Origin of the sequence: Schauerella aestuarii, assembly GCF_009866805.1 — a bacterium.
Lineage (GTDB): Bacteria > Pseudomonadota > Gammaproteobacteria > Burkholderiales > Burkholderiaceae_B > Schauerella > Schauerella aestuarii.
In genome coordinates this window covers 115343-171934 of sequence record NZ_SIZW01000042.1, presented here as the reverse complement: position 1 = coordinate 171934, position 56592 = coordinate 115343, and the positions used below count along the sequence as shown (strand labels likewise).

Here is a 56592-nt window from a genome sequence, read left to right as displayed (position 1 = left end):
CCGCCAGACCGGCGAGCGTATTGACGGCGTGTTGCGGCAGGCCATACACCTTGAGATTGCGCAGGCGCTCGAGCTTGCCCCGCACGCCAGCCCACCAGATTTCACTGGCGTGGCCGCCATAGCAATAGATCACGACCTGCTCGGCACGACCGCAGGCCTTGAGAATGCGGCGCTCTTCGGGTTGGCCAACCTCGATCCACAAGTCGATGGCGCCGGTGAGATCCTTTTTCCAGATATCGGGCTCGTCGACATCGCTCAACCCTTTGGTGAAGGCCAGCGACTCATCGGCGTGCAAGGCGAACGCCAGCAACCGAACCATCATGCGCAGATCGGTTTCCGACGGATGGCGCGCGATCGTCAACGCATGACTCGCGTAGTAATGCCTGTCGGTATCGGCGACGTTGAGTTCGGTTTTGTAGATGGTTGCGCGCAGGGCCATGAGCTGAATCGTTAGGGTCGCAAAGGCCGCCATCATACCGAAGGCGGCTGCGCAACGAAGAAACGCGCCCTTCGGCGCGCTTCTTCAGTGGTGGTGCCGCGGTCCGATGCATGCGGAAATGCGCGTCAGAGCGCGGGCGGCATGGCCGGCTTCAGAAGCCGACGGCCTGGCCGTCGCGGCGGCTGTCGCTGGCGGCCACATAACCGCGATCGGCGTCGTCGGGCGACATGCGCCAGATGAACTGACCGGCGCCGAAGTCCATGTAGGGATCGGCCACCGACTTCAGTTGATGACCCATGGCTTTCAGACCCGCAACGGTTTCCGGCGACATCGCGGCTTCCACATCGAGGGTGTAATCGCGGTTGACCTTCCAGCGCGGCGCGCAGCATGCGGCCTGCGGTTGCTGGTGGTAGTCGAGCATGCGCACCACCGTTTGCAGATGGCCTTGCGGCTGCATATCGCCGCCCATCACGCCAAAGCTCATCACCGGCTTGCCGTCGCGCGTCAGGAAGCCCGGGATGATGGTGTGGAACGGCCGCTTGCCGCCTTCCACCACGTTGGCCGACTTGGGATCCATCGAGAAGCCCACCCCACGGTTTTGCAGGCTGATGCCGGTGCCCGGCACGACCACGCCCGACCCGAAGCCCATGTAATTGGACTGGATGAAGGAAATCATCATGCCGCTTTCGTCCGCTGCAGTCAGATAGATCGTGCCGCCGGCATCCGGACGACCGGCCTTGACCTGGCTGGCGCGCGACAGATCGATCAACTTGGCGCGGCTGTCGAGATAGGCGTCGCTCAACATCTGCGCCGGGGTGACGGTCATGCTGCGCGGATCGGCCACATAGGCGTACAAGTCGGCAAACGCCAGCTTCATGGCCTCGATTTGCACATGCTGCGACTGTGCCGAATCAAGCGGCATCGACGCCAGATCGAAGCGTTCCAGAATACCCAGGGCGATCAGCGCCGCGATCCCCTGCCCGTTCGGCGGAATTTCATGCAGGGCATAACCGCGGTAGTCACGCTTAATGGGTTCAACCCACTCCGGCTGATAGTTGCGCAAATCGTCCAGCGTCATGGCGCCGCCATGCTGCTTGGAAAACGCCGCAATCTTCTCGGCCAGTTCGCCTTCGTAAAAATCGCGGCCCTTGGATTCAGCAATGCGACGTAAGGAATAAGCGGCAGCCGGCAGACGGAAATGCTCGCCCACGGCCGGGGCGCGGCCGTCCGGCATGAAAGCTTCGGCGTAACCGGGCTGGTCTTTCAGCTCGGCGGCAGCCGCTTCCCACTTGTGCGCCACCACGGGCGGCACGGCATAACCGCGCTCGGCGATCTCGATGGCGGGTTCGAACAGCTCGGCAAACGGCAGCTTGCCCAACTTCTCATGCAGCGCAGCCCAGCCAGCAACCGCACCCGGTACGGTGACGCTGTCCCAGCCGCGCTTGGGCTGATTGGCCAGGCCCTGGTCATTCACGCCATACTTGCGCTTGAAGTACTCGACGTTCCATGCCGCCGGCGCCACGCCCGACGAATTCAAACCGTGCAGTTTCTTGCCGTCCCAGACGATGGCGAAGCAATCGCTACCCAAACCATTGGAAACGGGCTCAACCAGCGTCATCGTTGCCGCAGTGGCGATCGCCGCATCGACGGCATTGCCGCCTTTGAGCAGGATGCGCAATCCCGCCTGCGCCGCCAGCGGATGCGACGTTGAAACGACGTTGCGGGCGAAGGTCGGAATCCGAACCGACGGATAAGGATTGTTCCAATCGAAGGCTTTCATGGCGTTCACGCAGTCAGTTGAGCAAGGCGACACGGTAAGCCGCGATCGTGATTAAATCAATTTGGCTTATTTATCCGACTTACAAAATAAATTTATGAGCACCATTCGCTTCATGCGCACGTTCCTGGCGATCGCGCGTCACGGGTCCTTTTCCGAGGCGGCCGAACACGTGGCGCTGACGCAAGCGGCCGTGAGCTTTCAGATGCGCGCGTTCGAAAAAGAGATGGGCCGCGAGCTCTTCGACCGCAGTGGCCGATTGGCATTGCTGAACCGCGCGGGTCAGGCGCTGGTGCCCGAGGTGCGCGCCCTCCTCGACCAGTACGATGCCTTGCGCCTGCCCAAGGGCGCGCCAGGCGAGCTTGGCGGTTCGGTGGCCATCGGCGCGATTGTGTCGTGCATGGGCGGGCTCTCGAGGGTGGTGTCGCAGTTGAAGGCTGACCACCCGCGCCTGGACGTGCGGCTGCTGTCGGGCAAATCGCACGAACTGGCCCATCAGATCGAAGGCGGCGAACTCGACGCCGCCATTGTCGTGCAGTCGGGACGGTTGCGCGCCAGCATCCGCATGACGCAGCTTTACGAAGAGCCGATCGTGGTGGTGGTGCATGCGCACGCCGCGGGTAAATCCGTGGTCGAGGTGCTGAGCCAGAATCCGTTTCTACGTTTTGACCGCAGCCAGCGCACCGGGATGCGCATCGAGCAGGCGCTCAAGCGGTTGGGAGTGAGCCCGCCCGACTTCCTCGAACTCAACGCGATCGAGACATTGGTGTCGTTGGTGCGTCAGGAAGTGGGCGTGAGCATGTTGCCGCTATTGCACGGCAATCGCTGGAAAGAGGATCCGGGCCTGCGCATCATGCCGCTGCCCAAGGTGGCCGGTGTCGGCCCCCGTCAGATTGCGATGATCGAACGGCGGGATCATGCGCGTCAGGAAATCACCGCGGCCATTCGCGAAGGCTGCGGGCGGGTGTTCGAGCGGCGCGAGTGAGCGCTTGAGCCACGTGGGAACGCACACCGGCAACAGGCACAGCCGAATGCAGCAACCACACCACGCGGCCCCCGGCCCAGTATTTACAGGGCGTCGTCATCGATTTCGCCGGTACGAATGCGCAAGGCACGTTCGACCGGGGTGACGAAAATCTTGCCATCGCCGATCTTGCCGGTACGGGCGGCGGCGATCAAGGCATCGATGGCGGCATCCACCCGATCGTCGGGCAACACGACTTCGACGCGAATCTTGGGGAGAAAGTCGACCACGTACTCGGCGCCGCGATAGAGTTCGGTGTGGCCCTTCTGGCGCCCGAATCCTTTGACTTCCGTTACGGTGAGGCCGCTGACGCCCACCTCGGCCAGCGCTTCGCGCACCTCGTCGAGCTTGAACGGTTTGATGATTGCGGTCACTTGTTTCACGTTGTCGTCCTGATGTTATTGATGGGCACAGCGACCCGAATGAATAGGGGTAAAGGATAGCGCCAATCAGGCCGGGGGGCCTTCAGGCACGGTTTTGAGTTCGTCGAGCCACACGACCGACTCGGAATCGCTGGGCGCGCGCCAGTCGCCGCGTGGCGACAGCGAGCCGCCCGTGCCCACCTTGGGCGCGTTGGGCATACACGACCGCTTGAACTGGCTCGTACGGAAGAAACGGTCCAGAAAAATCGCCAGATTGCGTTTGATCGCAGGCAGATCGTACTGGTTGCGCGTCACATGCTCGCCTTCGGGCCATTCGCCGGCCGTGCGGTCGCGCCAGGCGGAAAACGCCAGAAACGCAACCTTCGAGGGCACGAAGCCATAGCGCAGCGTGTAGTAAAGATGGAAATCCTGGAGTTCGTAGGGACCGATCGTGTGTTCGCTTTTTTGCTCAGGCCGATCGGTGCCGTCGCCAGGCACCAATTCCGGACTGATATCGGTATCCAGCACGGCCAGCAGCACTTCGGAACCGGCGCTGCCGATTTCGTCCGTCTCGGCAATCCAGCGCACCAGGTGGGTGATCAACGTTTTGGGCACGCTGGCGTTGACGCTGTAGTGCGACATATGGTCGCCTACCCCATACGTACACCAGCCCAACGCCAGTTCGCTCAGGTCGCCGGTACCGATCACGATGGCGCGATTGAAGTTGGCGATGCGAAACAAATGGCTGGTGCGTTCGCCGGCCTGAACGTTCTCAAACGTGATGTCGTACTGCTTCGCGCCCTCGCCTGCCGGATGACCGATATCCTTGAGCATCTGCAGGCAACTGGGCCGAATATCGATTTCGCTGGCGTCGCAGCCCACGACGTCCATCAACGTACGCGCCTGCTGCAACGTGCGTGAACTGGTGGCGAAGCCCGGCATGGTGATGCCGATGATGTTCGACCGGGGCAAACCCAGCACGTCCATGGCCTTGGCGCACACCAGCAAGGCATGCGTGGAATCCAGGCCACCCGATACGCCGATCACGACTTTCGACATGCCGCTGGACGATAGCCGTTTGACCAACGCCTGCACCTGGATGTTGTAGACCTCGCGGCAGCGTGCATCGCGCTGGCGGGTATCGGCCGGTACGTAAGGAAAGCGCGCCAGACGCCGGTTCAGCGGCAGCGACGGCTGTGTCATCGCCTGGGCGGCCAGCGGGACGTTGATCGTGAGAAAGCGGTCGAGCTCGTCGGCGTGGCGGCGCACCGACTGCCCGAAGGTGGTCTGGCGCATGCGTTCGTGCGACAACCGCTCGAGGTCGACATCGGCGAAGAGCAGATGCGAATCATTGGAAAAGCGCTCCGACTCGCCCAGCATTTCGCCGTTTTCGTACACCAGCGACTGGCCGTCCCACGCCATGTCGGTCGACGATTCGCCCTGGCCGGCCGACGTATACAGGTAGGCAGCCAGGCAGCGCGCCGATTGCTGCGCCACCAATTGATGCCGGTAACCGGCCTTGCCAACCACAATATTGGAGGCCGACAGATTGACCAGCACGGTGGCACCTGCCAAGGCAGCGAACGACGAGGGGGGAATGGGTACCCATACATCTTCGCAAATCTCGACGTGAAACTTGAAGCGCGGAATGCCCGGCACATCGAACAGCAGATCGGCGCCGAACGGCGCGGTGTGCCCGGCCACAACGATTTCACGCGCGCGAGCGCACTCTGCGGCGCTGAACTGCCGGGCCTCATAGAACTCGCCGTAATTGGGCAGATAGCTCTTGGGCACCACACCGCGCACCTGCCCCTGCGAAATCACGACCGCGCAGTTGAAAAGCAAATGATCGACGCAGAGGGGCATGCCCACCACCATCACGATATCGAGCTCACGCGACGCCGCGAGAATCTCGGCCAACGCCCGCTCGCAGCCTGCGAGCAACGCGCGCTGGTGGAACAGGTCATCGCAGGAGTAGGCCGACAATCCCAACTCGGGAAACGCGACGAAAACAGCGCCGCCCGCCTGGGCCTGACGCGCCAGGGCGATCGTTTCAGCCGCGTTGAAATCCGGATCGGCGACCCGGCACTGCGGAACGCCTACTGCCACCCGCGCAAACCCGTGGGCATACAGATTGAAAAATTGCTTGGCCATCATTCGCCTTTCGCTCGACATGCCCGCAATTTTGGCACAGGGCTGCGCTCACGGGTGGTCGGGGGGGCCGTCCGCACGCAGCCGGCCGACCACATTGCCGAAGTCGGCACCTGACGGCGCCTGATAGAGCTGCAGCCCGAGCTCAGGCAGGATCGCCAGCAGATGGTCGAAGATGTCGCCCTGAATGCGCTCATACTCGGCCCAGGCGGTGATGGCGGTGAAACAGTACACCTCGATGGGAATGCCATCGGATTGCGGCTCCATCATGCGCACCATCATGGCCATATCCTGGCGCAGCTCGCCGTGCTGCTTCAAATACGCCAAGGCGTAGGCGCGAAACGTGCCGATGTTGGTCAGGCGCCGTTGATTGACTGGAATATTGAAGTCGCCCAGCGTTTGATTGGCCGCATCCAGATCGGTGTGCTTGGCTTCGAGATAATCGTGCAGCAGGCGAAACCGCATCAGGCGCTTGCGCTCGTCCTCGGCCAGAAACCGCACCTGCGTGGCGTCCACCCGCAGCGTGCGCTTGATGCGCCGTCCACCAGATTCGAACATCTGCCGGAAATTGCGATAGCTCTCGGAAAAGAGCTTGTACGTGGGCACCGTGGTAACGGTGTTGTCCCAGTTCTGCACCTTGACGGTGTGCAGGGCGATATCCTTCACGAAGCCGTCGGCACCGGCCTGCGGCATCTCGATCCAGTCGCCGATGCGCAGCATATCGTTCGAGGTGAGCTGGGTGCTGGCCACCAAAGAAAGCAACGTGTCCTTGAATACCAGCAGCAATACCGCCGAGAGCGCGCCCAGGCCGGAAATCATCCAGAGCGGCGAGCGGTCGATCACAATGGAAATCACGAGCACCGTGCAGATCACGACCAAAATGATCTTGCCGATCTGGATGTAGCCCTTGATGGACCGCGTTTGCGCGCGCGTGGTGGCGGCGTAGGTATCCTGCCAGGCGCTCAGCACAGCGTTGCCCGCGGCAAAGAGGCAAATCCAGGCGCCCGCCTGCGACCATCGGCTCACGACCTCCGCCAGCCCATCCAGATGGGGCACGTATTCCACGCAGCGCGACACCACCGCAAACGGCACGGCATACCAGACGTTGTGGTACGCCCGGCGTCGGGCCAGCGCGCGATCCCAGTCGCCCCGATGGGCCAACACCAGCAGCCGGTGCGCCATGTACAGAACGATCCGCGCGACCACCCACTGCGCGACCAGCGCGGTCAACGTCAGCAGCAGGATGCCCACCACCACTTGCAGCCAGGGCTGCGTGGGCATATAGGTGTGCGCCTGAGCGGCTAATTGTTCGAGGTCCAGCGTGTCCACAACATTCCTTGCCCGACTGTCGGTTCGAGAGCATCTATAATTTCGGTCTGCCTGTCAAAACTTATACGAGCCAGATGTCCAACGACGCCACCCCCAATCAAAATCAATTCGCCAACAAAGCCCAAGCCTGGTCGGCCCGCTTTTCCGAGCCCGTGTCCGATCTCGTCAAACGCTACACGGCCTCGGTCGATTTCGATAAGCGGCTGGCCCATGTCGACATCCAGGGCTCGCTGGCGCACGCCGCCATGCTCGCCACCCAAGGCATTATCACGGAAGACGACCATGCCGCCATCCAGCGCGGCATGACGCAGATCGTGGGCGAGATCGATAGCGGCGCGTTCACGTGGCTGCTCGATCTCGAAGACGTGCACCTGAACATCGAAAAACGCCTGGTGGAGCTCGTGGGCGATGCCGGCAAACGCCTGCACACCGGCCGCTCGCGCAACGATCAGGTCGCCACCGATATCCGGCTATGGCTGCGCGCCGAGATCGACGTCATCACCGAATTGCTGCACGGCCTGCGCGGGGCGCTGGCCACCGTGGCGCATGCCAATGCCGATACGATCATGCCCGGCTTTACCCATTTGCAGGTGGCCCAGCCGGTCACGTTCGGCCACCATCTGCTGGCGTACGCCGAAATGTTCGGCCGCGACGCCGAGCGTATGGTCGACGTGCGCCGCCGCGTCAACCGCCTGCCGCTGGGCGCTGCCGCCCTGGCCGGCACCAGCTTCCCGATCGACCGCGAGCACGTGGCACACCTCCTGGGCTTTGACGAAGTCTGCCGCAATTCGCTCGACGCCGTGTCGGACCGCGATTTCGCCATCGAGTTCTGCGCCGCCGCCGCCCTCATCATGACGCATATCTCGCGTCTGTCTGAAGAATTGGTGCTGTGGATGAGCCCGCGCGTGGGTTTCATCGATCTGGCCGACCGCTTCTGCACCGGCAGCTCTATCATGCCGCAAAAGAAGAACCCCGACGTGCCGGAACTTGCCCGCGGCAAGACCGGCCGCGTCAATGGCCACCTGGTGGCCCTGTTGACCCTGATGAAAGGTCAACCCCTGGCTTACAACAAGGACAACCAGGAAGACAAGGAAGGCCTCTTCGACACGGTCGACACGGTGCGCGACACCCTCACGATCTTCGTGGACATGGCCGCCGGCATCAAGGTCAAGCCCGAGGCCATGCGCGCGGCTGCCCTGCAAGGGTTCGCCACGGCCACCGATCTGGCCGATTACCTCGTCAAGCGCGGCCTGCCGTTTCGCGATGCGCACGAAATCGTGGCGCATGCCGTGCGCGATTGCGAAGCCCGCAACTGCGATCTGGCCGATCTGTCGCTTGACGACCTGAAGGCTTATCACCCCAGCATCGAAGCCGACATTCATCAGGTGCTCACGCTTGAAGGATCGGTTGCCGCGCGTTCGCACATCGGCGGTACGGCACCCGATCGCGTGCGCGTCGAAGCCGAGCGCGTGCTTGCCGCCGTGCGTCGTTAACGCGCCCCGGGCCACGCGATGAGCGTCAAGACGGCCCTGCGCGTGATCGAGATCATCGAGCTCTTCGCGCGCGAGAAACGACCCCTGCCCCTATCGGAACTCGCCCGGCTGCTCGATGCGCCGGTGTCGAGTTGCCTGGCGCTCATCCGCACGTTGAGCGAATTGGGCTATCTGTACGAAACCAGCCGGCGCACGGGGTACTACCCCACCAGCCGGTTGCTGGCGATGGCGCAACGCATTGCGCATAACGATCCGGTACGCGAGCGGGTCTACCCCAGCCTCGTCGCGCTGCGCGATGCCACGCAGGAAACCGTGGTGTTCGCCAAACTCACCGCCGACCGCCGTGTCGTCTACCTGGATGTGCTCGATTCGCCACACTCGATCCGCTATGTGGCGGTGGGCGGCGAATTCAAACCGGTGCATGCCAATTCCCTGGGCAAAGCGTTGATCGCCGTCCTGGACCCGGCAGATCGGCAAGCGGTATTGGCGCGCGCGCCGCTCGTGCGCTACACCGATAAGACGCTGACCGATATCGTGGCACTCGAAGCCGACCTGACGCTGTCGCGCGAGCGCGGCTGGTACCTGAACGCCGGCGAATCGATCAACGATGTGGGTGCCATCGCGTGGCCCGTCAAGCTCAACGGCGAGTACTACGCGATCTCGGTAGGCGCGCCCATCTACCGCATCGCGCCCAACCAGCACACCTACGCCGGCATCCTCCGCGCAGCCTGCACTGCATTGGAACAGGCCGGATAACGCGGCTGGGCCCACCCACGGGCCGGGATCGGCGCGTCGCCGCCATCCGGTTGTTCGATCGGCACGTTCAATCGGCACCGTCGATCGCAGCGACATCGTTGCCCTCGTTGCCTAATTGCTCTCGTCGCCCTAGTTGCCCTGATTGCCGTAGTTGCCCGAGTCGCCGTCGTCGCCCTCATCACCGAACAGGCTGCCCTGCACGTCCCCGCCGTACAACCCGCCTTCGTCAAGCACTGCAAAGGCAATGTCGGGATTGTTCTCCAGGCAGCGCCTGATGGCGGCTGGAATGGTCTGGCGCGTCTTCTTGCACAGGCCCGGTTGTGCTTCAAGACGAATCGCAATGCCGCGCACCGTACGCACCTCACGCGCGCGGGCGCCCATCTGCAAAGTGATGCCGAGATTGGCCTGAAGCCGCCGTTCCATGGCCTTCAGATCCGCATAGCTGCTCACGCTCTCCAGACGCGCGATCAGGCGTTTCTCTTCTTCCTTGGTGAGCTGCAGGATCCGCATGTCGGCCGCGGGATCGTCAAACAGGCGTTCCCGCTCGCACACACAGGCGCCGGGCGGGCATTCTTTGCGAAGCGGCGGTGAGGCGGTCATAGGCAGAGGTTAGGGGCGAGCGGTCGAGGCAATGCAGCCCGGCGCGCGCAATCGAAGCCGGAAACGAAGACGAAGACGAAGACGAAAGTCGAATTATGCGCCAGACCCGATTCACGCTTCAATTTCTGTCGGCCGCCGCGGTGCGACGCATTCGCATACGGCGCCCAGCGGTTCCTTTCAGCCCGGCGCTCGTCTTGCTTTTCAGCCCCGGCGCTCGCCTCAACGCCACGAAACTCAGCCGCCGTCAATGGGCGCGACAGCGCACGTTCGCCCGATGTGAGTTGACGCCCGGTTTTCACGGATGTAAAAACCAATTCACAGATAAGAAAACTCAGGAGACCTTGTGAGCACTTCGCAGCACCCCCGTTGGCTCGTCCGCGAAGCGGATATCGCCGGATATCACCCGGCAAATCATGTAGGCACCGTCAATCGGCGGTTGATCGGTCCGGAAAACGTCGGCGCCAAGCACGTGGAAGTCGTGCTCGGCGTGATTGAAAAGGGCAAGGGTGCCCTGCCCCATGCCCATCCGGGCATCGAACAAGTCTGTTATCTGCTGGAGGGCACGGCCCGCGCAGAAGTGGATGGCGAAGCGGCCGATATGGTCGCCGGCGACTGCGTGTATTTCCCGCCCGACATCCCCCACGTCTTTACCGTCACCAGCGATACGCCGGTGCGACTGCTCGTGATCTATACCCCGCCGTACGAAGAATCGCCGGACCGCGTGATCCGCTGATCGCCCCATAAAAAAATACTGGAGACAACCATGACCTCATTCATTCGCCGCTTGCGGCATGGCGGCGCTTTGTCTGCGCTTGCCCTGGCGTTCGCCGCCCCGCTCGCGCATGCCGCTTATCCTGAACGACCCATCAGCCTGGTCGTACCCTTCCCTGCAGGCTCAGGCACCGATGCCGTCGGCCGCATCTTCGCCGCCGAATTGGGCAACATCCTGGGCCAACAGGTGGTGGTGGAAAACAAACCCGGCGCCAATGCCACGATCGCGGCAAGTTATGTGGCTCGCGCCAAGCCCGACGGCTACACGCTCTTCGTGACCACCAATACCTCTCACTCGGCCGCGCCGTTTCTGATGAAGAACGTGCCTTACGATCCGGTCAAGGATTTCACGCCGATCGCGCGCGGCGGCAATCTGCCTTTCGTGCTGGTGGTCAACCCCAAGTTGCCATTCAAAAGCGTTCAGGAGCTCGTGGCTTACGCCAAGAAGAACCCCGGCAAACTCACCTACGGCAGTGGCAACAGCACGGGCATCGTGGCCGGCGCCACGCTCGCGGATCGTGCCGGTATCGACATCCTGCATGTGCCCTACAAAGGCACACCGCAAGCGGTGACCGACGTGATCGGCGGCCAGGTCGACCTGATGTTTACCGACGTGGCCTCCGGCAGTGCGTTCGTGAATTCCGGCCAATTGCGCGCCCTTGCGGTTTCCACCCAGGCACGCAGCAAGGTGGTGCCCGACATCCCGTCGATGCAGGAAGCCGGCGTGACCAACTTCGACATCAATTCCTGGAACGGCTTCTTTGGCCCGGCCGGCTTGCCGCCCGAGGTGGTGCAGAAGCTCAATGCGGCGATCAACAAGATTGTGAGCGATCCGGTGCTGAAAGAGAAACTCGCCGCCTTGGGCTTCGACGCGTTCAGCGGCACGCCTGAAGATTTCGCCAAGTTCGTCTCCGAGCAACGCACGCTGTGGGGCGAGTTGATCAAGAACGCCGGGATCGAACCCTCATGAGCGGTGCGGCAGCAGAAGTACCGGCACATGGCTCGGGTGATGTGTCCGTTGGCCCGCTTACCGGCGTACGCATTCTCGATCTGACGGCCGTCGTGATGGGCCCGTACGCCACGCAGGTGCTGGCGGATCTTGGCGCCGACGTGATCAAGGTGGAAGCCAGAAGCGGCGACAACATGCGCGCCGTCGGTCCCATGCGCAATCCCGGCATGGGCCACCTTTTCCTTCACCTGAACCGCAACAAGCGTTCGATCGTGCTGGATTTGAAGCAACCCGCCGGCCGCGACGCCTGCCTGGCATTGGCGCGCGATTGCGACGCGGTGCTCTACAACATCCGCCCGCAAGCCATGGCCCGCCTGGGCCTGGACTATGCGGCGTTTGCAGCTGTCAATCCGCGCATCGTCTACGCCGGCGCTTACGGCTTCGGTGAAGCCGGCCCTTACGCCGGGCGGCCGGCCTACGATGATCTGATCCAGGGGCAAACCGGCATTGCCGATCTGTCGCGCCGGCAAAGCGGCGACGTGCCCCGGTATGCCCCGCTCACGTTGGCCGATCGCACGGTGGGCCTGCATATGGCCGTGGCGCTGGTCGCAAGCGTGTTCAACGCACGGGCGACGGGCCAGGGCCAGCGCATCGAGATCCCGATGTTCGAAGGGATGGCGCATCTGGTGCTGGGCGACCATCTGGCCGGGGCCACGTTCGACCCGCCATTGGGCGACACCGGCTATGCCCGAGTGCTCGCACCGCATCGAAAGCCGTATGCCACACAAGACGGCCATATCTGCCTGCTGATCTACAACGACAAGCATTGGCGCAATTTTTTCGCCGCGATCGGCCAGCCGGAGAAGGCGGACGAACTGCCGTTTTCATCGCATACCGCGCGCGCGGCCGACATCGCGGCGGTGTACAGCTACGTGGCAGACGTGGTCGCCACCCGAACCACCGAGGCGTGGCTGGCGCTATTCGAAGCCGCGGATATTCCCGCGTCGCGCCTGTATAGCGTGGAGGATCTGATCGCCGATCCCCACATCGAGGCCACGCAGTTCGTGCGCACCGTGGAGCATCCCAGCGAAGGCCGCCTGCGCACCCCGGCGCCGCTGGGCACCTTCGATCGCACGCCCACCAGCCTGCGCCGCCCGGCGCCGCGATTGGGTGAGCACAGCGCCGAGGTGCTGCGCGAGGCCGGCTACGACGAGGCGGCGATTGCTGCCATGCGGGCGTCTGGTGCCACGGCCGACTGATCGTTGGACCAACGCGCCAGTGCGATGGCGCGTCTGCCGGTCGCAATAGCGTGGGCGCGCAGTGCTGGCTGGCGCGACCGCCCGCGGCATCGGCCGGCTGCCGGCTCCTCACCCTTAATTTGAGGCAAGTTATCGATGGACTTTCAATTTTCGACCGATCAAATCGCGTTGCGCGACGCCGTGCAGCAACTCTGCGCCCGCTACCCGGACGAATACTGGCTGGCGCGCGATCGCGACGGCGCCTTCCCGCACGATCTGCACCGCGACCTGGCGCGCGATGGCTGGTTGGGCATCGCCATGCCCGAGGCATACGGCGGTTCGGGCCTGGGCATGACCGAAGCTGCGCTGATGATGCAAACCATCTCGGCAAGCGGCGCCGGCATGTCGGGCGCGTCGGCCGTTCACATGAACATCTTCGGGCTGAATCCCGTGGTGGTGTTCGGCGACGATGCGCAACGTGCCCGCTGGCTACCGGCCCTGATCTCCGGCAAGCATAAAGCTTGTTTTGCGGTGACCGAACCCGACGCCGGTCTGGACACCACCCGGCTATCGACCCGGGCGGTACGCGACGGCGACCACTATGTGGTGCATGGCCGCAAGATCTGGATTTCGACCGCCCAGGTGGCCGACAAGATGCTCCTGCTTGCGCGCACCACGCCGTTGGCGGACGTGAGCAAGCCCACGCAGGGGCTGTCGTTGTTCTACACCGATCTGGATCGCGCACGCGTGGAAGTGCGTGAGATCGAGAAGATGGGGCGCAAGTGCGTCGACTCGAACATGCTGTTCATCGACGGCTTGCGCATCCCCGTGGCCGACCGCATCGGCGAAGAAGGACGCGGCTTCGAGTACATCCTGCACGGCTTGAATCCCGAGCGCATCCTGATCGCAGCCGAAGCCGTAGGCCTGGGGCGCGCTGCACTGGATCACGCGGTGCGCTATGCGGGCGAGCGTCAGGTATTCGGCCGACCCATCGGGCAGAATCAAGGCGTGCAACACCCCTTGGCGCAGGCCTGGATGCAGCTCGAAGCGGCCGACCTGATGGTGTTCAAGGCTTCGAGTTTGTACGACGCCGGCGAGCCGTGCGGCCCCTTCGCAAACACAGCCAAATATCTCGCCGCCGAAGCCGGCCACAACGCCTGCCAGACGGCGATCATGACGCTCGGCGGCATGGGGTATGCCAAGGAATATCACGTCGAACGGCTGCTGCGCGAAAGCTATATCCCGCGCATCGCACCGGTCAGCCCGCAGCTCATCATGTGTTTCATTGCGGAAAAAGTATTGGGTCTGCCCCGATCGTATTGAGGCGACTACTTTGCGGCGGCCGCCTTCCTGCGCGGCCTGACCGCCCGCATCTGCGCCAGCAGATCGTAGAGCTGCTGCGCCGCAGGCGATAGCGATCGCCCGCGCCGCTTGATCAACCCCATCTGACGGGTAATCACGGGATCCGCCAACGGCACGCTTGCCAACGTGGCATGTTCGTGCGTCGGCATCGCCAGACGCGGCACGGCAGCGATACCCAGGCCGGCTTCCACCATCCCCAGCAATGTGGTGACGTGATTGGCTTCGAACGAGCATTGCGGCCGATTGGGCGCGTTCGCCAGCGCCAGATCCATCAGCATACGATTGCCTGACGTTTTGCCTACCGACACGAAGTCGTAGCGGCTGAGGTCGGCCCAGGTCACTTTGCGTTTGCGCGCCAACGGATGATCGCGTCGGCAGGCAACCACGAAACGTTCGGTCAGCACCGTCTTGAATTCGATATCGGCTTCCTGGCTCCCCAGGAAATTCAGCCCGAAATCGGCGTCCCCTTGCGCCACGGCCACCAGCACTTCATTGGCGCTCGCATCGTGCACCTTGACGCGGATGCGTGGAAACTGCTCGTGATACTGCTTCATTACCTGCGGTAGAAAGTAGTACACCGCGGAGGGCACGCAGGCGATCGTCACCTCGCCCATGCGCGATGCCGCCACGTCGCCCAGGCCCAGCAGCATGCCGTCGAGATCGTCGAGCCACTGCCGCGTCTTGCGGGCAAAATCGCGGCCCACTGCGGTAAGCGTCACGCGCCGCGTGGTGCGATCGAGCAGGCGCACCCCCAACGCTTCTTCCAGCTTATCGATGCGCCGGCTGAACGCCGGTTGTGAAAGATGAATGGCTTCTGCGGCCGCACGAAAGCTCTGCAACTCGGCCACCGCCGCAAAGGCCTGCATATCGGCCAGATCGAATTTCTGAGTCATGGGTCGCACTCCGTGCCGGTTGCTTCGGGAACATTCTATTCTTTTGTGACGCGCATCAATACATCCGAAACATGCAATTCACAGAATTATGGATCGCGCCGATCATGTGTTCCATGACGACCTCCATCCCCTGTGTGCTTATGCGCGGCGGCACTTCCCGCGGCCCCTTCTTCCTCAGCGACTGGCTGCCGGCCGACCTCGCGCTGCGCGATCGCACGTTGCTCGCTGCCCTCGGATCTCCCAACGAACTCCAAGTGGACGGCTTGGGCGGCGGCAATTCGCTCACCAGCAAAGTCGCCATCGTCTCGCGTTCGACGCGTCCAGAATGCGATGTCGACTATTTGTTTGCCCAGGTCAGCGTGGACGAAGCCCGCGTGGATACGCGTCCCAACTGCGGCAATATGCTGGCCGGTGTGGGGCCGTTCGCCATCGAACAAGGTTTGGTGGCCGTGGCCGGCCAGAACACGACCCGGGTACGCGTCTTCAACGTCAATACGCAAGCACGCATCGACGTGAAAGTGAGTACCGCAGGCGATCATGTGCAGTACGAAGGTGATGTGCACATCGACGGCGTTCCCGGCACCGCGGCGCCCGTGCTGCTGGATTTTCTGGATGCCTGGGGTGGCGTGACCGGGCATCTCTTTCCCACCGGCAATCGCATCGACACCATCGACGGGATCAATGTCACCTGTATCGATGCGGCACAGGTCATGGTGATCGTCCACGCGCACCAACTGGGCTTGCGGGGTGATGAGCCCCCCGCCGAGCTCGATGCCGATACCAAGCTCACGGCGCGGCTCGAAACGATCCGCCTGGAAGCGGGCCGCCGCATGGGACTAGGCGATGTCACCGACAGCGTGTTGCCCAAGCCGGTGATCGTGGCACCCGGCCCTACCGCAGGCACGGTGTACTCGCGTTACTTCACACCCAAGCGTTGCCACCGCTCGCATGCGGTCACCGGCGCCATCGGTGTGGCCGCCGCCCTGCTGCTTCCACACACCGTCGCCACCGACGCCCGCATTGAGGCCGCGGCGGGCACGCGCAGGGTGACGGTACTGCATCCTGCGGGCAGCATTCATGTCGATGTCGAACTCGCTTCGAAAGGCGGCGAGATCGCCCTGGTGCAAGCCAGCCTGGTGCGCACCGCCCGAAAAATCTTCGAAGGCAAGCTCTTCGTACCGGATCACGTTTTTCACCCGTAGTACCGGCTGCGGCGCACAGCACGCCCCGGCCCAAAAAACATCACAAGACAGGAGACAACACCATGGACACCCGTTCCCCCATCGCGCATCGCCCGATCATCGATGGCCTGCCGTCGCGCTCGCGTATCCGACCGTGCACGCTGCGGGTCGGCGCAATCGCCCTGGCGTTATTCGGCGCTCAACTGGCGGCAGCCGGAGACGCGCATGCCGCCTATCCCGAGCGGCCGATCACGATGATCGTGCCGACCGCGCCAGGCGGTGGCAATGACGCCATTGCGCGTGTGCTGGGGCAGAAGCTGTCCACGTTGATGGGCCAGACGGTGATCGTCGAGAACAAGGCCGGCGCCAATGGCGCCATCGCATCCGAACAAGTGGCGCGCGCGCCGGCCGATGGCTACACGATCTTGATGGGGTACATCGGCACCCACGGCATGAACCCGGCACTGCAAGCGCTGCGCTATGACCCGCTGAAAGACTTTGCGCCCATCGGCATGATCGGCCACTCGCCGACCGTGATGGTGATCAACCCCAAGGTCAAGGCCGGCTCGGTGGCCGATCTGGTGACGGCCAGCAAAGCACGCCCCGATGAACTCAACTACGCTTCTGCCGGCAACGGCACGGCGCCCCACTTCACTGCCGAGCTCTTCAAAGTGGCGAGCGGTGCGCATCTGATGCACATTCCGTACAAGGGGTCTGGCCCCGCCATGGCCGATACGATGGCCGGTCAAACGCAGGTGATGTTTCCCAGCCTGTTCTCCGCTTACCCCAGTATCGTCAATGGCAAACTGCGGGCGCTGGCGATCGCCGGTCCCAAACGCGCCGCCATCCTGCCCGATGTGCCGACAATGGCCGAGGCCGGTATCGAGGGCGTAGAGGTCACACAGTGGTATGCGCTCTTCGCACCGGCCAATACGCCGCCGGCCGTGGTCGAACTGCTCAACAAGAATATGAACCTCGCCCTGGCGGACAAAGAAGTCGTCAAGCGCATCGAAGAGCAAGGCGCACAAGTGGATACCAGCTCGCCCCAGGCACTCCGCGAAACGGTCAAAAGCGAAGTGGCGAAGTGGAAAGTGCTGGTCGAGCAGGCGCATCTTTCTGCGGACTAGTCGTTTCGCTTTGCCACCACGTCACCTTCGCGCCGCCTCGATTTCCGTCCTCTCGCTCCGGCATCCCTGGCCCCTCCATTCTGACCAGGCTATCGATCGCGGCAGGACGGAACCATCAGCACCCCGCTGCGTAGGCCGGACGCCGCGGGTCGGCCGCGCCCCAGCGAATGCCCGTGGTCACATCGTGCTTGACGGCGCACATCGCGCCTGCGCGCCAGTTGCGATCGCGCCACCATTGCACGGCATGCCCTTTCTCATTCAACGCGTCACCCACATGACGCGCGATCAGGTCTTCCAGCATCAAGCGGCCTGGCTGCACATTGTGCGGCTCGAATGACGAAGGAAAACTGAAGGTCGCAAAACGCGGCGCTTCGATGGCAGCCTGCAGATCCATGCCGAACACTTCCACGTTGAGAAACGTTTGCAGCATGGCCTGGCATTGCACGTCGCCCCCCGGCGTGCCGAACGGCATTACGTACTGGCCAGGCCGGATCGCCAGTGACGGATTGGGCGTGAGGCGCGGCCGGTGGCCGGGTGCAATCGCGCACGGGTGGCCGGCCTCCGCCCACGATTGGCTGCCGCGCCCCGATGCGCAGATGCCGGTGCCGGGAATGATCGGCGAGTTGTACGACCCATCGCTGGGCGTGGCCGAAAATGCATTTCCATGGCGATCGACCACCGCCACATACGACGTATCGAGCCGGGGATCGGTGCGCGCGCGATCTTCGGATTTATCGCTGTGCACCGGCCGGCCACCGAACAATCCCGGTTCACCGGGCGACGGCATATCGGGCAACGCCCGGTCGTCGCTGATCAACCCGAGCCGATCCAGCGCGTAGGCCTTGGACAGCAACGCCGCCTGAGGAATGTCGCGGTAGCGCGGATCGCCGTAGTGCGCCTCACGATCGGCGAACGCGAGCTTGATGGTCTCGGTCAGCAGGTGCACGTAGGCCGCAGAGTTGTGGCCCAATGCCGCCACATCGCGCGACTCCAGGATATTCAACATCTGCAGCAAGGTGGGCCCCTGGCACCAGAAGCCGCAACTGTAAAGCTGCGTGCCGCGAAAATCGGTCGATAGCGCCGGCTCGACCTCGACGGAAAAGTTGGCCAGGTCATCGTGCGTGACCAAGCCGCCCTCGGCACGGTGAAACGCCACGATGCTCTTGGCGATATCGCCGCGATAGAAGGCGTGGCGCGCGGCAGCAAGGCCCGCCGCCCGGCCCGCTGCGCCATGAGCGCGCTCTTCATCGGCCATGTATTGCAATGTGCGTGCGAGATCGCTTTGCCGAAAGATATCGCCGGCGGCCGGCGGGCGGCCATCCGGCAGATACACGGCGGCACTCGACGCCCACCGGCCATAATCCTGGGCATGATCGGCCAATACCTCGGCCATCAGCGGATACATCACGAAGCCGTCGCGCGCGTATCCGATGGCCGCCGCCGCCACATCGCCGAACGACATCGTGCCGAATCGCTCCAGCGCCGTGATCCAGGCGTCCGGCGCGGCAGGAATCACGGTGCGCAATACGCCTGCCGGAATCTTTCCGCCATGCGCTTGAAGAAACAAATCCAGTGTGGCGGCCTGCGGCCAATAGCCCAGCCCCGAGATGCTCCACACCTTTTGCGTCTCGGCGTGATAGACAAGGCATGGCGCCACGCCGCCGAAGTTGACGATATCGCTTTGCACGACGCCCAAGGCAATGCCGGCGGCGACCCCGGCGTCGATGGCATTGCCGCCCGCCTGCAGGATGTCCATGCCGGCTTGCGTGGCGAGATAATGGCCCGCAGAAATCATGTGATTCAAGCCGGCCAGGGTGGGCCGCATCGCCAGTGGGGCACTGCCCTGCGTCAGGTCGTCGGCGCGCTGTGTTGCATGCATGAGTGTCTCCCGACCGATTACTGCGGCACGATGCCCAAACGCTGGGTCACGTCCTGCCATTTTTTATACTCGGCATCGATAAAAGCCGCGAATGCCTCGGGCGTCGTGCCTTTGATCAGCACATCGCGCTCGTCCATCGCATGCCGGACTTCAGGCGATTGCAGCGCCTTGACCGTCGCTTGCTGTACCGCATCGATGATGGGACGCGGCGTGCCCGCAGGCGCAAGAATGCCGTACCACGAGCCCCCTACCAGCTGCGGATATCCCGCCTCCACGGTGGTTTGCACGTCCGGCGCCTTGGCAAGCCGCTCATCGTTCAAGAGCACGATCGCCTTGAGCTTGCCTTCACGAATCAGCGGCAATGTGGTGCCCGGCGTTTCGAGCGTGTACTGCACGTGTCCGCCCATCAGATCGTTGACCAGCGCGGCACTGCCCTTGTACGCCACGTTGACCGTATTGATCTTGGCATCCATGTTGAGCAATTCGGTGAAAAAGTAGTTGGCGGTACTGTTGCCAGGCGACGCATAGTTGACCTCGCCCGGATGGGCTCGCGCATAAGCGATCAGCTCGGCCAGGTTGTTGGGCGGAAATGCCGGATTGGCCACCATGATGAAGGGACCGTTACCCACGAGCGTGATCGGTGCGAGATCCTTGATCGGATCGTATTGCAGGCCCTTCATCGTGAGTGGCGCACCGGTCAAGGGCGACGCAGTCGCGAACAACAACGTATACCCATCGGGATCGGCCCGCACCACCTGTTGTGTGGCGATGGTGCTGCTGGCACCGGGACGGTTTTCGACCACGACCTGCTGCCCCAGCGTCTTGGAAAACTGCTGGGCGATCAGGCGCGCCACCGTATCGGTGCCGCCGCCGGGCGGATAGCCCACGACGAGTTTGATGGGCTTGGTAGGCCACGGAGCGGCGGCCTGGGCCGCGCCCGATAGGCCGCCTGCCGCCAGGCACGCCAGCGTCATGCTGCGCAACCAGCGCAGCGCGCAGCGGCGCGTTGGGTTGAAGACATCGATCCTGGTCACTGCCGTAGACATGACACACCCTCCTGTTTCAAACCGAATTGCGTCGCCGTATGGCGCCAGCCGCAACAACGTGCATTCAATTCCCTGCTCGCCTTATGCCTTCTCACTGCGCACGCGAGCGAATCGGCCAAAGCGAAAGGGCGCGGCATCCACCGCCAATGCATTGCCTTGCACCAGGTTCGCCATCAACTCGCCCGCAGCCGGGCCGATGCCGAATCCATGGCCGGAGAATCCCGACGCCAGGAAGAGCCCGGCGTGCTGGGGTACGGCCGACATCACGGGCAAGCCATCCGGCGTGACGTCGATATACCCGGCCCACGACTGTGCGATACGGGCCTGTCCAAATACGGGAAACGTTTCGGTAAGCCGCGCCCACGCCTGGCTTACGCCTCTGGCCGAGGGTGCGGGATCGAGCACGCGGCACTGTTCGAAAGGCGTCTCGCGATCCACGGCAAAGCGGCGCGGCATGCGCAGCTCTTCAAAAAACCGTTTGCCGAATCGCAGACGCACGAACTCGCGGTTGGCCAACCACGCGCGTCCGAAGTGATGCATCAACCGGAAGCTATCCGGCACCACATCGGCCATCGACGCGCCGAATTGCGAAACGGTATAACCGCCATCGGCGCGCTTGCGGCACGTGAAATCCTTGCCGTTGACAGCCGCATGCAAAGGCGCCTCGAATGGCGCCGTGCGCAGCACCGAGCCGCGCACTTTCAGTTGCGGGAAATCCGCACCGAGGTTGCCGCAGAAAAGCCGCGACCACGCGCCCCCGGCGATCACCACCGCTTGCGCACGCACCACCCCGCGCTCGGTGATCACGCCCGTTACCCGCCCCGCTGCCGACTCGATACCCCGCACGGCGCAATGCTCATAAATCTTGGCGCCCAAGTCCTGCGCCAGGCCGGCAATGCCGTGCGTGGCGCGCTGCGGCTCGGCCACGCCATCCGATGCGCTATACATCGCACCGGACCATGCGCGCGACGATGGCGGCAGATGACGCACGGCGGCATCGCGCGTGAGGAGCGTGGCGTCCAGGCCATGATCCCGGGCGGCAGCGATCCACTTTGCGTGCGCCGCCGCATCTGCGTCGTTTTCCTGCAGATACAGCAGACCCGTACGCCGGAAGCCTACGTCCGCACGCGACTGGATGTCCGCCCACAGTGCATTGGCACGTATCGCCAGGGGTACTTCCGCCACATCTCGCGTGAGCGTGCGCACCCACCCCCAATTGCGCGACGATTGTTCGCCGGCCAGGCGGCCCTTCTCGAATACGCACACGCTCACGCCGGCCTTGGCCAAAGCGTAGGCGGTACTGATGCCGATGATGCCACCGCCGATGACCACCACGTCCACCGCTATGGGGAGCGGACCGAGCGCCGTCATCCCGGCGTCGGCGCCGGACCCGACGGGCGTTTCGATGGGATGAGAATCGGATGGTTCGCGCAATTGAGACATCGCGTTCAGTTATCGCTATTCGATAATCGTAAAATGCTATGCGATATTTATACGCTCGCCAATGTCTAGGGTCAATGCGCGAGAACCCGAGGGTGACGCCCGCGCTGCGATCGTCGGGAATCGCGTGGGTGAGCCGGCGTTCTCGATGGAGACAGCAGAACCAAACCCCGCCTGCGCGAGTGCTACGATCGGGCTCGCAACCTGTTCAACCCATGCATGTGGCGCTCATGCATTCATCACGGAGTCGCGATGGCCAGTTCGGCGCTATTGATTCAGTCGCTCGAAAAAGGGCTGCTCGTGCTGGAATCCTTTCGTCAGAGCGAAAGCATGAACCTGCAGGAGATTGCCCACGTCTCGGACATCACGATGGGTTCGGCTCAGCGTGTGGCCCATACGCTCGAACAGGCGGGGTATCTCACGCGCGACCCGCGCACCAAGCGCTATCGCGTTACGGTGAAGGCCGTGGCGCTGGGATACAGTTATCTATACCAGACGCCGCTCTTTCAACGTGCGCATGCGGTGTTGCATCAGCTCAACCAGGAATGCGGCGAGATCGTCAATCTGGGCGTGCCCGACGCCGAAGACAATATGGTGTTTGTGATGCGGGTGGCAACGGCCAAGCACATCCCCGTATACATGCCGGTAGGCACGCGCATCCCCTGCTCGTCATCGGCCTCCGGCCGCGCGCTTTGGGCGCATCTTTCCGACGATGCACTGGATGCCAAGCTGCAACACCTCGCCTTGCAGCGGCACACACCGCGCACCACAACCGACATCGCGGTGCTGCGCGACTTCGTGATCGAGGCCCGCAACGCGCAATATGCCTACGCCGACGAAGAGTTCTATCAGGCCGACATCAACGTAGCGGCCACCGTGCTCGACGACTCGGGTGCGCCCATTGCCGCCGTCAACATCTCGGTGCCCAAACCGCGCTGGTCGCTTGAGGACGCACGCAACGAACTCGGCCCGCTCGTGATTCGCGCGGCCCGCGCCATCAGCTTGCACGCTGCTTGAACCGGCAACCCAAGGTCACCTCCCGTTCCCGCACAAGCTGATAAACGTGCGTCGCGCTCATCTCATGCCAGGCGAGCATCGTGGGACGCCACGCCTGTCCGCCTGAGTGCCTTAACTGCGCGGATACCCTTCGATACGGTAATCCACCGCGTCGAGGCTCGCCATCAAGGCGCGCCCAGCCTGCTCCTCCAGCTTGACGAGTGGCGGTCGCACGACCTTCCAGTCTTCCACGCCCGAGGCTTGCGACACCACGTACTTCATGGCCGGAATCATCGGTGTGGCCTGGAAAATCTTGCGCACCGCGTCGGCTTTCGATTGCAGCGCAGCGCCTTCGCTGCCGTCCCAACCGTTGAACAACGCGAAAATCTCCGCGGGGTTCACGTTGACGGTGGCGCTGATGCAGCCGGCGGCGCCCAATGGCATGGCGCGCGACAGGAACGACTCGCTGGCTGGAAACACGCCGAAGCCGTCTGCGGCGAAGGCATCGATCATGGCCTTGGAATTATCCCAATCGCCCGACGAATCCTTGGCGCCCGCAATGGCCGTGGGATACCGCTTGAGCAAGCGTTCGATCAACGCCAGCGAGATGGGCGCGTAGGACATCTGCGGGATGTGATAGAGATAGATCGCCAGGTTGTCGTCGGCCACACGCTCGATGATTTCGGAGTAGTAGGCGAAGAGCCCTTCGTCAGAAACACCCTTGTAGAAGAACGGCGGCAGGACAAGCACGCCCGGGGCACCCGCCGCCACCGCGTGACGCGTGAGCGTGACGGCATCCGTTAGCGACGAGGAGCCGGTACCCGGCATGAGCTTGGCAGCGGGCACGCCGGCGGCCAGCAACGCATCCGTCAACGCCAGGCGTTCGGCCACCGACAGCGATGCGGCTTCGGAATTGGTGCCGAAAATCGCCAGGCCAGCCCCATTGTCGACCAGCCAGCGGCAATGCGCGACGAACCGCTCGGTGTCGGGATCGAGGTTGGCGTGAAACGGGGTAACCACAGGGGCGTAAACGCCGCGTAGCTTGCTCATGGTGTTGTCTCCAGGTGTTGTGGGGGTGCTGCACGTTTGATTTTGCCAGACGGGTCTACCGTGCCGGACTGCAGGCGATGCGCCCACTGCAGTAATTCGGCGAGATGCATGACCTCGCGCCCTGTGCCTTGTCGTATTTGTTCGCGGCAGCTGAAGCCGTTGGTGAGCACGATCGTGTCGTCGCTTGCGGCGCGAACGGCCGGCAGCAGCACCAGTTCGCCTACTGCCTTCGAGATGCCGATGTGATCGGGGTTGAAGCCGAACGAGCCCGCCATGCCGCAGCAACCGCTATCCAGATGTGTGGTGCGCGCGCCCAACGCGGCGAGCAACGCCTGATCGCCTTTCGAGCCGAAGAGCGCCTTTTGATGGCAATGTGCATGCACCATCACCGTGGCGTCGAGCGTGGGCGGCACATAGCCGTTGGCGTGCAGGAAGTCGCCAAGCAGCCACACACTTTCCGACAATCGGCGAGCCGCCGGATCGTCGGGAAACAGCTTTACGAGTTCATCCTTGAAGACCGACATGCAACCCGGCTCCAGACCCACCACCGCAATGGGCGCATCGGGCGACGCATTGAGTTGTTGCCCCACCACCTCCACGATCCGGCGCAGCTTCTCGCGAGCCAGATCCAGGTAACCGAAGTCGTAGAGCGGTCGGCCGCAGCACAACGGCGTCGTGGGCAGCACCGCGTCGAATCCGGCGTGGCCCAGCACTTCCACGGCGGCCGTGGCCACCTCGGGATGAAAATGCTCGCAGAACGTATCGACCCACAGGATCACCTTTCTGGGCGTATCGGTGCGGCGAATCCGTTTGCGGTCGCGCCGGCGAAACGACGGCGACGCGAACTTCGGCATGATGCGCTCGGCAGCCACGCCCCCTACCCGCTTCGCGATGGCCGACAGCCCCGGCGTTTGCGTGAACAGATTGGCCAGCCACGGTGCGCGCGCGGCGAGCGGCGCCCAGTCGCCGATGCGGCCCATCGTCAACGCCTGGCGTGGCCGGGCATGCGTCTCGTGATAATGCGAAAGGAATTCTGCCTTGTACGACGCCATGTCGGTGTGGGTGGGGCAGTCGCTGCGGCATCCCTTGCACGACAAACAGGTATCCAGCGCTTCCTTGACGGGCTCGCTTTGCCAACCGTCCTTGATCACATCGCCCTGCAGCATCTCCCAGAAGAGCCGCGAGCGTCCGCGCGTGGAAAACCGCTCGTCGCGGGTGGCCCGATAACTCGGGCACATGGTGCTGCCCTTGCCGCTGCGGCATTTGCCCATGCCCACGCAATGCTCGATCGCGCGCTGAAAGCCATCGCCTTCGGCGCTGCGGAAATTCAAACGGGTATGAACGTTCACGACCTTGTAGGTGGGCCCCATGCGCAGATTCTCATCGACGCGGTATGCATCGATCACCTTGCCGGGATTCATGCGATTGGTGGGGTCCCAGATGCGCTTGAATTCGCGCATCGCTTCCATCAGTTCTTCGCCGAACATGATCGGCAGAAACTCGGCCTTGGCATGGCCATCGCCATGCTCGCCCGTAAGCGAACCGCCACAGTCCACCACCAGCTGCGCAGCCTCGCGCAAAAAGGCACGAAAGGTCGCCACCCCTTCCACCGTGCGCACGTTGAAGGTGATGCGCGCATGCACGCATCCATCGCCGAAGTGGCCGAACAAGGAAGTTTGATAGCCGTAGCGGTCCACCAATGCCTGAAAAGCGCGGAGGTACTCGCCCAGACGATGCGGGTCGACCGCGGCATCTTCCCAGCCCACCTGCGGATCGGGAATCGTGGGGTCGATCGACAACTGCGTGGCCGAGGCGCCGTTTTCCCGGATCGACCACACGCGTTTCTGCATCGCCGGATCGGCAATCACCCATGTCGATGGGCGTGGGCCGGCAGGCCGCGCCGCAAAGTAATCGGCGGCGCGCTGGGCTTGCGCCGTGGCCTCGCCCAGATCATCCGCGCCGAATTCCACCATCACCCAGGCATCGCCCGGCGGCAACAAATCGATCTCGGCCTGCGCCAGATTGCGCGCCTGCAACCCGCGAATGATCGCGCGATCCAGGCCCTCGATGGCGATCGGCGAAAACCGTTGATACTCCGGCACCGCATCGGCGGCCACGTAGATATCGGCGAAGCCCAACACCAGTACCACACGCTGCGATGGACTCTTCACCAGCCGCACGCGAGCGCGCAAGGTGGTCGCACAGGTGCCCTCGGTGCCCACCAAGGCGCGCGCCACGTTGAAGCCGTTTTCGGGTAGCAACTGATCCAGGTTGTAGCCCGACACGCGCCGCTTGATATTCGGAAACTTGCCGCGAATCAGATCGCCGTACCGGTCGCGCAAATCGCGCAATCGGCGATAGATGTCGCCCTGCCTGCCGCCCGCAGCGATAATGGCCTCGAGCTCGGCGTCGGACGTCGGTCCCACCCAGAACCGGGCACCGTCATACGTCATGACTTCAAGCGCTTCAACGTTCTCGAGCGTTTTGCCCGCCATCACCGAATGCGGTCCGCAAGAATTGTTTGCGATCATGCCGCCCAGAGTGCATCGGCTATGCGTCGACGGGTCGGGCGCAAACGTCAGGCCGTGCACTTCGGCCGCATCGCGCAAGCTGTCGCACACCACGCCGGGTTCGACCAGCGCGGTGCCTGCTTCAGGATCGAGGGCAAGGATGTTCGTGCAAAACGGTGAGAGATCGAACACCACGGCGTGATTGACGGTTTGCCCGTTCATCGATGTGCCGCCGCCCCGCATCAACACCGGCGCTTCGTGCTGCGCACAGATACCGATACCGGTCACGAAATCGTCGATCGAACGCGGCACGACTGCGCCGATGGGCACCTGGCGGTAGTTCGAGGCATCTGACGCATACACCGCGCGATGGCCGTCGTCGAAGCGGACGGCATCGCCCAAAGCAACGTTCAGCGCTCGCGCCAATGCATCGTGATCCGTGGCGGTCATGCGGTGGGGTCTCCTGATGGTGGAATGTGAGCGCGCGGCGGGTACTGCGTGGACGCGCAATCGTATGTGGAGCCGTCATTATGGTGGGCACAAGCGCGCTTGAAAAACGTAAGTTTCTCGCCTTATTCATTCGCTTTATGAATGATCTATCGCAAGATCGACGTAAAACTGCGGGATAATTGGTTTTGACCATGACGCCAAAGCATGATCTTTGTGCATTCTCGACGATCACCACAACCCGAATGAATCCCCGTCGCCTGACCCCATCCATGTCGTTACTGCTGGCGTTCGAGGCGAGCGCGCGGCACCTGAGCTTCACGCGGGCTGCCGTCGAACTCTCGCTCACGCAAAGTGCCGTCAGCCGCCAGGTACAGGCCCTGGAAGACTTGCTCGAGGTGCCGCTCTTCAAACGCGAAAAACGCCGCATCCTGCTTACCGAAGCGGGTGCCTTGTATCAACGCGAACTCGGTGGCGCGCTGCAACGCATCCGCAGTGCCTCGTTGCAGGCCATTGCCTATCGTGCAGGCCGCGGCTCGCTGCATCTGGCCGCCTTGCCCACCTTCACCGCAAAATGGTTGATGCCGCGCTTGAACGGCTTCTACGCCAAGCATCCCGGCATCCTGGTGCACCTGCATGCGCGCGTCACGCAGTTCGATCTCGATCTGGCCGGCATCGACGCGGTGATTGCGGTGGGCGACGGCACATGGCCGGGACTGGTGTCCTACCATTTGATGGACGAAGAAGTGCTGCCGGTGATCAGTCCCGCTATGGCCGCGGCGCACCCCATGCACTCACCCAAGGACTTGGCGCAGCATCTGCTGTTGCAGGTGGCCGCCCGCCCGGAAGTATGGCAACGCTGGTTCCTGGCGCAGGATCTACCGCTGAAATCGATGCGGCTGGGTGCGCAGTTCGAGCTCACCACGCACTTGATTCAAGCGGTGGCATCCGGCATCGGCGTGGGCCTGCTGCCCACCTTTCTGGTGGCGGACGACATCGAGCGCGGCGATTTGCAAGCGGCGTTCGATCTGCCCTTCAATACCGGCGCCGGCTATTATTTTTTTACGCCGCCCGAGAAACTCGGCATCCCGGCGATCGCGGCCTTTCGAGATTGGTTGCTGGAAGAAACGGAAAAAGGATAGTGTGCAGCCTGGCGGCGAACGCAGCGAATGCCTTCCGGCAACCGTGTAACCCTCACCGCGCAGACGGCGCTACGCGCCAAGGCTCCCCAGTTGGAACTCGGTATGCCGCCGCGCCAGCAGAATGATGCCGTCGCCATCGGCGTAAACCCAATCGCCCGCCCGCACGGTAATCGCGCCGATCTCGACGTGCGAGGCGATCTCGGCCGGCGGCATGTCTTCTGCCCGATTTGGCCGCGCGCCCAATGCATGGATGCCGACCGGCATGCGGATCAGGTCCTTGGTGTCGCGCACATAGCCGTGCACGATCACACCGGCCCACCCGTTTTGCACGGCGAGTGCCGCCATGCGATCGCCCAGAATCGCATGCTGGGCGTTGCCGCGCCCCTCGGCGATCAGTACCCGGCCTTGTCCGGGCGTGCCCAGGATCGCGGCCAGCGACATCGCCCCATTGGACTGCGGCACGACGGCGAGTGCCACTTCACCGAAATACCAGGGCCGTCCCCCATAAGCATGGAAGCCGTCCGGCAGGATGCGCAGTCCGGCATCCGGCACGCCGCGCAACGCGTCGCACAAATCGGCCGTGGCCCACATTACGTCGCGCGCCAATGCGTACGACGGGGGAACGAAGGGTTGCGTCATGCGTTACTCACTTGGGTCGGTTAAGGAAAATGCGGCTTCACGCCTGACCCGCAACGATGTTGACCGTCATGGCAATAATGAAGACGTTCATGAAAAAGGCGATCACGCCATGCAGCAAGGCCATGCGGCGCAGATGCCGGCTTGTGATCTGAACATCGGACACCTGGAACGTCATGCCGATCACCACGGCGAAATAGGTGAAGTCCCAGTAATCGGGATCCTCCTCTCCCGGAAAATCCAGCCCCCGGTGCGCCGCCCCCAAGTCGCCGTAGTACCCGTGCGCGTAATGCATGGCGAAGATCGAGTTCATGAAAAGCCACGACAGCAGGATGCTGCTGGTGCCCAACACGATATCGAGGACGCTGCCGCCTTTGCTGGCATGTAGTTCGAGCCCGAGCGCAATCAGCACGACGGCGGTCAGCAAGACGCTGGACGCCAGGATGGCCCAGCGCCCCACCGCCTGTGTCGCCGCCGCGCCGCGCATCGTGTCGGGCGTGGAACGATTAAAATAGTAGGCCACTGTGACCAGATATACGATGGCGGTGCCGTCAAATCCCAGCAACACTGCCTGCGTGGGGCGCACGCCGCAAGCCAGCAATATGCCGATCGAGGCGATCAAGATGCCTGCGGCTGCAGTCAACCGGGGGTGGGCGCGCAAGGTTTGTAGCGGCATCGGCGTCAATCGTGCATCGAGGGTGCGTCAGGCGTGTTTGGCTCGCCCGGCATGCCGGCTGGCATGGATCACCCATTAGACATGACGCGTGCGTTTTACCCAAGTGTGACGCCGATGCGGTCCTCACGCGGCCTCGCCCTCACCCACACGAGTCATGGCAGTCCTAAATCGAGCGATATGAAATACCTACTCGGATACTCCGATGAGCTTCAGAATAAAGTGCGCGCACTGACCGATGCCGGCAAGCTGGGCGACATGCTGCAGCAGCGCTATCCCGACGCGCATGGTGTGCGCAACGATCGTGCGCTTTATGCCTATGTGATGGATCTGAAAAACACTTATATCCGCAACGGCGCACAGGTGAATAAAGTGGCTTTCGACAGCAAGTTGCAGGTGATCGCACATGCCTTGGGGCAGCACACCACCATCTCACGGGTGCAAGGCAGCAAACTGAAGACCAAGCACGAGATCCGCGTAGCGTCGGTCTTTCGCGAAACACCCGAGGCCTTCCTGAAGATGATCGCCGTGCATGAGTTGGCGCACCTGAAAGAGAAGCATCACGACAAGGCGTTCTACAAGTTGTGCGAACTGATGGAGCCCAATTACCACCAGTACGAATTCGATCTGCGCCTGTATCTCACGCACCTCGACCTGCCGGGCGCAAAAGCGCTTTGGACGGCCTGACGCCACCCGTATCCCGGCCCATCCACGCTAAAGGATGTGACGCAGAAAATTAGCGGTCACCGGGCTGTTGCTGTCTTGCCGATGCAGCATGGCCAACTCGGAAAATACGGGCGCACCCGCAAGCGGCTTGAACACGACGTCGTGCAGCACGATACGCCCGATCACCACGTCGGGCAGAACCGAAATCCCCCGTCCCAGCGACACATGCGTCAGGACCGTCATCAGGCTGCCCGGTCGGCCGGCGATCTGCGGTGTGAACCGCCCGCGCCGCGCAACGGCCCAGGTGCCATTTTCCTGCTCCGGCATCACAAACCATTCGTCCTTGAGCGCCGCCGCCCGCACACTGCCCGGCTGGTCGGCCAGCCGATGGTCGCTCGGTAGCGCCACACAGAAGCGCTCTCGCGAAAGCACATGCGCGGCGATCTGCTTGGGTAACGCCATGGGAAGCCGCACGAACGCGGCATCGACGTCGCCGGCTTTGAGCCGCGTCGGCAACGATGCCATCGACATTTCTCGAACATCGACATGCACCTCGGGCCATGCGGCACGAAAGGATCGCACGGCCGTCTGCAAGGTTCCGGCCAGCGCCGCCGACCCCACATAGCCGATATCGAGTTTGCCTGCCTCGCCCCTCCCCGCGCGCTTTCCGGCCGCCACCGCGTCGTCGAACCGCTGCAGTGCCTGCTCGGCCTCGCTGCGGAACGCTTCGCCGGCGGTGGTGAGGACGACCGCCCGCTTGCTGCGCAGGAAGAGCGCCGTGCCGAGCGTGCGTTCGATTTCCTGGATTTGTACGGTCAATGTGGGCGCGGCGATGCCGAGGCGCTCCGCCGCGCGGGCGAAATGCAGATGTTGGGCCGCTTCGAGGAAATAACGCAGATGTCTGAGTTCGATCAAGGGAATCTACGGCGTCAATTAGGTAAAACCTAATTATCGGTCAAATTACCAGCAATGATCCTAATGCCGGATCTTGCTCCAATAGGGGCATCCCTCATCTGGAGCACCCTGAACATGATTCCCTCGAAGTCGATTTCTCACGCCCTTTCGGCATTGGCGCTGTTGACGTCAGTCACGCTGTCGGTCAATGCGGTAGCGGCGCCTGCCGCCGCTCCGGTCGAACCGCGCCTTTCGCTTGCTCAGGCGCAGCAGATTGTGCGCGCCGCCCAAGCCAAGGCGGAACAGGAAGGCTGGCCGGGCGTGATTTCGGTTGCCGACAGCAGCGGCCTGCCGATTCTTACGTTGCGTATGGATCATGCGGCGGTACCCGCCGGCGTGGAACTCGCGCCTGCCAAGGCCCGCACGGCAGCGTTGTTTCGCCGCCCGAGCGCCGATCTCGAGAACGCCGTGAACGGTGCGCGGCCGGCCCTGGCTACCGCGCGTGGTTTTGTTCTGCTGCGCGGTGGCCTGCCGATCAAAATGGGCGAGCAGATCGTTGGCGCGATCGGTGTGTCGGCCGATACGCCCGACCATGATGAGGCGATTGCAGCCGCGGGCGCCAGTGCCCTGAGGTAGGCAAGTTCCGCACAGGCACGTGTGCATGGGCAAGTTCTGCACAGGCACGTCCTGCAATGACCTGCCCCCCGACGCACGCGTCCTGAGCGGGACGCGCCGTGTGATGCGCGCGTTTACTCGAAAACGGCGATCGATTCGACGTGCCCGGTGTGCGGGAACATATTCACCACGCCGGCCTGCTTCAGGCGATACCCCCCATCGTGCACGAGGATGGCGGCGTCGCGTGCCAGCGTGGCCGGCGCGCACGAGACGTACACGATGCGTTTGGGCCGCTCTTCAGGCGACAATGCAGCCAGCGCGATCGACAACGCGTGCGCACCCTCGCGCGGCGGGTCGATCACCATGCGATCGAACTTGCCCAGACCGCGCAGCCAGTCCACATCCACTTCGAAGAGATTGAGCGTCGAGAAATCGATCCGGTCCGACAGGCCATGCAAGGCCGCGGCCTCACGCGCACGGTCGGTCAGCGGCTTGCTGCCTTCCACACCCACGGCTTCGCGCGCCACCGTGGCCAGCGGCAAGGTGAAGTTGCCCAGTCCACAGAACATATCCGCAACGCGATCGTCGGGCGCCACCTCGAGCAACGCCAGGGCACGCTGAATCAGCGTGCGGTTGACGGTGTGGTTGACCTGAGTGAAGTCGGTGGGCCGATAAGGCATGCGCAAACCGAACTGCGGCAGCGTATAGGCCAACTGGTCGGCGTGCTCACGCTCCAGCGGATGCACGGTATCGGGGCCCTTGGATTGCAGCCACCATTGCACGTCATGGTCCTGCGCAAATTCGCGCAAAATACGCAAGTCGTCGTCGGTGAGCGGCGCAAGATGGCGCAGCAACAGCACCGTGACCTTGTCGCCCACGGCCACTTCGATCTGCGGATTGCGATCGGGCGCCGACAACGTGCCGAGCATCGCGCGCAGCGGCGTGATGAGCGCGCTCACATGCGGCGGCAGCACCAGGCATTCGTTCATATCCACGACATAGCTGCCGCTGCGTTCGCGAAAGCCCACCAGCACCCCGCCCTTCTTGGGCACGAGGCGCACGGACCAACGGGCACGGTACCGGTAGCCCCAGGTGGGCCCATGCATGGGCGCCAGCATCACATCGGGGCGCAGTTTGCCCAAATGCCAAAAGGCGTCTTCCAGCACGCGCTGCTTGACAGCGATCTGGGCCGCAGGCTCCAGATGCTGCATCGAACAGCCCCCACACACACCGAAGTTGGGACAGGCCGGGATCGTACGTTGCGGCGAGGGCCGCAGAATCTTGTCGACCCGGGCAACCTCGTAGGACGGTTTTTGACGAACTGGGGTATACGTCACCCGTTCGCCGGGCAAGGCACCCTGAACGAAAATGACTTTGCCTTCATGGCGTGCTACGCCACGGGCTTCCAAGTCCAACGATTCGATATCAAGAAAATCGGCCATCGAGACACAACGCAATCAAAGAGAAGAGGCGGCATTGTAGGAAAATGCCGCCTCCGCGTCTTGGCCTAATCGGCCGTGTTGCTTATGCGCCCGTGGGGGGCGGCGGGGCAACGTCGCCGCGTTGCATCCGTTTTTGCTTCATTTCGTCGTGGCGCGCCTGGCGAACCTTGACGATTTCAGTCACCTGGCCCTTCTGGGCATCGGTCAAACTATCCCAGACGGCCAGCCACTGATCGCGCACCTGACCGCGCTCGGCCGTGAACTGTTCGCGACCCTTGCCCGATTCGTCGGACAATGCCCGCGGATCGAGTTTGTTGGCTTTCAGTTGGCTGGCGAGCAAATCGTGACGCGACTTGCCGGCGTCGCGCATCTTCTCGTGCAAGGTGCGCGAGGCCGTGCGGGCCGTGTCGACCTTGGCTTGCTGGGCGCTGGTGAGCTTCAGGCTTTCGACCTGGGCTTTGCTCAGAGGGCCGAGGCCGGGAATCATGATGCCGTCACGCATCATCATGCGGCCATGGCGGCCTTCCTGATGCTTGCCCGGCTTACCGGCGTGATCGCCACGCGGCGACGTGGCGGAAGAGGATGCGGCGCCTGTCGTTGACGCATCGCTCGTGGCCGCGACGGCCATTCCCGTCGACCCTGCGGCGGCAAGCGCCAAGGTCAAGCCGGCAACCAGAGGACGAAAATTGAATGCGGTCATGACAATCTCCTGTGTGATGTGAACGCAGGCAGATTGTGCGGCCGGAGCGGTTACGCGCCGGTTTCGAACACGGCGCCGTTATTTCAATCGATTGCGAAGCGGAATCGGCGTATCAGTCGCCGGCCGGCCAGGCCGCGAGATACTCGGCCCAGTGCGGCGCGTCACTGGCGGCAAGCGTTTCGCGCACTAGCGCGATTTCAGCGTCGTAGGCATGACGATCGAGTTCGCCGCGCAGCAATTGAAAGCGGCAGTACACCAGCCACGTATTAACGACGTCCGTTTCGCAATACGCGCGCACTTCGTCGGCGCGGCCCGTGGTCCACGCTTCCCATACCTTGCTGCCATCCATTCCCAGCTTGCCGGGAAAGCCGCAGAGCTTCGCCAGATCGTCCAGCGGCGCGTTGGCACGGCCGTTGAACTTGGCCAGCACATCCATCAGATCGGTATGACGCGGGTGGTAGCGGCTGATGTAATTGTTGTACTTGAAGTCGCGGTCTTCTTCGCCCATGTCCCAATAGCGCGGCGCGGGCACGCCGTGAATGAGGCTGCGATAGTGCAGCACCGGCAGGTCGAAGCCCGAGCCGTTCCAGCTCACGAGTTTTGGCGTGTAGCGCTCGATGGTCTTGAAGAAGCCGGCGAGCAAGGCCGACTCAGGGTCGTCGGGGCCGCCGATGCACTTCACACGAAAGCCGTTGTCGTCGCGAAACGCGCAACCGATGACGGCCACCTGATGCAAGTGCAACGGCATGAAGTCGTGGCCCGTCGCCTCGCGGCGCACCGCCAGTGCCCGCTCGACGACCTCGAGATCGGACACTTCCGGCCCCCAGCCGTTCAATCGCCGCAATCCTGCCGCGTCGGGCAGGGTTTCGAGGTCGAAGACGAGCGTGGGGATCATTTCTGCGGCAGATACTTGAGCGGATCGACCGGCGTGCCCTGGCGCCGGACCTCGAAGTGCAGACGCGGTGACGTCGCGTCGGTTTGTCCGATTTCGGCGATCTTGGCACCGCGCTTGACCTCTTGCCCGGTCTTGACCAGCAGCGTGCGGTTGTGCGCGTAGGCCGTAATGAAGCCGTTCTGGTGATTGATGATGATCAGATTGCCCAGGCCGCGCACACCGTTGCCGCTGTACATGACCTTGCCATCTGCCGCAGCATTGACCGGATCGCCAGGCGCGCCGGCGATATCGATACCCTTGCTGTTGGCATTGAACGTTTGAATCAGGTCGCCGCTGGCGGGCCAGCCCCAGTTGATCACGCCTGCATCGGGCGCAGGTGCCGTGCGGGCCGGCGTGGCCACGGGAGGCGGCGCGGCGGGAGTGGCCGGCGTGCCCTCGTCCGGTTTCATCGCGTTGTCATCGAGCGGACGAGGTTGCGGTGTTGTACCGGTAATCGGCGTGACACGCGATCCGCCGGTCGACGGCGCGGCCGCCACGGCACCACTGGCGGACAGCTTGAGCACCTGGCCCACCGTCAACTGGTTGGGATCGGTGAGGTTGTTCCAGCGGCGCAGGCTATCCATATCCACGTTATGGGCGCGGGCGATCTTCAACAGCGTATCGCCGGGTCGCACCACATACGTGCCACCAGCTTGCGCAGTGGGCGCGGCCTGGCCGTTGGACAGATCGGTGACCGGCGCACGCGTGCCGGTGGAACTGCATCCTGCCAGTACGAGCATACCGAGAACGGCGACGCCCATGGTTGGGCGCAACCGCCATGCAACGGACACGTTGGGGGACACACGGTCGGTCAGTTGCAACTGCCCGTCTTGCATAGAGATATCTCCTGTTTGCTCAAGATTGTATGCCGGGCTTAAGCGGCACGAAACGCACGGCTTCAAGTTCTGTTCTTTTCCAGCTCGCCTGGCCGGTGCGCTCGATCATGACGAGTCGCTGATGGGTCGTGCCTTCGGGCGCGATCAATCGTCCATTGGGAGCGAGCTGGGTCAACAGGGCCTGCGGAATCGTCATACCTGCAGCGGCGACAACAATAGCATCGAATGGGGCGACGCCGGGCAAGCCCAACATACCGTCGCCATAGACCAAGCGCACGCGGGTCGTCAGGCGCAGGGCCCTCAGATGCGTGCGCGCCAAATCGTACAAACCGCGGATGCGTTCGATCGCATGCACCTCACGGACAAACTGAGACATGACGGCGGCTTGATAGCCGCAGCCGGCACCCACTTCGAGCACGCGCGTGGGCTGCCGATCGGCGCAGATCGCCGCCAGCATGCGTGCCACGACCCACGGCTGCGAGATGGTTTGCGAATGGCCGATGGGCAACGCCGCGTCTTCATAGGCACGGCTGGCCAAGGCTTCATCGACGAAGATGTGGCGCGGCACGTTGTGCATCGCGGCCAGCACCCGCTCATCGGTAATGCCCTGCTGCCGCAGGCGCTGCACCATCGCCGCCCGCAGGCGTTCGGAGTTCAACCCCAGATTGAGGCCTGGGTCGGGCAGGATGCGCGCGGCTGACGGGCGCGGCAACGCCGCGGCTGAAATACGCGTATTGCTGTTGGCCGCCGAATAGCCGGGGCCCAGGCCACCGCCGCTTGCCGCAGGCGTACGGCCGCGGGGCTCGTCCTGGCCCGCGCGCGAGCCGGATGCGGTGCCGCGCGCCGGGTAGGCCGGGGTCACGGGTTTGCGCATAGCGGCTCCGCCCAACGGCTCACTTCGGCCATCTGCGCCTGATGCGTCAGATCGAGACGCAGCGGTGTGATCGACACCGCGCCCGCACTCACGGCATGGAAGTCGGTACCGTCGGTCGCATCCGACGCCAGGCCCGCCTTGCCGATCCAGTACACCGTGTCGCCGTAGGGCGTGGTGGTTTTGACGACGGGTTCGGACGGGTGACGCTTGCCCAGTCGGGTCACGCGCATGCCCTGCATGCGGTCCAGCGGACGATTGGGAATGTTGACATTCAACAACACCGGCGCGCGCAAGGGCTGCGCCAACTGCCGTTGAACCACCTGCCGCGCCATCTGAGCGGCGGCTTCGATGTGTGCCCAGCCTTTTTCTTCAAGCGAAAAAGCAATCGCCGGAATACCGAAAAGATAACCCTCGGTGGCGGCCGCCACGGTACCGGAATACAACGTATCGTCACCCATATTGGCGCCGTTATTGATCCCGGACACCACCAGCGACGGACGCGTTTTCATCAAGGCCGTGAGCGCGACGTGCACGCAATCCGACGGCGTGCCATTCACGCAGAAGTAGCCGTTATGGGCCTCGCGGACGGTCAACGGCCGATTGAGCGTAAGCGAATTGGACGCCCCACTGTGATTGGACTCAGGCGCGACGACCGTCAGCTCACCCAAGTCGCGCAGCGCGTCGACCAGCGCATCGAGCCCGGGGGCGGTATAACCATCGTCGTTGGAAACCAGTATCTGCATTCGCACCCAGAAGATAAAAAAAGCGCCTGAACGCGACGAATTGTACCGCCGATGTTCACCACCTGATGATCCTGTGGCGACACACACGCTAAAATCGCCGCCCATAACGAATCTGTATTGGAGAAGACGAGATGGCAGGCGACTCGATTAACCTTATTACCAGCATTGGGCTCATCGCCCTCGCCTATCTGATCGGCTCCATTCCGTTTGCCGTGGTGGTCAGCAAGCTGATGGGTTTGCAAGACCCGCGCACGTACGGATCCAAGAATCCGGGCGCCACGAATGTACTGCGCACGGGCAACAAAGCCGCTGCCCTCCTGACGTTGCTGGGCGACGCATTCAAGGGCTGGTTCGCGCTGTGGCTGGCCCATCGGCTGGCCGGTGCAGGTAACCTGCCCAGTGCTCTGGAAGGTGCGGTGGCCGTTGCCGTGTTTCTCGGCCACGTCTATCCCATCTTCCTGCGCTTTCAGGGCGGCAAGGGTGTGGCCACGGCGCTCGGCGTGCTGTTCGCCCTGCAACCCTGGCTTGGGCTGGCTACGGCGCTCACCTGGCTGATCATCGCCGTATTCTTCCGCTACTCGTCGCTCGCGTCGCTGGTCGCGGCATTGTTCGCGCCGGTGTATTACGTGTTCGGCTCGGGGGTATGGTGGTATGCGCAAGCGCCCGTGACGGCAGCGCTCGTGGTGATCGGCGGGTTCCTGTATTGGCGCCATCGGGCCAATATCGCACGATTGATGCGGGGCACCGAAACCAAGATCGGATCGAAAAAGAAGGCCTGACGATTGGGCATCGGGCGCCTATCGAGATTTACGCCCCCAATTCCGCCAGATCCCAGCGCGGCCGCACCGTAAACGCGTGCTGGCCGCGCTCCAGTGTGGCCAAGCCCGCCTTCACGCGCTCACTGGCGGCAAACGCAATCATCGCGCCGTTATCGGTACAGAATTCGAGCGGTGGAAAGAACGACTCAGCCTGCATGCCGGGCAGCACGCGAGCCAGATTGTCGCGCAGCCGTGTGTTGGCGCCCACGCCGCCGGCCACCACCAGGCGCTTGAGCCCGGTTTGCTTCAAGGCCTTGATGGCTTTGGCGCTCAGCACATCCACGATCGCGGCCTGTGTGGCGGCAGCCAGATCGGCACGCGTCTGGTCGCTCAAGCCGCCAGGATCTTGCGAATGCTGTTTCACCTTGGTGAGGACGGCCGTCTTCAGACCGCTGAAGCTGAAATCCAGATCGCCACTGTGCAGCATCGGCCGTGGCAATACAAAACGCGTCGCATCGCCCTGCTCCGCCAGACGCGCCAAGGCCGGCCCGCCTGGATAGCCCAGCCCCATCAGCTTGGCCGATTTATCGAAGGCCTCGCCCGCAGCGTCGTCAAGCGTTTCGCCCAGCAGTTCGTAGCGGCCCACGCCATCCACGCGCATTAACTGGGTATGGCCGCCGGACACCAGCAGCGCCACGAACGGAAAATCGGGTCGCGGCTGCGCCAGCAGGGGCGAAAGCAGATGCCCTTCGAGGTGGTGAATCGGAATGGCCGGCAGATCGCGCGCCCAGGCGAACGCCTGCGCGACGCTCGCCCCCACCAGCAGTGCGCCGGCCAGGCCCGGCCCGGCGGTGTACGCCACGGCGTCCACATCCTGCGGCCCAAGCCCGGCACGTTGCAGCACGTCGCGGGTTAGCGGCACCACGCGCCGGATATGGTCGCGGGACGCGAGCTCGGGCACCACGCCGCCGTAGGCCTGGTGCATGGCGATCTGGGAGTGCAACGCGTGCGCCAGCAGACCGCGTTCGGTGCAGACGAGGGCCACGCCCGTTTCGTCGCAGGAGCTTTCAAAGCCGAGAATAATCATGGCGGGAGAGTGTACAACTGTGGCGAGGTGGTTTATTTTGCGCCCTTCCCTCCAGCTTCACAGAAGGCGGCTTTCCATGCTCGAAAGATTGTTCCATTTGCGCGAACATGACACCCAGGTGCGTACTGAAGTCGTCGCCGGCTTTACGACCTTCCTGACGATGTCGTACATCATCTTCGTCAATCCGGACATTCTGTCGTCGACGGGCATGGACCGCAATGCCGTCTTCGTGGCGACCTGCCTGGCCGCCGCCATCGGCACCCTGATCATGGCGTTCGTGGCCAATTGGCCGATCGGCATGGCGCCGGGCATGGGGCTCAATGCGTTCTTCGCCTTCACCGTGGTCAAGACCATGGGCTACACGTGGGAGCAGGCACTCGGTGCGGTGTTCGTCTCAGGCGTCATCTTCCTCATTCTCACCCTCACCGGCGTGCGCGCCTGGCTGATCAAGGGCATCCCAGCGTCATTACGTAGCGCCATCGCGGCCGGCATCGGCTTGTTTCTGGCCATCATTGCCCTGTCGAATGCGGGCATCGTCGTGGCGCATCCCGCCACCAAAGTCAGCCTGGGCGATCTGCGCACCCATGGCCCCCTCTTCGCCATCCTGGGCTTTTTCATCATTGCTTCGCTCGATGCGCTGCGCGTGCGCGGCGCCATTCTGATCGGCATCATCGCCGTCACCCTGCTGTCGATGGCACTGGGGTACACCACCTTCAATGGCGTGTTTTCGGCCCCGCCGAGCCTGGCACCCACTTTCCTGAAACTCGACATCATGGGCGTGCTCAATATCGGGTTGCTCAATGTGATTCTGGTATTCGTGCTGGTCGAGGTGTTCGACGCCACCGGCACGCTGATGGGCGTGGCCAAGCGCGCGGGGTTGATTCCCGAGGGCAAGCCGAATCGCCTGGGCCGCGCCTTGTTTGCCGACAGCACCGCCATCGTCGCGGGCTCGGTACTGGGTACCAGCAGCACTACGGCATTCGTCGAAAGCGCGTCGGGCGTGCAGGCCGGCGGCCGCACCGGCCTGACGGCACTGGTGGTCGCGTTGCTGTTTCTGGCGGCGCTCTTCATCGCACCGCTGGCGGGTTCGGTGCCCGCCTACGCCACGGCGCCCGCGCTGCTGTATGTGGCGGGCCTCATGATGCGCGAACTGATCGATATCGACTGGAACGACGTCGCCGAGGCGACACCTGCTGCGCTGACCGCACTGGTGATGCCCTTCACCTACTCGATCGCCAATGGCCTGGCGTTCGGTTTCATCAGCTACGTCGTGCTGAAGACGGCGACGGGTCGCATGCGGGAGATCCACCCCGCAACCTGGCTGGTGGCGGTGCTGTTCGTGCTGCGCTATGCGTTCTTCGCCGACCATTGAACGGACCGCATCGTCGATTCGGGTGGCAACGAACGCCATCCGAGCCGATGACGAACGCGTGCAGTGCCCTGCCATGGTCATTCATTGAGGCTATCGGGGTCATTGCCTCGATCAATACACCCCACCCGGCGGCAAGGTTGTTACGGCAGCAATGCGGCGAGACTCGTACACTGTTCTCATAGAACTATTGGGAGTACTCCTATGAAAACGCTGACCGATGTGCCGATTTCCGTATTGGATCTGGCACCGATCGCCCAGGGTGGCACCGCCGCCGACGCGTTCAACAATAGCGTAAGCCTCGCTCAACACGTCGAGCGCCTGGGCTACACCCGTTATTGGCTTGCCGAGCACCACAACATTGCCGGTATCGCCAGTAGCGCCACGTCGGTATTGATCGGCCACGTGGCCGGTCACACGAGCACGTTGCGTGTGGGATCGGGCGGCGTGATGCTGCCCAATCATGCACCGCTGGTGATTGCCGAGCAGTTCGGCACGCTGGCCACGCTTTATCCGAACCGTATCGATCTGGGCCTGGGCCGTGCGCCCGGTACCGACGGCCTGACGCTGCAGGCGCTGGGCCGCGATTACAGCGCGGGCAATCAGTTTCCCGAGCTGCTGGACGAGCTGCGCTTTTTCTTCCAGCCGGCGCAAGACGGTCAACGGGTGCGCGCCATCCCGGGCGCCGGTGTGGACGTGCCGATCTGGCTCCTGGGTTCGAGCGACTTCAGCGCGCGCCTGGCCGCCAAGCTGGGGTTGCCGTTTTCCTTTGCCGGTCACTTTTCGCCTGAAGGCATGGCGGCGATGCGGCTGTATCGGCACCTGTTCCAACCGTCGGCTACGCTCGATCAACCGCACGCCATGATCGGCGTGCCGGTAATCGCAGCGGATACCGACGAGCAGGCGCAGTTTTTGTCGACGACGCAGCAGCAGAAATTTCTGTCGCTCGTGCGCGGCCGTCGCCTGCAATTGCAGCCCCCGGTCGAGACGATGGACGGCATCTGGAACAGCGTCGAGCGTGCTGCGGTCCAGGAAAAGTTGGGGGCGTCGATCGTGGGCGGGCCCGAAACGGTGCGCAATCGGTTGAATGCGCTGATCGCCGAGACGCAAGCCGATGAAGTGATGATCGTTTCCGACTTCTTCCGGCATGAAGACCGCTTACGGTCGTACGAGATCGTGGCCGGCCTCAAACAGAACCAGCCTGCCGCGCAGGCCGAAACCGTGGGTGCTTGATCGCACGCCCACCTTTTATTGAAAGGACATCGCATGAGTTTGATCGAACTGAATAAAGACACTTTCCAGGACGCCATCACCGAAGGCGGCACCGTCATCATCGATTTCTGGGCGCCGTGGTGTGGACCCTGCAAGAATTTCGGGCCGGTTTTCGAACAGGCGGCGGAAAAGCATGAGGGCATCACGTTTGCCAAGGTAAACACCGATGAGCAGCAGGAACTGGCCGGCGCCTTGGGCATCCGCTCGATCCCGACCCTGATGGCGTTCCGGGAAAAAGTGCTGCTGTTTTCGCAACCCGGTGCCCTCTCGGCGGGTCAATTCGAAGAACTGATCGGCAAGATCCAGGAAGTCGATATGGCCGACGTGCACAAGCAGATCGCCGAAGCACAAACGCCGGCAAGCGAAAACAACGCTTCTTGATCGGTGCGGCTTAGCTTGGGTGGGCTGGCGGATCGACTGCTGACCAGCCCCCTCTGCCGCGCGTGATGTCAGTCCAGAGCCGGCGCAATGCCGGCTCGTGTGCGATCGGCACCGTGATCACCAGCGCTACACCATCGGCACCATACTGTTCCGACGTGACGACCGCGCCATGTGCCGCGAGCCGCGGCGTCAGGATGGGCCACTCGCTGAAGCTGCAATGCGCGTCGATCACGACTTGCGGCACGACGGTCGCCCGCGGCGCGTCGCGCAGGCATTGCGCCGCGCAGCCGCCATAGGCGCGCACCAGTCCGCCCGCACCCAGTTTCACCCCGCCAAACCAGCGGATCACCACCACGGCCACGCCGTCCAGTCCCTGTCCGTCGATGGCTTGCAGGATCGGCTTGCCGGCCGTGCCGCTGGGCTCACCGTCGTCATTGAAGCGATAGGACTGGCCGATGCGATAGGCCCAGCAATTGTGCGTGGCAGTGGCATCGTGCACGCGCTCGAAAAACGCCCGCGCCTCGTCGACCGAGGCGACCGGCGCGGCATGCGCCACGAACCGGCTCTTTTTGATATCGACCTCGTGTGAGGTGGGTGCGGTGAGCGTTTCCATCAGAGACGATCAACCGCCGCGGCCCGTGCCTGCAATCAGCTCTCGATACCGCGCGATTGCAGGTAGTCTTCGTAACCGCCGCGATAATCGACGATCTCGCCGGACGGCAGGATTTCGATGATGCGCGTAGCCAAGCCGTAGACGAACTCGCGATCGTGCGACACGAACACCAGCGTGCCCTCGAACAGGTCGAGCGCGTGCTGCAGCGACTCGATCGATTCCATGTCCAGGTGGTTGGTGGGCTCATCCATGAGCAGCACATTGTGCCGGCCCAGCATCAGGCGGCCGAAGCTCATGCGGTTTTTCTCACCGCCGGACAGCACCTTGACTGCCTTCGGGATGTCGTCGCTCGAAAACAGCAAGCGGCCTAGCACCGAACGCATCGACTGGTCGTCGTCGCCCTGCTGGCGATAGTCGCCCATCCAGTCGAACAGATTGACATCGGATTGGAAGTCCTCCGACACGTCCTGCGGCATGTAGCCGCGATCCGCGTTTTCGGACCACTTGATCTCGCCACTATCGGGCTTGATGTCTTCAGCCAGCAAGCGCAGCAGCGTGGTCTTGCCGACGCCGTTGGCGCCGATAATAGCGACCTTCTCGCCCGCATCGATCATGGCCGAGAATTTTTTGATGACCGGTTGATCGTAGGTTTTGGTCAACTGCTCGACCGTGACGGCCAGGCGATGCATGACCTTGTTCTGCTCGAAGCGGATGTACGGATTTTGACGCGACGAGGGCTTGACCACCACCGTCTCGGCCTTGATGCGGTCGATCTGCTTCAAGCGCGACGTGGCCTGACGAGCCTTGGATTTATTCGCGGCGAAGCGACGCACGAAATCCTGCAGGTCGCTCACGCGCTCCTTGGCCTTGGCGTTGCTGGCCTGCTGACGCTCGCGGGCCTGCGTGGAGGCCAGCATGTAGTCGTCGTAATTGCCCGGGTACACGCGCACTTCGCCGTAATCCAGATCGGCCATGTGGGTGCACACGGCATTCAGGAAGTGCCGATCGTGGCTGATGATGATCATCGTGCTCTGATAGCCGTTGAGCACGTTTTCCAACCAGCGGATCGTGTTGATATCCAGGTTGTTGGTCGGCTCGTCGAGCAGCAGCACATCGGGATTGGAAAACAGGGCTTGCGCCAGCAGCACACGCAGCTTCCAGCCCGGCGCGATCTCGCGCATGGGGAGGTTGTGCTGCTCGACCGGAATTTCCAGGCCCAGCAGCAATTCGCCGGCGCGCGCTTCGGCGGTGTAGCCGTCATACTCGGCGAACTTGGCCTCCAGGTTGGCGGCCTCCATGTAGTCTTCTTCCGTGGCGTCCGGATTGGCATAGATGGCATCGCGACGCGCCATCACGTCCCACATCTCGTTGTGGCCCATCATGACCGCATCCAGCACGCGCTTGTCTTCGAACGCGAACTGATCCTGGCGCAGTTTGCCCAGGCGCACGCCCGGCTCCAGCGACACATTGCCTGCCGTCGACTCGAGGTCGCCCCCGATGATCTTCATGAAGGTCGATTTGCCGGAGCCGTTGGCGCCGATGAGCCCGTAGCGGTTGCCCTCGCCGAATTTGACGCTGACGTTTTCGAAAAGCGGTTTGGGGCCGAACTGGATAGTGAGATTGGCTGTCTGGATCAAGATAAAGGTCGCTAGTGGGCGTTATGCTGGCGCGGCAGGCCAAAAAGCAACAACCCCGCTCTGAAAACGGGGCGCTGATGCGGTTGCCTGCACACGGCCGGCAAGGGGCGCCGGCAAAAAATCAATCGAACAGTGTACCAAGCGCAGATGACGGCGTCAGCTTGAGGCCGTGTGCCCGCATTCTGGACCGCAATGGGCATGGTCGTCGTGATGATGGGGATCGTGTCCCTCCGCGCCATGATTGTGAGGATGCGCATGGTCGTGCGTGTGCTCGATCAATACCAGGTGCACCATGCCGGGTTCGCTGGCCAAGCCCACCTTGCGGCCGATCGGCAATGTGGCCTTGGTGGGCACATGGCCGTAGGGCAAGCCGGTGAGCACAGGCACCTTCACCTCGCGACGCAGCCAGGCGATCACTTCGGAAAGATCGTAGCCGCGATCGTGGGGCGCCAGCCGGTACTGCGTGAACTGGCCCAGCACGATCGCCTTCTGGCGTTGCAGGATACCGGCCTGCCAAAGCTGGATCAACATGCGTTCGATACGGTAGGGATGCTCGCCCACATCTTCCAGAAACAGGATGCCGCCGCCGATGCTCGGCATGTATGGGGTCCCGATCAAGGCGGTCAGAACCGCAAGGTTGCCGCCCCAGAGCGTGCCCCGGCAATCGACCGGATCGGCATCCTCGGACTCGAAACTGAGAATCTCCAGTTCGTCGCGCATGGCTTCGCCGAACAGTGCGTCGGTCAGGTCATCCACTTCGGGCTGGCAGAAGTCGGCGACCAGCGTGGGTCCGGTAAAGCTTTCGGCACCTGTCTGCGCCAACAGCGCCAGGTTGAAGGCGGTGAAATCGCTCAAGCCAACGAATCGCTTGTCGCTATCGGCGACGGCACGCCAATCGATATGCGGCAGCAGACGTGTGAGGCCGTAGCCCCCACGCGTGGCCATCACGATCGGCGCCGGCTGGGCAATGGCACGGGCAATCGCTTGCAGCCGCTCCGCATCCGTGCCGGCAAAACGCTGGTGCACGGCCAGCGCCGATGCATCCAGGGTGGTTGGAAAGCCTTGGGCGGCCAGACGCTCGCGGCCCAGCGCGATGTCGGCCTCGGGGCCGATCGCCGATGCGGGCGAGAACAAATAAATATCAGTGTTGTGTTGCGGGGTCGTCATGCTGCGATGTCCTTGCGGCGGCGGGCGCGGAAAAACGTGCGGAGAATGTTCGCACAGGCTTCGGCGCGCACGCCCCCTTCTACTGTCGTATGGTGATTGAGTTGCGCCACGGCGCCGATGTCGAGCACGCTGCCGCAGGCGCCGGTTTTGGGATCGTTGGCGCCGTATACCACTCGCGCCAGCCGCGCATGCAGCATGGCGCCGATGCACATGATGCAGGGCTCCAGCGTCACATAGAGCGTCAGCCCGGGAAGGCGGTAATTGGCGGCCTGTCGGGCGGCATCGCGCAGCGCCACCACTTCCGCATGCGCCGTGGGGTCGTGATCGATGATGGTGCGATTGCACCCGCGACCCACGATCTGCCCATCGGCCGAAACCACGATCGCCCCCACCGGCACTTCACCGAGCGCCTGCGCGGCGTGCGCCTCTTCCAGCGCGGCGTCCATGAAAGCGGCGTCGATATCGGCATTGAAAATAAAAGTTGTTGCATTGGACGCCGCCGTCGCGCTCGGCACACTGGGCTCAGCCACGATAGGCCCTCGCCTTGATGGCCATGCGCCCCGCCACGCTGGCAAGCGCCTCTTCCAGCCATTGATACAGCTCGGCGTCTTCATCGTAGCGCGCTTGATTGAGATTGGACACGCGCCCTTCCTCGATGAAGCCCCAGGCCCGGCTCCGCTTGTTCCGATGCTTCGGATCCCACACGCCGAAGGCAAAACCGCCCGCCTGCCGGATCAGTGAAAAACAAGGAATATCGGTGTAGCCGTCGCCCACGAATACCATTTGATCGAGCGGCACGCGCAAACGCTCTTCAGGGATCTTGCGATTGACCTCGAAAGGTTTGCTGCGCGACGCCGCACCGATAATGCCTTTCTGGATATGAAATACGTAGCGGGTTTTATCCGTAAAACTCACGATGCGGCGCGGAAACGCGATGCCGCCGGCCGCATCGTAAGTGAACTCGGAGGCCCAGATATCGGTGAATTCATGTGCGATCGACGTGTGACGCACCACGTCGCCGATGCCGCTGGAAATCAGATAGAACTCCAGCGCCACCTGGGGATGCGTGGCCCGCAAGGCTTCTCGCAGACGGGCAAACAATGTGGGAACGCCATCGTGCAACGGCAACGACCTGCCCCAGGCCTGCAAACGGGCTTGCGTGATGGTGCCGTGATCGCCGCGTTGCGACAACTCGATCATGCGATGCAGATAGGCCGGCACGGGATCCCAATCCTGCTCGAACAGCAGCGGATCGACCGCGTCCTTCCAGAACGCAGCGGTATCCACACCGATGCTCGCCAAAAAGCCCGACGTGCTGTCGGGCGCTAGCGTGTCGTCAAAATCGAAAACCAGGGCGATGACGTCGGACATGAAGGCGGGTAAATGACTGCAGCCCAGAGCTGCAAACCCGTATTCTAGCTGGCGGCCATCCCGTGATTGCTACTGTGCCGCAAAAGGGATCGCGGTGCCCTTCCCGCAGCAGTGCTGCTGGGATGCCGCGTCAGGCTTCGACCGTCTGCAGAAAGGCATAGAGTCGCCGCTCGTCGGCATCCAGCCCGCGCGGTCCCTTCGCCGCCGACTTGGCCGGCAACGTGCCTTCAAGATAATGCTCGATGATTGCGGGGTGGATATAACACGCCCGGCACACCGAAGGCGTATTGCCCAACTTCTTTGACACGGCTTTCACCACGTCGACCACGGTGCGCTTGGCCGCGGCAGGCGATTCCCAGGGAATCTGCTGCAAGGCCGACATCGCGAGTACCGATCCCGACCAAGTGCGATAGTGCTTGGCCGTGAATTCGCCCTTGCCGGTATCGCGTAGAAAATCGTTCACGCCGCCCGAACCCACCGTGCGCTTTTCGCCGTTGTCATTCAAATAGTGGAACAGCTCCTGACCGCTGATCTCCATGCAGCGCTTCATTACGCTAGCGATGCGGCGATCATTGATGGTCACGTCATGCTCCACGCCGCTTTTTCCCTTGAAGCGGAACCGCATTTTCTGCCCCGCCATGGAAATATGGCGGCGGCGCAATGTGGTGAGCCCATACGATTTGTTGTCGCGTGCGTATTCAGGCGTGCCGATTCGAATAAGTGTGGTCTCCAGCAGACGCACCACGGCGGCCAGCACCTTGCACTCGCTCAAACCGGGCTCCTCCAGATGCTTATCCACGGCCCGCCGAATTTTCGGCAGCGCATCGCCGAAAGCCACCAACTGCGAATACTTGTTCGCGTCACGCAAGGCGGTCCAATCGTCGTGATACCGGTACTGTTTGCGGCCACGCGCATCGCGTGCGGTGGCTTGAATGTGGCCGGTTTCGTCCGGGCAAATCCAGACTTCCTCGTAGGCGGGAGGAATGGCCAGCGCATTGATCCGCGCGACCAGGCACGCATCCTTGATTCGCTTTCCTTTTACATCGAAGTAAGCGAATTTTCCGCGCAGCAGGCGGCGCGTGATCCCCACACTTTGATCGTCGACGTAATTCAGCCCGCCCAGTTCGCAGGCGCGAGCGGCTTGTTCGGCGATGACGGCAGGTGACGCGGATCCGGCACGGCCGGCACTATCGGGTGACTCGATCGGTGAATTGCGCATGATGGCAACGCAAAAATGAAGATAGCCCGCGCCAGCGCATCCAGCGTGCCCATCACGCGCGTACAAGGAGCCCCGCCGCACGGCATGCCTCTGGCGAACGTACGCCGGCGTGCCGCATGACCTCCTCTGCGTCAGTCGCCCATCGGTCGAGATTGCTCGGCACGACCACGACGTCGGCGCCGAAGGCCCACCACTTCACCAGATCCGCCGGCCGCTCGACGCGATCGAGAACGACCCAAAGGCGATCGGCGTTGCTGCGCCGCAATACCGCCCTGCCGCGAACGTCGAAAAGCGCGCGTTCGTGCGCGTCGAAGCGCAGGGTGCGCGCATCCAGCACCTGGGCCGTGCCCGGCTGCACAGCATCCAACGCATCTGGCGTAGCGAGCGCCCGCGAAAGGTGCGCGCGCTCCGCGATTGAAAACGCCGCGCACGCAAGCGGGCGTCCCTGCAGCCCAAAGGCCGCGGGCGCCATGCTGGTCAACGCAGCCTGCGGCGTGATGAGCCAGCGATTCAGCTCCCGGTCGATCTCCTCGACCGGCGATCCGGCGAGTATGGATGCCGTCTGCGTCGGCCCGGCCGGCGCAGTGCCGTCGCATCCGTAGGCCGCCAACGAACCGCGTGCAGGCCGAACACCGGCCGCGGCCATGGCACCGCTGAGGGTAAGCACCGCCGCGCCCGCACCGGCCAACAGCCAGCGCCGGCGGTCATGATGGATCGCGCTATTGGTCATGCCAAGGCTCCTGGTAAGCGCACGCATCGGGGAACACGACGCCCGCGCCCACACGGTCCCAGGCCTCGAATTTGGTCATCGCCATCTCCAGCAATGGCCAAGCCAGAAAGTCGTCCAGCCATCGCTGGAGATGCGGCCAGGGCTGGCTCGCAAACCAGTCGATGTCGGTCAAGGCAAATTGGCGTACGAAGGGCAAGATGGCGATGTCGGCCCACATGCGGTGTTCGCCAAACAGCGCGTTGTGTGTGCTCAATTGCCGATCCAGTCGCGCCAGGAAAAAACCGGCACGATCGCGATGCGCCGCCGCATCCACATCCGTGAAACGGCTTGCGTACTTGTAGCGGTCAAGATGCGGTTTGAAGTCGCGTTCGCAATCGGTAATCCAGGCCGCGTGCTGCGCGCGCTCGACCGGCGCGGCAGGCATCCAGCCCAGCGGATCCTTCTTCTTCAGCGCCCAGAGCATGATGTCCAGGCTTTCTTCGATCACGCGGCCATCGATGTCCACCAACACCGGCACCGTACCTTTGGGCGACGCCGCCAGGAGCGCAGCGGGCTTGTCGCGCAGAACCACTTCCCGCAGCACACACGACACGCCTGCCGCTGCAATGGCAAGCCGAGCCCGCATCGCATACGGGCAGCGCCGGAAACTGTAGAGAATGGGCAATCTGAGCATAGGCAACCGCGCCCCTTGAGCACAACCTTGAAAGAAAATTGCACTCGACTGTGCAATATCGTTTAAGCAATATCGATTATGCAATATCGATTATGCGCTATCGACGGTTACGCTTTTGTGCAGCGATGCCAGTTGGCGTTTGAACGCAGTTTGAATCTTGTCGACCGCCTTACGGCAATGGCAGTCGGGCGCATGATCGTTGACGAGCCCGATCGCCTGCATGGCGGCGTACATCGTCGTGGGACCGACGAACTTCCAGCCCCGCTGCTTGAGTGCCTTGGACAACGCGATGGCCTCATCGCAGGTGGTGCGCGGGGTCATGGCATCGTCGGGGTGCTGGGGCGGGGGCTGAAACGACCAGAGAAACTGCGCCAACGACCCGGCTTCCCGCTTGAGCTCGATCGCCCGCGCGGCGTTGTTGATCACGGCCTCGATCTTGCCGCGGTGCCGCACGATGCCTGCATCGCCCAGTAAGCGCGCGACATCGCGCTCGCCGAAACCTGCCACCGTGGCCACATCGAAATCGGCAAAGGCAGCCCTGAAGGCCGGCCGCTTGCGCAGAATGGTGAGCCAACTCAAGCCGGACTGAAACCCTTCGAGGCTCAACCGCTCGAAGATGCCGTCGTCGTCGCCCACCGGGCGGCCCCACTCGTCGTCGTGATAGGCCACATAGAGCGGCGATACCGTCACCCAATTGCAGCGCGTTTTTCCGTCTTCGAATTGTGTGCTTGTGTTCATGGCCAGCTTTGAAAGGAGAGTTACGCACCACTCGGCATCTGCCCGAACGGCAAACTCCTGCCACAATGACGTTCTCGTCATACTGCAGGCGCCCCCTCGTGGAAGAAGTCGAATTGAGCGACGGCGATGCCGACCGCTACTTGCTGGATGCCAAGGGCTTATCGCTCCTGGTCTTCCATAGTCGTACCTGTGCCAATTGTCGCATCGCGCGCGAACAACTGCCCGCGATGTCGCTGCAGGCCGATCGCGTGTGCTGGATCGACGCCGGCACAAACGGCGGGCTGGTCGCGCGCTACGAAGTGTTCCATCTGCCTGCCATGTATCTCGTGCGCGATGGCGTGTTCTATGGCGCAGTCGAAGCCACGCTTTCGGACTGGGACATCCGGCAGAAAATCCGGTTGCAGCTCGATAGCTACCCCGCCGAACTCCCCTGACACCGCCTGGCGGCCAAATCACTTCACCAGCCCTTTTCCAACCTGTCTGGCAATGACGACCATGAATACGCCTCAGTTTTGCGAAATCGACGTTTCAGGACGCCCCCTGCGCATCGAGTACCGTTGGATCGGCTCGGCGCAACCGGACGCGCCGGTGCTGGTATTTCTGCACGAAGGCCTGGGCTCGGTCGCCATCTGGCGCGACTGGCCCGAAGCCGTGTGCACGCTTGCCGGCTGCCGCGGGTTGCTGTACTCCCGTCCGGGCTATGGTCGATCCACGCCGCGTGCACCCGACGAAAAGTGGCCCATCGATTATCTGCACGACCAGGCTCACCGCGTGCTGCCGGCCGTGCTGGCCGCGTTGGGCGTCGATACCGCGCGGCAGCCGCCCTTCCTTTACGGCCACAGCGATGGCGGGTCGATCGCGCTGCTCTACGCCGCGGCATTTCCCGATCGGGCCGCCGGCATCGCGGTCGCCGCCCCCCACATCTTCGTGGAAGACGTCACCATCAAAAATCTGGCGATTGCGCGCGACGCCTATCTGACCACTGGCCTGCGCGACCGGCTGGCGCGGTATCACGACGACGTGGACTCGGCGTTCTGGGGCTGGAACGATGCCTGGCTCGCCCCCGAATTTCGGCATTGGAATATCGAAGCGGAACTCGACGCCATCACCTGCGACGTGGTGGCCATGCAGGGCGTGAACGACGAATACGGCACCCTCGAGCAGATTCGCGGTATCACGCGACGAGTGCCGCAGACGCGACTGGTCGAGATCGACGATTGCGCGCATACCCCGCACAAGGACAAGCCGGATATGGTGGCAGCTGAAATCGCGGCATTGATGCAACGCGGCAACTTTCATACCGCTTGACTGCCCCGCTGCAACGGGCACGGCGCTTCGGAGGATGTGGCTGTGCACAGGAGATGATGGTCCCGCTTGCCGGTCGCAACCGTCCAAGCACCCGCATTTTCGCCCAACCTCGCCCATCTATCGCGCTTTCATCGCTTTTCTACCCGCATAATTAGAAATCGCTGCGCAATGAAACCTCGTCGGCGAGTGAGCATCGTATGATCCGCTAGTGGACTGCTATGCTCCTGCGCTCTCGAGCATGCGTGCCCGTTCCCTCCCCGCCCCCATCCGCCTTAGGAGTTCGACGCGATGTCGCGGTTATCGAAGTATTTTTTTCGTGGGTTGATCACGGTCCTGCCGATCGCATTGACCGTGTACCTGCTGTACATTTTTCTGGCCTGGACCGAAGCCCTGGCCTTTGGCGTGCTGCGCCCGTTCGTCGGTGATTTTTATATTCCCGGCATGGGGCTGGCGCTCGGCGTCGTCGGCATCATCATTCTCGGTTACCTCGTATCGAAACGCCGCGTGCGGCGCTTCATGTCGTTCGTCGAACTGCCTTTTACGAACATTCCTGTCGTCAAGAGCATTTATTCGTCGCTCAAAAGCTTCGCCGACTATTTCACGCCCAGCAGCTCGCAAAACAAGCAGCAGGTGGTCGTGCTGAAGATGCCCGGTCAGCCGCTCGAAGTGGTGGGTCTGGTCACCCGCAAAGGCGTGGCGGGCTTGCCGGAAGGGTTTACGCAGGGCGACCGCGTGGCCGTTTACCTGCCCATGGGATACATGATCGGCGGCTACACGGTATTCGTACCGGTCGAGTGGGTGACCCCGATCGACATGTCGGTCGAAGAAGCCATGCGTTCGTCTCTGATCGCATGGATGGCGCGTGCCGAGGCCACACCACCGGTGCCCGTGCATACCGGTGACGCGCCCGGCGACGTGGTGTCTGCGGACGAACCGCCGCGGCAACCGCGCACCCGCGCGCATGCCGCGCCTGCAGAGGGACCAATCGAAACCCGTCCTAACGACGCTTCCCGCGCGCCTTGAACCGGTCATCGCACTGATGTCTACCCCCCTCCCCGATGCGCTTCCCGCCACGCAAACGCCCGGTCAACGCGGGCCGTTGCAGCACGAGATGCGGGATCGCATCGTCGAGCGCGCCGACGCGCGCTTTCGCCATTACGGGTTTGCCAAGACCACCATCGCCGAAATCGCTGCCGATCTGGACGTTTCGACCGCCTACGTCTACAAGTTCTTCGACTCGAAGCTTGCCATCTGCGAGGCCGTCTGCAGCCTGACGCTGGCGACCATCGAGCGCGCGTTGAATGCGGTTGCATACGGGCCGCTGCCCAGCGAAGCGAAGTTCGCCGCGCTGTATGACACGCTGCTCGCCGAAAGCCTGCGGCTGTTCTTCAATGAGCGAAAGCTGCACGACATGGTGGACGTGGCCATGAACGAAGGCTGGCAGGCCATCGAGAACCACAAGATCACCATGGCGAAGGCGATCGGCCATATCGTCGAGGAAGGCCGGCAAGCCGGCGTGTTCGAGACGGAAACCTCGCTGGACGAGACCACCGCCGCGATCCTGTCGACCATGGCCTGTGTGGCGCATCCGAAAATTCTGCAGCAGACGCTTGACGACGATCTCGAGTTTGGCGCCCAACGCCTAAGTGCGCTCGTGCTGCGGGGCATTCGACGCTAGTAACGACTTTACGAAATCGTCACTCATCACTATACTTTCGGCGCACAAGATAGGGACGTCATGGCGCACAAAGGTTTTATCCGTAAGGCTACATTCGGTTCGGTTGTCATGCTGTCGGCCATCTTGGCCGGCTGCCGTGCCGATCCGCCCAGCAACCCGCCGCCGCCGCTGGTGCGAACCGTGGTCCTGCAGCCGGCTGCGCATGCGGCCTATCAATACACCGGCGTGGTGCGCGCGCGCACCGAAAGCAATCTCGGCTTTCGCGTGGCCGGAAAAATTGCCGCCCGCATGGTCGACCCTGGCGACCGCGTCAAGGCCGGTCAACCCTTGATGCGTCTGGACGACACCGACTTCAAGTTGTCGACCGCCTCGGCTCGCTCGGCGGTCGAATCGGCCCGTGTGCAGGAAATCCGCGCCGCGGCCGACGAAAAGCGTTTGCGCAAGCTGGTCGAGCCGGGTGCCGTGTCGCGTCAGGTGTACGACCAGGCGCGTGCGGAAGCCGATGCGGCGCAGGCGCAGTTGCGTGCCGCGCGCGCCGATGCCGACCGCACCGCCAATCAAGCGCAATACGCCACTTTGACGGCCGACGCCGATGGCGTGGTCATGCAGGTTCCCGCCGAACCGGGCCAGGTCGTCAGCGCCGGTGAGACGGTGATCGTGCTTGCGCGCGACGGCCAACGCGAAGCGCAAGTCGATCTGCCGGAAGGTCAGCGCGGGTTGGCCGATCTGCCCGCCACGGCGCGACTGTATGCGCAGCCTGGCGTGCAGTTTCCGGCCCGCCTGCGTGAGCTCTCAGCGTCGGCCGATGCCACCACGCGTACCTACCGGGCGCGCTACACCCTCGATGCGGCCGGGGCGCAGGCGCCCTTGGGTGCAACGGTCACCCTTACCTTGAACGAAGGCCCACAGGCCATCCAAACGCTGCGCGCACCGCTTGGCGCCATGCTCGACCGCGGCAATGGCCCAGGCGTATGGGTGGTCGAGCCCAAAACCAACACGGTCGTCTGGCGCGACGTGAAGGTGGGCGATCTCGACACCGAGACGTTTGCGTTGCTGGGCGGCGTGGCGGCGGGCGAACGCGTGGTGGCACTGGGTGCGCATCTGCTCAACGCCGGCCAGCAGGTTCGCGTGGCCAGCGCCGAAGAAGCCGCTGGCCTGTCCGCGCGAGACACGCCTAAATGACCGGCTTCAATCTCTCGGCGCTGGCCGTGCGCGAGCGCGCAATCACCCTCTTTCTCATTCTGGCCATCGCCATCGCCGGTGCAGTGGCCTTTTTCAAACTGGGGCGCGCCGAAGATCCGTCCTTCACCGTAAAGGTGATGACGGTGGCGGCCAATTGGCCCGGCGCCACTGCGCACGAGATGCAGAACCAGGTGGCCGACCGCCTGGAAAAACGGCTGCAGGAATTGACGTACTACGACCGCGTGGAGACCGTCACGCGGCCGGGCGCGATGACGATGAAGGTGGTGTTGAGCGACAGCACGCCACCGAAGCTGGTGGGCGAGCAGTTCTATCAGATACGCAAGAAGCTGCAGGATGAATCGGTTTATCTGCCCAGAGGCGTGCAAGGCCCGTTCTTCAATGACGAATATTCGGACGTTTACTTTTCGCTGTTTTCGCTCGAAGCGCCAGGCTTGCCCCATCGCGAACTGGTGCAGCAAGCCGAGACGCTACGCCAGCGGCTGTTGAAGATCGAGGGTGTACAGAAGGTCAATATCCTGGGCGAGCAGCCGCAGAAGCTTATCGTCGAAGTCGCCAACGACCGGCTGGCCACCCTTGGGATCACGCCGCAGAACCTGATGGATGCGCTTGCCAAGCAGAACGACGTCACGGCAGCGGGCTTTATCGAAACGCAGGGGCCGCGCACCCAATTGCGCCTGGATGGGGCCATCGATGGCGTGGAAAGCGTGCGCGCCATTCCCATCGCGGCCAACGGCCGCACGCTCACCGTGGGCGACATCGCCACGGTGCGGCGCGGCTACGAAGATCCGCCCACCGCATCGATTCGCCACCAGGGTGAGCCGACGTTGATGTTGGGCGTGATCATGGATCCGCATTTCAATGGCTTGACGCTGGGTGCGTCGCTCGACAAGGAAGCCGCCGCACTTGAGCGCGAACTGCCCTTGGGCTTGTCGTTCGTGAAAGTGTCCGATCAGGCCCACGTGATCGACGAAGCCATCAACGAATTCATGTTGAAGTTCTTCATGGCACTTGCCGTGGTGTTGATCGTGAGCCTGCTCACGCTGGGCCTGCGCGTGGGTCTGGTGGTTGCCGCGGCCGTGCCGCTCACCCTGGCTGCCGTTTTCGTGATCATGCTGACCACGGGCCGCGAATTCGATCGGGTAACCCTGGGCGCGCTGATCCTGTCGCTAGGCTTGCTCGTGGATGACGCCATCATCGCCATCGAGATGATGGTGGTGAAGATGGAAGAAGGCGCCGACCGCATCACTGCGGCGACGTACGCCTGGAGCGCGACCGCCGCACCGATGCTCTCGGGCACGCTCGTTACCATCATCGGGTTCTTCCCGGTGGGTTTCGCGCAGTCTTCGGCCGGCGAGTACGCCGGCAACATCTTCTGGGTGGTGGGCTTTGCGCTCATCGTGTCATGGTTGGTCGCGGTGTATTTCACGCCTTATATGGGCGTGAAAATGTTGCCCGATATCAAAGTCGTGCCCGGCGGCCACGATGCGCTCTACAACACCCGCAACTATCAGCGTCTGCGCCGGTGGGTGCGGCGCTCGGTCGATCGCAAGTGGCTGACTGCCGCGATCGTGATCGTGATCTTTGCGTTGGCCGTGGTCGGCATGGGCGCCGTCAAAAAGCAATTCTTCCCCAACTCCGATCGCACAGAGTTGACGGTCGACGTCTACATGCCGAGCGGCTCGGCCTACGCGGCCACCGAAGACCTCACCAAGGCCATCGAACGGGCGGTGCAGGCCGAGCCCGAAACCACATGGGTGAGCAGTTATATCGGCCAGGGCGCGCCCCGTTTCTTCCTCTCGCTGAATCCTGAATTGCCCAATCCCGCCTACGCGCAGATGGTGATTCAAACGGCCGATCCCGCTGCCCGCGATCGGTTGAAGAACAAGATCCAGCGGATGGTCAACGACGGCCACTTTCCGGCAGCTCGCGTGCGGGTCAGCCAATTCCTGTTCGGGCCGCCGGTGCCCTATCCCATCGTCTTTCGCGTGATGGGTCCGGACGTGGATCATGTGCGCACGATCGCCGAGCAGGCGCGGCAAATCATTTCGCGCCACCCCGATACGTTCGACGTTCACCTGGACTGGGGCGAACGCACCCCGTCATTGCAACTGGTATTCGACCAGCAGCGCCTGCGATTGATCGGCTTGACGCCGCGGGATGCGGCTCAACAACTGGCCGCGCGCTTGAACGGCGCCGTGGCCACGCAGGTGCGCGAAGGCTTGCGTATCGTCGATGTGTTGGTGCGCAGTCCAGATGAAGAGCGCCATGCCCTGGGTACGCTCAAAGGCATCAATCTGACCACGCAAGATGGCCGTACGGTGCCGCTCGAGCAAGTGGCGCGTTTCGAAACGCGCATGGAAGATCAGGTCCTCAAACGCTACGATCGCGAAACCTATATCTCCGTACAGGGCGA

52 protein-coding genes and 2 pseudogenes (2 of these 54 only partly in view) are annotated in these 56592 nt (G+C 63.1%); 23 read left to right on the top strand and 31 right to left on the bottom strand.

The features are described 5' to 3' along the window. A protein-coding gene (locus EYW45_RS15900) for a YaeQ family protein (protein WP_161136418.1) crosses the window boundary here: on the bottom strand, positions 1–439 show its 5' portion. The gene continues 98 nt to the left of window position 1, outside the view; the window shows 439 of its 537 coding nt (coding positions 1–439); its start codon is at positions 437–439; its stop codon lies off the left edge, out of view. Between the two features lie 151 nt (positions 440–590). Continuing rightward, complete coding sequence (gene ggt, locus EYW45_RS15895; protein WP_161136417.1) at positions 591–2219, bottom strand: gamma-glutamyltransferase; 1629 nt, start codon at positions 2217–2219, stop codon at positions 591–593. Between the two features lie 94 nt (positions 2220–2313). Here ggt and EYW45_RS15890 point away from each other — a divergent pair, with 94 nt between their 5' ends. After that, complete coding sequence (locus EYW45_RS15890; protein ID WP_161136416.1) at positions 2314–3201, top strand: LysR substrate-binding domain-containing protein; 888 nt, start codon at positions 2314–2316, stop codon at positions 3199–3201. Positions 3202–3284: 83 nt separating this feature from the next. Here EYW45_RS15890 and EYW45_RS15885 read toward each other — a convergent pair whose 3' ends face one another. From EYW45_RS15885 to EYW45_RS15875, 3 genes are all read right to left on the bottom strand, one after another. Continuing rightward, positions 3285–3623 carry a P-II family nitrogen regulator gene (locus EYW45_RS15885; protein WP_161136415.1) on the bottom strand — a complete coding sequence of 113 codons (339 nt, stop codon included), beginning with the start codon at positions 3621–3623 and terminating at the stop codon, positions 3285–3287. Between the two features lie 66 nt (positions 3624–3689). Continuing rightward, positions 3690–5756, bottom strand: a complete 2067-nt coding sequence (locus tag EYW45_RS15880; RefSeq protein ID WP_161136414.1) for an NAD(+) synthase — start codon at positions 5754–5756, stop codon at positions 3690–3692. Between the two features lie 48 nt (positions 5757–5804). After that, complete coding sequence (locus EYW45_RS15875) at positions 5805–7034, bottom strand: mechanosensitive ion channel family protein (RefSeq protein ID WP_161137058.1); 1230 nt, start codon at positions 7032–7034, stop codon at positions 5805–5807. Positions 7035–7156: 122 nt separating this feature from the next. Here EYW45_RS15875 and argH point away from each other — a divergent pair, with 122 nt between their 5' ends. Both argH and EYW45_RS15865 read left to right on the top strand, forming a co-directional pair. Beyond that, complete coding sequence (gene argH / locus EYW45_RS15870; RefSeq protein ID WP_161136413.1) at positions 7157–8575, top strand: argininosuccinate lyase; 1419 nt, start codon at positions 7157–7159, stop codon at positions 8573–8575. Between the two features lie 18 nt (positions 8576–8593). Then, the gene (locus tag EYW45_RS15865) at positions 8594–9331 is read left to right on the top strand and encodes an IclR family transcriptional regulator (RefSeq protein ID WP_161136412.1); all 738 of its coding nucleotides are present in this window, start codon (positions 8594–8596) and stop codon (positions 9329–9331) included. A 204-nt stretch (positions 9332–9535) separates the two neighbouring features. On the opposite strand, the pseudogene EYW45_RS15860 reads toward EYW45_RS15865, so the two are convergent. Next, positions 9536–9931, bottom strand: a pseudogene (locus EYW45_RS15860) (hypothetical protein); the annotation flags it as partial. A 343-nt stretch (positions 9932–10274) separates the two neighbouring features. Here EYW45_RS15860 and EYW45_RS15855 point away from each other — a divergent pair. The 4 genes from EYW45_RS15855 to EYW45_RS15840 all read left to right on the top strand — a co-directional run bounded on the left by EYW45_RS15855 (position 10275) and on the right by EYW45_RS15840 (position 14212). Next, complete coding sequence (locus tag EYW45_RS15855; RefSeq protein ID WP_161136411.1) at positions 10275–10664, top strand: cupin domain-containing protein; 390 nt, start codon at positions 10275–10277, stop codon at positions 10662–10664. 30 nt (positions 10665–10694) lie between these two features. Then, complete coding sequence (locus EYW45_RS15850) at positions 10695–11672, top strand: Bug family tripartite tricarboxylate transporter substrate binding protein (RefSeq protein ID WP_161136410.1); 978 nt, start codon at positions 10695–10697, stop codon at positions 11670–11672. Further along, a complete protein-coding gene (locus EYW45_RS15845) occupies positions 11669–12910 on the top strand; it encodes a CaiB/BaiF CoA transferase family protein (protein ID WP_161136409.1) in 1242 nt (413 codons plus the stop codon). The genes EYW45_RS15850 and EYW45_RS15845 overlap by 4 nt, the downstream gene beginning before the upstream one ends. A gap of 135 nt (positions 12911–13045) precedes the next feature. After that, positions 13046–14212: an acyl-CoA dehydrogenase family protein gene (locus EYW45_RS15840; RefSeq protein ID WP_161136408.1), complete on the top strand. Its 1167-nt coding sequence runs from the start codon at positions 13046–13048 to the stop codon at positions 14210–14212. A gap of 5 nt (positions 14213–14217) precedes the next feature. Here EYW45_RS15840 and EYW45_RS15835 read toward each other — a convergent pair whose 3' ends face one another. Continuing rightward, the gene (locus EYW45_RS15835) at positions 14218–15144 is read right to left on the bottom strand and encodes a LysR family transcriptional regulator (RefSeq protein WP_161136407.1); all 927 of its coding nucleotides are present in this window, start codon (positions 15142–15144) and stop codon (positions 14218–14220) included. A gap of 113 nt (positions 15145–15257) precedes the next feature. Here EYW45_RS15835 and EYW45_RS15830 point away from each other — a divergent pair, with 113 nt between their 5' ends. Further along, the gene (locus tag EYW45_RS15830) at positions 15258–16346 is read left to right on the top strand and encodes a 4-oxalomesaconate tautomerase (RefSeq protein ID WP_161136406.1); all 1089 of its coding nucleotides are present in this window, start codon (positions 15258–15260) and stop codon (positions 16344–16346) included. 62 nt (positions 16347–16408) lie between these two features. Beyond that, entirely contained in the window at positions 16409–17452 is a 1044-nt protein-coding gene (locus tag EYW45_RS15825; protein WP_161136405.1) for a tripartite tricarboxylate transporter substrate binding protein, read from the top strand. A 115-nt stretch (positions 17453–17567) separates the two neighbouring features. Here the strand turns inward: EYW45_RS15825 and EYW45_RS15820 are convergent, their stop codons facing one another. From EYW45_RS15820 to EYW45_RS15810, 3 genes are all read right to left on the bottom strand, one after another. Next, positions 17568–19331: a gamma-glutamyltransferase family protein gene (locus EYW45_RS15820; protein WP_161136404.1), complete on the bottom strand. Its 1764-nt coding sequence runs from the start codon at positions 19329–19331 to the stop codon at positions 17568–17570. Positions 19332–19348: 17 nt separating this feature from the next. After that, positions 19349–20377, bottom strand: coding sequence for a Bug family tripartite tricarboxylate transporter substrate binding protein (locus tag EYW45_RS15815; protein WP_161136403.1), 1029 nt, complete (start codon positions 20375–20377; stop codon positions 19349–19351). An 81-nt stretch (positions 20378–20458) separates the two neighbouring features. Continuing rightward, complete coding sequence (locus EYW45_RS15810; protein WP_202444800.1) at positions 20459–21748, bottom strand: NAD(P)/FAD-dependent oxidoreductase; 1290 nt, start codon at positions 21746–21748, stop codon at positions 20459–20461. 321 nt (positions 21749–22069) lie between these two features. Here EYW45_RS15810 and EYW45_RS15805 point away from each other — a divergent pair, with 321 nt between their 5' ends. Then, entirely contained in the window at positions 22070–22834 is a 765-nt protein-coding gene (locus EYW45_RS15805; RefSeq protein ID WP_161136401.1) for an IclR family transcriptional regulator, read from the top strand. Between the two features lie 111 nt (positions 22835–22945). On the opposite strand, the gene EYW45_RS15800 is transcribed toward EYW45_RS15805, so the two are convergent. Both EYW45_RS15800 and EYW45_RS15795 read right to left on the bottom strand, forming a co-directional pair. Further along, positions 22946–23863, bottom strand: coding sequence for a dihydrodipicolinate synthase family protein (locus EYW45_RS15800; protein WP_161136400.1), 918 nt, complete (start codon positions 23861–23863; stop codon positions 22946–22948). After that, positions 23860–26823, bottom strand: a complete 2964-nt coding sequence (locus tag EYW45_RS15795) for an FAD-binding and (Fe-S)-binding domain-containing protein (protein WP_161136399.1) — start codon at positions 26821–26823, stop codon at positions 23860–23862. Before EYW45_RS15795 ends, EYW45_RS15800 begins: the two co-directional genes overlap by 4 nt. A gap of 269 nt (positions 26824–27092) precedes the next feature. On the opposite strand from EYW45_RS15795, the gene EYW45_RS15790 reads away from it, so the two are divergent. After that, positions 27093–27962 carry a LysR substrate-binding domain-containing protein gene (locus EYW45_RS15790; RefSeq protein WP_235939092.1) on the top strand — a complete coding sequence of 290 codons (870 nt, stop codon included), beginning with the start codon at positions 27093–27095 and terminating at the stop codon, positions 27960–27962. 69 nt (positions 27963–28031) lie between these two features. On the opposite strand, the gene rraA is transcribed toward EYW45_RS15790, so the two are convergent. Both rraA and EYW45_RS15780 read right to left on the bottom strand, forming a co-directional pair. Continuing rightward, on the bottom strand, positions 28032–28601 hold the full coding sequence (rraA, locus tag EYW45_RS15785) for a ribonuclease E activity regulator RraA (RefSeq protein WP_161136397.1): 570 nt from the start codon (positions 28599–28601) through the stop codon (positions 28032–28034). A gap of 37 nt (positions 28602–28638) precedes the next feature. Then, positions 28639–29274, bottom strand: coding sequence for a DUF1345 domain-containing protein (locus tag EYW45_RS15780; protein ID WP_161136396.1), 636 nt, complete (start codon positions 29272–29274; stop codon positions 28639–28641). 177 nt (positions 29275–29451) lie between these two features. On the opposite strand from EYW45_RS15780, the gene EYW45_RS15775 reads away from it, so the two are divergent. Beyond that, complete coding sequence (locus EYW45_RS15775) at positions 29452–29958, top strand: M48 metallopeptidase family protein (protein WP_161136395.1); 507 nt, start codon at positions 29452–29454, stop codon at positions 29956–29958. A gap of 27 nt (positions 29959–29985) precedes the next feature. Here the strand turns inward: EYW45_RS15775 and EYW45_RS15770 are convergent, their stop codons facing one another. Further along, positions 29986–30852, bottom strand: coding sequence for a LysR substrate-binding domain-containing protein (locus EYW45_RS15770; protein ID WP_202444758.1), 867 nt, complete (start codon positions 30850–30852; stop codon positions 29986–29988). A 114-nt stretch (positions 30853–30966) separates the two neighbouring features. Here EYW45_RS15770 and EYW45_RS15765 point away from each other — a divergent pair, with 114 nt between their 5' ends. Beyond that, positions 30967–31467: a GlcG/HbpS family heme-binding protein gene (locus tag EYW45_RS15765; RefSeq protein WP_161136394.1), complete on the top strand. Its 501-nt coding sequence runs from the start codon at positions 30967–30969 to the stop codon at positions 31465–31467. A 116-nt stretch (positions 31468–31583) separates the two neighbouring features. Here EYW45_RS15765 and rlmD read toward each other — a convergent pair. The 6 genes and pseudogenes from rlmD to surE form a co-directional block, all read right to left on the bottom strand. Next, positions 31584–32888, bottom strand: a pseudogene (gene rlmD, locus EYW45_RS15760) (23S rRNA (uracil(1939)-C(5))-methyltransferase RlmD); the annotation flags it as partial. A gap of 82 nt (positions 32889–32970) precedes the next feature. After that, positions 32971–33588: a hypothetical protein gene (locus EYW45_RS15755; protein WP_161136392.1), complete on the bottom strand. Its 618-nt coding sequence runs from the start codon at positions 33586–33588 to the stop codon at positions 32971–32973. Between the two features lie 112 nt (positions 33589–33700). Then, positions 33701–34483 (bottom strand): 3'-5' exonuclease, encoded by a 783-nt coding sequence (locus tag EYW45_RS15750; RefSeq protein ID WP_161136391.1) that lies wholly within the window; start codon positions 34481–34483, stop codon positions 33701–33703. Next, positions 34480–35358: a peptidoglycan DD-metalloendopeptidase family protein gene (locus tag EYW45_RS15745; RefSeq protein WP_161136390.1), complete on the bottom strand. Its 879-nt coding sequence runs from the start codon at positions 35356–35358 to the stop codon at positions 34480–34482. Before EYW45_RS15745 ends, EYW45_RS15750 begins: the two co-directional genes overlap by 4 nt. Positions 35359–35377: 19 nt before the next feature. After that, complete coding sequence (locus EYW45_RS15740) at positions 35378–36232, bottom strand: protein-L-isoaspartate(D-aspartate) O-methyltransferase (RefSeq protein ID WP_161136389.1); 855 nt, start codon at positions 36230–36232, stop codon at positions 35378–35380. Continuing rightward, positions 36217–36975 carry a 5'/3'-nucleotidase SurE gene (gene surE / locus EYW45_RS15735; RefSeq protein WP_161136388.1) on the bottom strand — a complete coding sequence of 253 codons (759 nt, stop codon included), beginning with the start codon at positions 36973–36975 and terminating at the stop codon, positions 36217–36219. Before surE ends, EYW45_RS15740 begins: the two co-directional genes overlap by 16 nt. Positions 36976–37106: 131 nt before the next feature. Here surE and plsY point away from each other — a divergent pair, with 131 nt between their 5' ends. Further along, complete coding sequence (gene plsY, locus EYW45_RS15730) at positions 37107–37754, top strand: glycerol-3-phosphate 1-O-acyltransferase PlsY (RefSeq protein WP_161136387.1); 648 nt, start codon at positions 37107–37109, stop codon at positions 37752–37754. Between the two features lie 28 nt (positions 37755–37782). On the opposite strand, the gene tsaD is transcribed toward plsY, so the two are convergent. Next, the gene (tsaD, locus tag EYW45_RS15725) at positions 37783–38820 is read right to left on the bottom strand and encodes a tRNA (adenosine(37)-N6)-threonylcarbamoyltransferase complex transferase subunit TsaD (protein ID WP_161136386.1); all 1038 of its coding nucleotides are present in this window, start codon (positions 38818–38820) and stop codon (positions 37783–37785) included. A gap of 76 nt (positions 38821–38896) precedes the next feature. Between tsaD and EYW45_RS15720 the strand changes: the two genes are divergently transcribed. The 3 genes from EYW45_RS15720 (at position 38897) to trxA (ending at position 41842) form a co-directional block, all read left to right on the top strand. Next, positions 38897–40192 carry an NCS2 family permease gene (locus EYW45_RS15720; RefSeq protein ID WP_161136385.1) on the top strand — a complete coding sequence of 432 codons (1296 nt, stop codon included), beginning with the start codon at positions 38897–38899 and terminating at the stop codon, positions 40190–40192. A gap of 201 nt (positions 40193–40393) precedes the next feature. Continuing rightward, positions 40394–41422, top strand: coding sequence for an LLM class flavin-dependent oxidoreductase (locus EYW45_RS15715; RefSeq protein ID WP_161136384.1), 1029 nt, complete (start codon positions 40394–40396; stop codon positions 41420–41422). Positions 41423–41455: 33 nt separating this feature from the next. After that, positions 41456–41842: a thioredoxin gene (trxA, locus tag EYW45_RS15710; RefSeq protein ID WP_161136383.1), complete on the top strand. Its 387-nt coding sequence runs from the start codon at positions 41456–41458 to the stop codon at positions 41840–41842. 10 nt (positions 41843–41852) lie between these two features. Here the strand turns inward: trxA and EYW45_RS15705 are convergent, their stop codons facing one another. The 9 genes from EYW45_RS15705 to EYW45_RS15665 all read right to left on the bottom strand — a co-directional run bounded on the left by EYW45_RS15705 (position 41853) and on the right by EYW45_RS15665 (position 49990). Continuing rightward, a complete protein-coding gene (locus tag EYW45_RS15705; RefSeq protein WP_161137056.1) occupies positions 41853–42458 on the bottom strand; it encodes an IMPACT family protein in 606 nt (201 codons plus the stop codon). 32 nt (positions 42459–42490) lie between these two features. Then, positions 42491–44092: an ABC-F family ATPase gene (locus tag EYW45_RS15700; protein ID WP_161136382.1), complete on the bottom strand. Its 1602-nt coding sequence runs from the start codon at positions 44090–44092 to the stop codon at positions 42491–42493. Positions 44093–44248: 156 nt separating this feature from the next. Beyond that, positions 44249–45259 carry an LD-carboxypeptidase gene (locus EYW45_RS15695; RefSeq protein WP_161136381.1) on the bottom strand — a complete coding sequence of 337 codons (1011 nt, stop codon included), beginning with the start codon at positions 45257–45259 and terminating at the stop codon, positions 44249–44251. Further along, the gene (tadA, locus tag EYW45_RS15690; protein WP_161137055.1) at positions 45256–45705 is read right to left on the bottom strand and encodes a tRNA adenosine(34) deaminase TadA; all 450 of its coding nucleotides are present in this window, start codon (positions 45703–45705) and stop codon (positions 45256–45258) included. Before tadA ends, EYW45_RS15695 begins: the two co-directional genes overlap by 4 nt. A 76-nt stretch (positions 45706–45781) precedes the next feature. Beyond that, the gene (locus EYW45_RS15685; RefSeq protein ID WP_161136380.1) at positions 45782–46630 is read right to left on the bottom strand and encodes an HAD family hydrolase; all 849 of its coding nucleotides are present in this window, start codon (positions 46628–46630) and stop codon (positions 45782–45784) included. A 130-nt stretch (positions 46631–46760) separates the two neighbouring features. After that, positions 46761–47849 (bottom strand): DNA topoisomerase IB, encoded by a 1089-nt coding sequence (locus tag EYW45_RS15680; RefSeq protein ID WP_161136379.1) that lies wholly within the window; start codon positions 47847–47849, stop codon positions 46761–46763. 52 nt (positions 47850–47901) lie between these two features. Then, positions 47902–48579, bottom strand: coding sequence for a hypothetical protein (locus tag EYW45_RS15675; RefSeq protein ID WP_161136378.1), 678 nt, complete (start codon positions 48577–48579; stop codon positions 47902–47904). Next, entirely contained in the window at positions 48569–49252 is a 684-nt protein-coding gene (locus EYW45_RS15670; RefSeq protein ID WP_161136377.1) for a glutathione S-transferase, read from the bottom strand. Before EYW45_RS15670 ends, EYW45_RS15675 begins: the two co-directional genes overlap by 11 nt. 90 nt (positions 49253–49342) lie before the next feature. Then, the gene (locus EYW45_RS15665; protein ID WP_161136376.1) at positions 49343–49990 is read right to left on the bottom strand and encodes a DNA-3-methyladenine glycosylase I; all 648 of its coding nucleotides are present in this window, start codon (positions 49988–49990) and stop codon (positions 49343–49345) included. 98 nt (positions 49991–50088) lie between these two features. On the opposite strand from EYW45_RS15665, the gene EYW45_RS15660 reads away from it, so the two are divergent. The 6 genes from EYW45_RS15660 to EYW45_RS15635 all read left to right on the top strand — a co-directional run. After that, positions 50089–50424, top strand: coding sequence for a thioredoxin family protein (locus tag EYW45_RS15660; RefSeq protein ID WP_161136375.1), 336 nt, complete (start codon positions 50089–50091; stop codon positions 50422–50424). Between the two features lie 61 nt (positions 50425–50485). Beyond that, positions 50486–51298 (top strand): alpha/beta fold hydrolase, encoded by an 813-nt coding sequence (locus tag EYW45_RS15655; protein WP_161136374.1) that lies wholly within the window; start codon positions 50486–50488, stop codon positions 51296–51298. A gap of 288 nt (positions 51299–51586) precedes the next feature. Then, positions 51587–52321, top strand: a complete 735-nt coding sequence (locus EYW45_RS15650; RefSeq protein WP_161136373.1) for a DUF502 domain-containing protein — start codon at positions 51587–51589, stop codon at positions 52319–52321. Beyond that, positions 52260–52976 (top strand): TetR/AcrR family transcriptional regulator, encoded by a 717-nt coding sequence (locus tag EYW45_RS15645; protein WP_235939091.1) that lies wholly within the window; start codon positions 52260–52262, stop codon positions 52974–52976. The genes EYW45_RS15650 and EYW45_RS15645 overlap by 62 nt, the downstream gene beginning before the upstream one ends. A gap of 108 nt (positions 52977–53084) precedes the next feature. Then, complete coding sequence (locus EYW45_RS15640; protein WP_202444756.1) at positions 53085–54158, top strand: efflux RND transporter periplasmic adaptor subunit; 1074 nt, start codon at positions 53085–53087, stop codon at positions 54156–54158. Further along, positions 54155–56592: the 5' portion of an efflux RND transporter permease subunit gene (locus EYW45_RS15635; protein ID WP_161136370.1), read on the top strand. Its footprint extends 664 nt past the window's final position; the window shows 2438 of its 3102 coding nt (coding positions 1–2438); the start codon lies at positions 54155–54157; the stop codon falls past the right edge of the window. The genes EYW45_RS15640 and EYW45_RS15635 overlap by 4 nt, the downstream gene beginning before the upstream one ends.

Excerpts from the sequence above, each read along its gene's own strand:
- ggt (WP_161136417.1), bottom strand. The coding sequence starts at position 2,219 with ATGAAAGCCTTCGATTGGAACAATCCTTATCCGTCGGTTCGGATTCCG.
- EYW45_RS15890 (WP_161136416.1), top strand. The coding sequence starts at position 2,314 with ATGAGCACCATTCGCTTCATGCGCACGTTCCTGGCGATCGCGCGTCAC.
- EYW45_RS15880 (WP_161136414.1), bottom strand. The coding sequence starts at position 5,756 with ATGGCCAAGCAATTTTTCAATCTGTATGCCCACGGGTTTGCGCGGGTG.
- EYW45_RS15875 (WP_161137058.1), bottom strand. The coding sequence starts at position 7,034 with ATGCCCACGCAGCCCTGGCTGCAAGTGGTGGTGGGCATCCTGCTGCTG.
- argH (WP_161136413.1), top strand. The coding sequence starts at position 7,157 with ATGTCCAACGACGCCACCCCCAATCAAAATCAATTCGCCAACAAAGCC.
- EYW45_RS15865 (WP_161136412.1), top strand. The coding sequence starts at position 8,594 with ATGAGCGTCAAGACGGCCCTGCGCGTGATCGAGATCATCGAGCTCTTC.
- EYW45_RS15850 (WP_161136410.1), top strand. The coding sequence starts at position 10,695 with ATGACCTCATTCATTCGCCGCTTGCGGCATGGCGGCGCTTTGTCTGCG.
- EYW45_RS15845 (WP_161136409.1), top strand. The coding sequence starts at position 11,669 with ATGAGCGGTGCGGCAGCAGAAGTACCGGCACATGGCTCGGGTGATGTG.
- EYW45_RS15840 (WP_161136408.1), top strand. The coding sequence starts at position 13,046 with ATGGACTTTCAATTTTCGACCGATCAAATCGCGTTGCGCGACGCCGTG.
- EYW45_RS15835 (WP_161136407.1), bottom strand. The coding sequence starts at position 15,144 with ATGACTCAGAAATTCGATCTGGCCGATATGCAGGCCTTTGCGGCGGTG.
- EYW45_RS15830 (WP_161136406.1), top strand. The coding sequence starts at position 15,258 with ATGACGACCTCCATCCCCTGTGTGCTTATGCGCGGCGGCACTTCCCGC.
- EYW45_RS15825 (WP_161136405.1), top strand. The coding sequence starts at position 16,409 with ATGGACACCCGTTCCCCCATCGCGCATCGCCCGATCATCGATGGCCTG.
- EYW45_RS15820 (WP_161136404.1), bottom strand. The coding sequence starts at position 19,331 with ATGCATGCAACACAGCGCGCCGACGACCTGACGCAGGGCAGTGCCCCA.
- EYW45_RS15815 (WP_161136403.1), bottom strand. The coding sequence starts at position 20,377 with ATGTCTACGGCAGTGACCAGGATCGATGTCTTCAACCCAACGCGCCGC.
- EYW45_RS15810 (WP_202444800.1), bottom strand. The coding sequence starts at position 21,748 with ATGACGGCGCTCGGTCCGCTCCCCATAGCGGTGGACGTGGTGGTCATC.
- EYW45_RS15805 (WP_161136401.1), top strand. The coding sequence starts at position 22,070 with ATGGCCAGTTCGGCGCTATTGATTCAGTCGCTCGAAAAAGGGCTGCTC.
- EYW45_RS15800 (WP_161136400.1), bottom strand. The coding sequence starts at position 23,863 with ATGAGCAAGCTACGCGGCGTTTACGCCCCTGTGGTTACCCCGTTTCAC.
- EYW45_RS15795 (WP_161136399.1), bottom strand. The coding sequence starts at position 26,823 with ATGACCGCCACGGATCACGATGCATTGGCGCGAGCGCTGAACGTTGCT.
- EYW45_RS15790 (WP_235939092.1), top strand. The coding sequence starts at position 27,093 with ATGTCGTTACTGCTGGCGTTCGAGGCGAGCGCGCGGCACCTGAGCTTC.
- rraA (WP_161136397.1), bottom strand. The coding sequence starts at position 28,601 with ATGACGCAACCCTTCGTTCCCCCGTCGTACGCATTGGCGCGCGACGTA.
- EYW45_RS15780 (WP_161136396.1), bottom strand. The coding sequence starts at position 29,274 with ATGCCGCTACAAACCTTGCGCGCCCACCCCCGGTTGACTGCAGCCGCA.
- EYW45_RS15775 (WP_161136395.1), top strand. The coding sequence starts at position 29,452 with ATGAAATACCTACTCGGATACTCCGATGAGCTTCAGAATAAAGTGCGC.
- EYW45_RS15765 (WP_161136394.1), top strand. The coding sequence starts at position 30,967 with ATGATTCCCTCGAAGTCGATTTCTCACGCCCTTTCGGCATTGGCGCTG.
- EYW45_RS15755 (WP_161136392.1), bottom strand. The coding sequence starts at position 33,588 with ATGACCGCATTCAATTTTCGTCCTCTGGTTGCCGGCTTGACCTTGGCG.
- EYW45_RS15750 (WP_161136391.1), bottom strand. The coding sequence starts at position 34,483 with ATGATCCCCACGCTCGTCTTCGACCTCGAAACCCTGCCCGACGCGGCA.
- EYW45_RS15745 (WP_161136390.1), bottom strand. The coding sequence starts at position 35,358 with ATGCAAGACGGGCAGTTGCAACTGACCGACCGTGTGTCCCCCAACGTG.
- EYW45_RS15740 (WP_161136389.1), bottom strand. The coding sequence starts at position 36,232 with ATGCGCAAACCCGTGACCCCGGCCTACCCGGCGCGCGGCACCGCATCC.
- surE (WP_161136388.1), bottom strand. The coding sequence starts at position 36,975 with ATGCAGATACTGGTTTCCAACGACGATGGTTATACCGCCCCCGGGCTC.
- plsY (WP_161136387.1), top strand. The coding sequence starts at position 37,107 with ATGGCAGGCGACTCGATTAACCTTATTACCAGCATTGGGCTCATCGCC.
- tsaD (WP_161136386.1), bottom strand. The coding sequence starts at position 38,820 with ATGATTATTCTCGGCTTTGAAAGCTCCTGCGACGAAACGGGCGTGGCC.
- EYW45_RS15720 (WP_161136385.1), top strand. The coding sequence starts at position 38,897 with ATGCTCGAAAGATTGTTCCATTTGCGCGAACATGACACCCAGGTGCGT.
- EYW45_RS15715 (WP_161136384.1), top strand. The coding sequence starts at position 40,394 with ATGAAAACGCTGACCGATGTGCCGATTTCCGTATTGGATCTGGCACCG.
- trxA (WP_161136383.1), top strand. The coding sequence starts at position 41,456 with ATGAGTTTGATCGAACTGAATAAAGACACTTTCCAGGACGCCATCACC.
- EYW45_RS15695 (WP_161136381.1), bottom strand. The coding sequence starts at position 45,259 with ATGACGACCCCGCAACACAACACTGATATTTATTTGTTCTCGCCCGCA.
- tadA (WP_161137055.1), bottom strand. The coding sequence starts at position 45,705 with ATGGACGCCGCGCTGGAAGAGGCGCACGCCGCGCAGGCGCTCGGTGAA.
- EYW45_RS15685 (WP_161136380.1), bottom strand. The coding sequence starts at position 46,630 with ATGTCCGACGTCATCGCCCTGGTTTTCGATTTTGACGACACGCTAGCG.
- EYW45_RS15680 (WP_161136379.1), bottom strand. The coding sequence starts at position 47,849 with ATGCGCAATTCACCGATCGAGTCACCCGATAGTGCCGGCCGTGCCGGA.
- EYW45_RS15675 (WP_161136378.1), bottom strand. The coding sequence starts at position 48,579 with ATGACCAATAGCGCGATCCATCATGACCGCCGGCGCTGGCTGTTGGCC.
- EYW45_RS15670 (WP_161136377.1), bottom strand. The coding sequence starts at position 49,252 with ATGCTCAGATTGCCCATTCTCTACAGTTTCCGGCGCTGCCCGTATGCG.
- EYW45_RS15665 (WP_161136376.1), bottom strand. The coding sequence starts at position 49,990 with ATGAACACAAGCACACAATTCGAAGACGGAAAAACGCGCTGCAATTGG.
- EYW45_RS15655 (WP_161136374.1), top strand. The coding sequence starts at position 50,486 with ATGAATACGCCTCAGTTTTGCGAAATCGACGTTTCAGGACGCCCCCTG.
- EYW45_RS15650 (WP_161136373.1), top strand. The coding sequence starts at position 51,587 with ATGTCGCGGTTATCGAAGTATTTTTTTCGTGGGTTGATCACGGTCCTG.
- EYW45_RS15645 (WP_235939091.1), top strand. The coding sequence starts at position 52,260 with ATGCCGCGCCTGCAGAGGGACCAATCGAAACCCGTCCTAACGACGCTT.
- EYW45_RS15640 (WP_202444756.1), top strand. The coding sequence starts at position 53,085 with ATGCTGTCGGCCATCTTGGCCGGCTGCCGTGCCGATCCGCCCAGCAAC.